At 41.9% G+C, this 57,671-nt stretch carries 49 protein-coding genes (1 of these 49 only partly in view); 20 read left to right on the top strand and 29 right to left on the bottom strand.

Translation table 11 applies throughout. The features are described 5' to 3' along the window. On the bottom strand, positions 1-78 hold the beginning of the coding sequence (locus C9J47_RS02725) for a hypothetical protein (protein WP_107252133.1). 291 nt of this gene lie to the left of the window's left edge; the window shows 78 of its 369 coding nt (coding positions 1-78); its start codon is at positions 76-78; the stop codon falls past the left edge of the window. Between the two features lie 226 nt (positions 79-304). On the opposite strand from C9J47_RS02725, the gene C9J47_RS02730 reads away from it, so the two are divergent. Then, a complete protein-coding gene (locus C9J47_RS02730) occupies positions 305-970 on the top strand; it encodes an alpha/beta hydrolase (protein WP_107252134.1) in 666 nt (221 codons plus the stop codon). A gap of 91 nt (positions 971-1,061) precedes the next feature. Here the strand turns inward: C9J47_RS02730 and C9J47_RS02735 are convergent, their stop codons facing one another. Next, a complete protein-coding gene (locus C9J47_RS02735; protein ID WP_107252135.1) occupies positions 1,062-2,432 on the bottom strand; it encodes an L-serine ammonia-lyase in 1,371 nt (456 codons plus the stop codon). A gap of 428 nt (positions 2,433-2,860) precedes the next feature. Between C9J47_RS02735 and C9J47_RS02740 the strand changes: the two genes are divergently transcribed. Next, entirely contained in the window at positions 2,861-3,070 is a 210-nt protein-coding gene (locus tag C9J47_RS02740; protein ID WP_107252136.1) for a hypothetical protein, read from the top strand. Positions 3,071-3,191: 121 nt separating this feature from the next. Here C9J47_RS02740 and C9J47_RS02745 read toward each other — a convergent pair whose 3' ends face one another. Then, positions 3,192-6,161: a TIM-barrel domain-containing protein gene (locus C9J47_RS02745; RefSeq protein WP_107252137.1), complete on the bottom strand. Its 2,970-nt coding sequence runs from the start codon at positions 6,159-6,161 to the stop codon at positions 3,192-3,194. 183 nt (positions 6,162-6,344) lie between these two features. After that, a complete protein-coding gene (locus C9J47_RS02750; RefSeq protein WP_107252138.1) occupies positions 6,345-7,727 on the bottom strand; it encodes an aminotransferase-like domain-containing protein in 1,383 nt (460 codons plus the stop codon). 163 nt (positions 7,728-7,890) lie between these two features. On the opposite strand from C9J47_RS02750, the gene C9J47_RS02755 reads away from it, so the two are divergent. From C9J47_RS02755 to C9J47_RS02765, 4 genes are all read left to right on the top strand, one after another. Next, positions 7,891-8,505 (top strand): LysE family translocator, encoded by a 615-nt coding sequence (locus C9J47_RS02755; protein WP_107252139.1) that lies wholly within the window; start codon positions 7,891-7,893, stop codon positions 8,503-8,505. Positions 8,506-8,704: 199 nt separating this feature from the next. After that, positions 8,705-10,018 (top strand): anaerobic C4-dicarboxylate transporter family protein, encoded by a 1,314-nt coding sequence (locus tag C9J47_RS02760; RefSeq protein WP_107252140.1) that lies wholly within the window; start codon positions 8,705-8,707, stop codon positions 10,016-10,018. A 232-nt stretch (positions 10,019-10,250) separates the two neighbouring features. Continuing rightward, positions 10,251-10,391, top strand: coding sequence for a hypothetical protein (locus C9J47_RS26910; protein ID WP_170107416.1), 141 nt, complete (start codon positions 10,251-10,253; stop codon positions 10,389-10,391). Between the two features lie 105 nt (positions 10,392-10,496). Continuing rightward, entirely contained in the window at positions 10,497-11,660 is a 1,164-nt protein-coding gene (locus C9J47_RS02765) for a multidrug effflux MFS transporter (protein WP_107252141.1), read from the top strand. Positions 11,661-11,744: 84 nt separating this feature from the next. Here the strand turns inward: C9J47_RS02765 and C9J47_RS02770 are convergent, their stop codons facing one another. Genes C9J47_RS02770 through C9J47_RS02780 form a run of 3 tightly spaced genes read right to left on the bottom strand, consistent with a single transcriptional unit; the run spans position 11,745 to position 15,661 of the window. Next, positions 11,745-12,590 (bottom strand): dimethyl sulfoxide reductase anchor subunit family protein, encoded by an 846-nt coding sequence (locus C9J47_RS02770; RefSeq protein WP_006230521.1) that lies wholly within the window; start codon positions 12,588-12,590, stop codon positions 11,745-11,747. Between the two features lies 1 nt (position 12,591). Continuing rightward, positions 12,592-13,206 carry a DMSO/selenate family reductase complex B subunit gene (locus tag C9J47_RS02775; protein WP_006230520.1) on the bottom strand — a complete coding sequence of 205 codons (615 nt, stop codon included), beginning with the start codon at positions 13,204-13,206 and terminating at the stop codon, positions 12,592-12,594. Between the two features lie 10 nt (positions 13,207-13,216). Beyond that, positions 13,217-15,661: a DmsA/YnfE/YnfF family dimethyl sulfoxide reductase gene (locus C9J47_RS02780; protein ID WP_170107417.1), complete on the bottom strand. Its 2,445-nt coding sequence runs from the start codon at positions 15,659-15,661 to the stop codon at positions 13,217-13,219. 363 nt (positions 15,662-16,024) lie between these two features. Between C9J47_RS02780 and C9J47_RS02785 the strand changes: the two genes are divergently transcribed. The 5 genes from C9J47_RS02785 (at position 16,025) to C9J47_RS02805 (ending at position 19,640) form a co-directional block, all read left to right on the top strand. Continuing rightward, positions 16,025-16,609 (top strand): molecular chaperone TorD family protein, encoded by a 585-nt coding sequence (locus C9J47_RS02785; RefSeq protein ID WP_107252143.1) that lies wholly within the window; start codon positions 16,025-16,027, stop codon positions 16,607-16,609. Next, positions 16,609-17,166, top strand: coding sequence for a ferredoxin-type protein NapF (locus C9J47_RS02790; protein WP_107252144.1), 558 nt, complete (start codon positions 16,609-16,611; stop codon positions 17,164-17,166). The genes C9J47_RS02785 and C9J47_RS02790 overlap by 1 nt, the downstream gene beginning before the upstream one ends. A gap of 150 nt (positions 17,167-17,316) precedes the next feature. Continuing rightward, the gene (locus C9J47_RS02795) at positions 17,317-17,694 is read left to right on the top strand and encodes a SpoIIAA family protein (protein ID WP_107252145.1); all 378 of its coding nucleotides are present in this window, start codon (positions 17,317-17,319) and stop codon (positions 17,692-17,694) included. Between the two features lie 182 nt (positions 17,695-17,876). After that, positions 17,877-18,617: a porin family protein gene (locus C9J47_RS02800; protein ID WP_107252146.1), complete on the top strand. Its 741-nt coding sequence runs from the start codon at positions 17,877-17,879 to the stop codon at positions 18,615-18,617. Positions 18,618-18,764: 147 nt separating this feature from the next. Beyond that, positions 18,765-19,640 carry a 6-carboxytetrahydropterin synthase gene (locus C9J47_RS02805; RefSeq protein ID WP_107252147.1) on the top strand — a complete coding sequence of 292 codons (876 nt, stop codon included), beginning with the start codon at positions 18,765-18,767 and terminating at the stop codon, positions 19,638-19,640. Between the two features lie 269 nt (positions 19,641-19,909). Here C9J47_RS02805 and C9J47_RS02810 read toward each other — a convergent pair whose 3' ends face one another. The 4 genes from C9J47_RS02810 to C9J47_RS02825 all read right to left on the bottom strand — a co-directional run bounded on the left by C9J47_RS02810 (position 19,910) and on the right by C9J47_RS02825 (position 23,696). Continuing rightward, positions 19,910-21,295 carry a sensor histidine kinase gene (locus C9J47_RS02810; protein WP_107252148.1) on the bottom strand — a complete coding sequence of 462 codons (1,386 nt, stop codon included), beginning with the start codon at positions 21,293-21,295 and terminating at the stop codon, positions 19,910-19,912. Positions 21,296-21,344: 49 nt separating this feature from the next. Then, positions 21,345-22,133 carry a response regulator transcription factor gene (locus C9J47_RS02815; RefSeq protein WP_107252149.1) on the bottom strand — a complete coding sequence of 263 codons (789 nt, stop codon included), beginning with the start codon at positions 22,131-22,133 and terminating at the stop codon, positions 21,345-21,347. Positions 22,134-22,306: 173 nt separating this feature from the next. Next, complete coding sequence (locus C9J47_RS02820) at positions 22,307-23,005, bottom strand: spondin domain-containing protein (protein WP_107252150.1); 699 nt, start codon at positions 23,003-23,005, stop codon at positions 22,307-22,309. Positions 23,006-23,015: 10 nt separating this feature from the next. Further along, the gene (locus tag C9J47_RS02825) at positions 23,016-23,696 is read right to left on the bottom strand and encodes a spondin domain-containing protein (protein ID WP_170107450.1); all 681 of its coding nucleotides are present in this window, start codon (positions 23,694-23,696) and stop codon (positions 23,016-23,018) included. A gap of 144 nt (positions 23,697-23,840) precedes the next feature. Between C9J47_RS02825 and C9J47_RS02830 the strand changes: the two genes are divergently transcribed. The 5 genes from C9J47_RS02830 (at position 23,841) to C9J47_RS02850 (ending at position 28,273) form a co-directional block, all read left to right on the top strand. After that, positions 23,841-24,743: a DMT family transporter gene (locus tag C9J47_RS02830; protein ID WP_107252152.1), complete on the top strand. Its 903-nt coding sequence runs from the start codon at positions 23,841-23,843 to the stop codon at positions 24,741-24,743. A 130-nt stretch (positions 24,744-24,873) separates the two neighbouring features. Then, positions 24,874-25,530, top strand: coding sequence for a DsbA family oxidoreductase (locus C9J47_RS02835; RefSeq protein ID WP_107252153.1), 657 nt, complete (start codon positions 24,874-24,876; stop codon positions 25,528-25,530). A gap of 238 nt (positions 25,531-25,768) precedes the next feature. Further along, positions 25,769-26,512 (top strand): helix-turn-helix transcriptional regulator, encoded by a 744-nt coding sequence (locus tag C9J47_RS02840; protein WP_107252154.1) that lies wholly within the window; start codon positions 25,769-25,771, stop codon positions 26,510-26,512. A 69-nt stretch (positions 26,513-26,581) separates the two neighbouring features. Further along, entirely contained in the window at positions 26,582-27,316 is a 735-nt protein-coding gene (locus tag C9J47_RS02845; RefSeq protein ID WP_107252155.1) for a transglutaminase-like domain-containing protein, read from the top strand. Positions 27,317-27,418: 102 nt separating this feature from the next. Beyond that, complete coding sequence (locus tag C9J47_RS02850) at positions 27,419-28,273, top strand: dienelactone hydrolase family protein (RefSeq protein WP_107252156.1); 855 nt, start codon at positions 27,419-27,421, stop codon at positions 28,271-28,273. Between the two features lie 57 nt (positions 28,274-28,330). Here the strand turns inward: C9J47_RS02850 and C9J47_RS02855 are convergent, their stop codons facing one another. Next, a complete protein-coding gene (locus tag C9J47_RS02855; RefSeq protein WP_107252157.1) occupies positions 28,331-28,789 on the bottom strand; it encodes an ASCH domain-containing protein in 459 nt (152 codons plus the stop codon). A 395-nt stretch (positions 28,790-29,184) separates the two neighbouring features. Between C9J47_RS02855 and C9J47_RS02860 the strand changes: the two genes are divergently transcribed. Further along, the gene (locus tag C9J47_RS02860; protein ID WP_006230488.1) at positions 29,185-29,376 is read left to right on the top strand and encodes a hypothetical protein; all 192 of its coding nucleotides are present in this window, start codon (positions 29,185-29,187) and stop codon (positions 29,374-29,376) included. Positions 29,377-29,727: 351 nt separating this feature from the next. Beyond that, positions 29,728-30,105, top strand: a complete 378-nt coding sequence (locus C9J47_RS02865; protein ID WP_107252158.1) for a hypothetical protein — start codon at positions 29,728-29,730, stop codon at positions 30,103-30,105. A 217-nt stretch (positions 30,106-30,322) separates the two neighbouring features. On the opposite strand, the gene nagB is transcribed toward C9J47_RS02865, so the two are convergent. The 4 genes from nagB to C9J47_RS02890 form a co-directional block, all read right to left on the bottom strand. After that, positions 30,323-31,123 carry a glucosamine-6-phosphate deaminase gene (gene nagB, locus C9J47_RS02875; RefSeq protein WP_107252159.1) on the bottom strand — a complete coding sequence of 267 codons (801 nt, stop codon included), beginning with the start codon at positions 31,121-31,123 and terminating at the stop codon, positions 30,323-30,325. Between the two features lie 239 nt (positions 31,124-31,362). Continuing rightward, positions 31,363-31,893, bottom strand: coding sequence for an MltR family transcriptional regulator (locus tag C9J47_RS02880; RefSeq protein ID WP_107252160.1), 531 nt, complete (start codon positions 31,891-31,893; stop codon positions 31,363-31,365). Positions 31,894-31,998: 105 nt separating this feature from the next. After that, positions 31,999-33,144, bottom strand: coding sequence for a mannitol-1-phosphate 5-dehydrogenase (locus C9J47_RS02885; protein ID WP_170107418.1), 1,146 nt, complete (start codon positions 33,142-33,144; stop codon positions 31,999-32,001). A 91-nt stretch (positions 33,145-33,235) separates the two neighbouring features. Next, positions 33,236-35,188 (bottom strand): PTS mannitol transporter subunit IICBA, encoded by a 1,953-nt coding sequence (locus tag C9J47_RS02890; RefSeq protein ID WP_107252162.1) that lies wholly within the window; start codon positions 35,186-35,188, stop codon positions 33,236-33,238. A gap of 682 nt (positions 35,189-35,870) precedes the next feature. Between C9J47_RS02890 and C9J47_RS02895 the strand changes: the two genes are divergently transcribed. Further along, positions 35,871-38,243 carry a Lon protease family protein gene (locus C9J47_RS02895; RefSeq protein ID WP_107252163.1) on the top strand — a complete coding sequence of 791 codons (2,373 nt, stop codon included), beginning with the start codon at positions 35,871-35,873 and terminating at the stop codon, positions 38,241-38,243. 267 nt (positions 38,244-38,510) lie between these two features. Continuing rightward, the gene (locus C9J47_RS02900; RefSeq protein WP_107252164.1) at positions 38,511-40,187 is read left to right on the top strand and encodes a methyl-accepting chemotaxis protein; all 1,677 of its coding nucleotides are present in this window, start codon (positions 38,511-38,513) and stop codon (positions 40,185-40,187) included. 88 nt (positions 40,188-40,275) lie between these two features. Here the strand turns inward: C9J47_RS02900 and yddG are convergent, their stop codons facing one another. From yddG to C9J47_RS02965, 13 genes are all read right to left on the bottom strand, one after another. Continuing rightward, entirely contained in the window at positions 40,276-41,163 is an 888-nt protein-coding gene (yddG, locus tag C9J47_RS02905) for an aromatic amino acid DMT transporter YddG (protein ID WP_107252165.1), read from the bottom strand. A gap of 186 nt (positions 41,164-41,349) precedes the next feature. Beyond that, complete coding sequence (locus C9J47_RS02910; RefSeq protein WP_107252166.1) at positions 41,350-42,057, bottom strand: ABC transporter ATP-binding protein; 708 nt, start codon at positions 42,055-42,057, stop codon at positions 41,350-41,352. A gap of 6 nt (positions 42,058-42,063) precedes the next feature. Further along, positions 42,064-43,344: an ABC transporter permease gene (locus tag C9J47_RS02915; protein WP_107252167.1), complete on the bottom strand. Its 1,281-nt coding sequence runs from the start codon at positions 43,342-43,344 to the stop codon at positions 42,064-42,066. Position 43,345: 1 nt separating this feature from the next. Next, positions 43,346-44,563 carry an ABC transporter permease gene (locus C9J47_RS02920; protein WP_107252168.1) on the bottom strand — a complete coding sequence of 406 codons (1,218 nt, stop codon included), beginning with the start codon at positions 44,561-44,563 and terminating at the stop codon, positions 43,346-43,348. Next, positions 44,560-45,897, bottom strand: a complete 1,338-nt coding sequence (locus C9J47_RS02925; protein WP_107252169.1) for a TolC family protein — start codon at positions 45,895-45,897, stop codon at positions 44,560-44,562. The genes C9J47_RS02920 and C9J47_RS02925 overlap by 4 nt, the downstream gene beginning before the upstream one ends. Next, positions 45,890-47,029 (bottom strand): efflux RND transporter periplasmic adaptor subunit, encoded by a 1,140-nt coding sequence (locus tag C9J47_RS02930; protein ID WP_107252170.1) that lies wholly within the window; start codon positions 47,027-47,029, stop codon positions 45,890-45,892. Before C9J47_RS02930 ends, C9J47_RS02925 begins: the two co-directional genes overlap by 8 nt. A gap of 286 nt (positions 47,030-47,315) precedes the next feature. Further along, the gene (gene fbpC / locus C9J47_RS02935) at positions 47,316-48,371 is read right to left on the bottom strand and encodes a ferric ABC transporter ATP-binding protein (protein WP_107252171.1); all 1,056 of its coding nucleotides are present in this window, start codon (positions 48,369-48,371) and stop codon (positions 47,316-47,318) included. A gap of 18 nt (positions 48,372-48,389) precedes the next feature. Beyond that, positions 48,390-50,486 (bottom strand): ABC transporter permease, encoded by a 2,097-nt coding sequence (locus C9J47_RS02940; RefSeq protein ID WP_107252172.1) that lies wholly within the window; start codon positions 50,484-50,486, stop codon positions 48,390-48,392. A 137-nt stretch (positions 50,487-50,623) separates the two neighbouring features. Continuing rightward, on the bottom strand, positions 50,624-51,658 hold the full coding sequence (locus C9J47_RS02945) for an ABC transporter substrate-binding protein (RefSeq protein ID WP_006230468.1): 1,035 nt from the start codon (positions 51,656-51,658) through the stop codon (positions 50,624-50,626). Positions 51,659-52,102: 444 nt separating this feature from the next. Beyond that, complete coding sequence (gene uhpC, locus C9J47_RS02950; protein WP_107252173.1) at positions 52,103-53,428, bottom strand: MFS transporter; 1,326 nt, start codon at positions 53,426-53,428, stop codon at positions 52,103-52,105. A gap of 100 nt (positions 53,429-53,528) precedes the next feature. Then, positions 53,529-55,142 carry an MASE1 domain-containing sensor histidine kinase gene (locus C9J47_RS02955; RefSeq protein WP_107252174.1) on the bottom strand — a complete coding sequence of 538 codons (1,614 nt, stop codon included), beginning with the start codon at positions 55,140-55,142 and terminating at the stop codon, positions 53,529-53,531. A 3-nt stretch (positions 55,143-55,145) separates the two neighbouring features. Then, a complete protein-coding gene (locus tag C9J47_RS02960) occupies positions 55,146-55,772 on the bottom strand; it encodes a response regulator (RefSeq protein WP_107252175.1) in 627 nt (208 codons plus the stop codon). 195 nt (positions 55,773-55,967) lie between these two features. After that, complete coding sequence (locus tag C9J47_RS02965; RefSeq protein WP_211321678.1) at positions 55,968-57,200, bottom strand: ammonium transporter; 1,233 nt, start codon at positions 57,198-57,200, stop codon at positions 55,968-55,970. Positions 57,201-57,671 lie beyond the last annotated feature (471 nt).

Genomic DNA, 57,671 nt, shown 5'->3' on the forward strand with positions numbered 1-57,671 from the left:
TATCTTTTTAACCTTGAAGTTTGTGCGGCACTCCAACGTTTTTAACGCCTCTTCCATGTCGCTATGTGCGATAGCCATATTGTGTTCCTCGTGCTGAAATAGCGTTTAAATTACGTATTTGGTATAAGGCTCTAGATTGCACGAATATTGGCTTGGAAACTATAGTGTTACCTTGAATAAATCCTTTAATTTCTCTTAAGCTCTTAACTTAACCAAGATGCAGGAGTAATCGAATCCAATTCTGGTCATGTTTCAACATTTCAGTGTATGGTTAGGTATCTTCAAATAAAATGAAAATGGACGAATGACAATTCTTAATTGCGTGGAAGTAGAACCACAAGTAACAGCGACCGCTGCTGTTATCTGGCTTCATGGCTTAGGATCAAATGGTCATGATTTTGAATCAATTTTACCTGAATTAAAACTTCCACAAGATGCACCTGTGCGGTTTATTTTCCCGCACTCGCCGTCTATTGCCGTTACGATCAACGGTGGCATGGTGATGCCTGCTTGGTATGATATTTTAGAAATGGGCGCTGGGCGCAAGCTAAACGTTCAACAGTTGTTAGATTCGGCTAATCAAGTGGTCGAGTTAATTGAGCGCGAACGTGCTCGTGGTATTGCCAGCGATCGTATTATTATTGCAGGTTTCTCTCAAGGTGGTGCAGTTGCTTATCAAGCAGCATTGAGTTATCCAGATAAGTTGGCAGGCTTATTAGCATTATCAACGTATTTCCCAACCTCAGACTCCATCGAATTTAGTGATGCTAATCGTGAGTTACCGATTGAAGTTATGCACGGTAGCCATGATCCTGTGGTGCTACCATCAATGGGCAAAGAGGCTTTAGCTGCATTGAATTCGGCGAATTTTAATCCCAGCTGGCGCACTTATCCAATGGAGCACAATGTATGCCTAGAGCAGATACAAGATATAGCGGCATGGTTTAAGCACACGTTGAATTTAGGCTGAGGTATTTTTAAGGCATGAAGGTAATACATGAAGGTTGATTAGAAAAAGAAGGAGCATAACGCTCCTTCTTTTTGTTTACGCTTACTTTTGTTTATTCACAAGGCGGAGCAAGGTGGATAACAGCTAGCCCACCCAGTGAAGTTTCACGGTATTTTCTGTTCATGTCTTTACCAGTTTGATACATAGTATCGATCACTTTATCTAGAGAAATACGTGATTTACTGTTTCGTTTTAGTGCCATACGTGAAGCATTAATAGCCTTCATCGCGCCCATTGCATTACGTTCGATACAGGGGATTTGTACAAGTCCACCAATGGGATCGCACGTCATACCTAAAGAGTGTTCCATGGCAATTTCAGCGGCCATGCAAATTTGTTCATTACTTCCCCCCCGTATTGCCGTTAGACCCGCTGCGGCCATTGACGACGACACGCCAATTTCACCTTGGCAGCCCACTTCAGCACCTGAAATGGAGGCATTCATTTTATATAACATGCCAATAGCCGCTGATACGGCTAAGAAATCTTTTATTTGTTCGGTCTCTAAGGGGTTAATGAATTTGTTGTAGTACATCAATACGGCAGGAATAACACCTGCAGCGCCGTTTGTTGGCGAAGTAACAACTTGCCCGCCTGCGGCATTTTCTTCACTTACTGAAAAGGCGAATAAGTTCACCCAATCTAATATAGTCATAGGATCATTATCAATATGCTGATTAGATTCTAATTGCTTTAAAAGGGCGGGCGCCCGGCGAGTAACATGCAATCCGCCCTCTAGAATACCTTCTTTGTGGAAGCCTCTTTCCATACAGTCGGACATAATGTGCCAAATTTTCTTGGCTCTTTCATCAAATTCGTCTTGGCTTCTAAAGGTTATTTCGTTGTCTTGAACCAAGCGACCAATACTTAATCCGTCACGTTCAGCCATAAGTAGAATATCGTCAGCAGATTTGAAAGGGTAGGCAACGGTAGTTTCGACAGCCGCCCCTTTATTTTGCATTTCTGCAGCGGTGGCTATGAACCCACCACCTATTGAGTAATAGGTTTCGCTATCTAACTCATTTCCTTCTTTATCGACTGCAGTAATCATCATGCCATTTTCGTGTAAAGGAAGGTTGGTGGTATGAAATACAATATCTTCCTCAACAGTAAATGGGACTGTTTTCTGGCTTGCTAAAGGTAACGTATTATTTTTATGCGCGTTAAGCATTGTTAGGTTGGCAACTTCAATATCGATAGTATCGGGTTTATTACCCATTAGACCAAGAAACACGGCGCGATCGGTATGGTGCCCTTTTCCTGTTAACGATAAAGAACCGTATAAATCAACCCGTACTGTATGAACGTTTTCTAGCTTAGGCAGAATTTTTTGGCAGAACTCAAATCCCGCGATCATAGGACCATTAGTGTGGGAGCTGGATGGACCAACACCAATTTTATAAATATCAAAAACAGACAACATAATGGTTTTTCCCTATTTTTTATGTCGATATAGAGCTGGTACACAGCTATATTCATGTACCAATAATACTAAGTATGTGCGTAATATTTTTATTATGCTTATTATCATAACGAAGCAAACAGAGAGGGGTAAGGACAGAGTTATGTTAATGTGATGTTGCGGTATGTTATTTTTAGTATTCCCTAGCAAACATTAGATTATCACGTTGATGTGTGAGTATTTTAGATAATTATTGGGGTTTCCTGTCACTCTAAGGTGCAACAGTAATGTGCATTATATTGCGTACCATTTCTATTTTCTGCTTATGAGAAATCCCGTGTCTTATGGTTTATTTTGAGACAATTCTCATTTTTGAGTTAAGGTTTTCTGTAAACTGCCGCTAAGTTTAAGTATTAAAGTTAACCGCACAAGGTATGAAAGGCATTTAAATGGACAGATATTACGCCCGATTTTCATCTAACCACCCTTGGATGCACCTGTCATTTTTAGCGATAGTCGCGGCTATTTTTTGCATCAGTTGTTATCAGTTATTGGTTAATGAAGAATTAATATTTGCCGTCGGTTTAGCTATACCTGTCGTGACAATTCCGTTTTTTGCAATGGCTGCAAATTATAAACGAAAATATATGCACGATTGAATGGAAGGTTTACCACTATAACTATGCGGTCTTTTGATACGATTAGGTGTTTACTTTAGCTTATTAGATGACGTCATCTAATAAGCCTCCGGCTTTGCCGGAGGTCATTTAACTAAAGGATCTAGATTTTGGTTACTGTATAGGAGTTGCTATTGTCAAACAACGTAATGCGATATGTACCTTCCCCCTCTCGGATATCTATGTCAGCCCCGTTAAGTTCAAAACTACCGTCTGAGCCGTTATCTCCAAAGTTTTTTCTCCAGTCTCCGAAAACATCGAACTTGAACTGTTCGTTACTGCTAGCACCAAAGCTAACTTCAACTTGCCAAGTATAGTCTGCGATTAGAGTCATCTTTGTACTAGCCCAGTTATTATTGGTACCACGGACAGCAAGGCTGGGTTGGTTCGATGCAAAACCGCAGTTGTGTTGACACTGCGCAGTTGTGATCTCGATGGTCTTGATATTTTCCACTGATTCGACTCCTGTTCGTATCGAAATGACGCTCCCTTCTTTAATCCAGCCTTTTGCTCCATCGGCTTCCAATGCAATACGATTCGCCAAGCTAGTGAGTGGTGAGCCATTTAGGGTGACAGTGGCGCTGTCGTCAGAATTGATCAGATAACGTACTTCGTTGTTACGACTACTGAGTGCTCCGGCAAAGTTGCCATGCGCGGCGTCGATGGTAATTTGGACCCCGTTGCTGATCGGCGTTTGGTTGATCAAGGTTTCGCGTACCAGGTAATGCGGTACGCTGTTGGTGTCGTAAGAGTCAACTGTAGTACCGTCATCTTCATATAAGGTGAAGTTACTGGCTTTGTCTGACGGGAAGACTTTAACGATCAACTCATCATGACGGGAACCGTCTTTGCGGTGACCAAATACATCCTTGGTTTGTGCGTCGACATACATCATTGGAATTATGGCTCCAGCACGAACATAAGTCGGTACGCGATTGCGGTTTTCTGAAGGGATCCACAGGTTCACATTTGGCAAGGTTATACCATTTACGGTATCGTATTTCTCTAGGGTGTGGTAGTTGTACCAAGACCCAGTAGGCAGATAGACGTCGCGGGTTGCTTTAAACTGGGTGGTCAGGCTAGCGACTAGGATATCTTTCCCTATCATCTTTTGATCTGCTTTACCGCTCAGCGTTTGATCATCCTGATAATAAAAAGGCATTGGCGCGATTACGGGCTCTCCATATTTATAGGCTCGATGGGCCAGAGAATAGTAGTAAGGGATCAGCTCGTAACGCTGTCGTAAATTGCTCAGGTTACCCACGATGTTACCTATCAGCGCCGGAGATGTTTCAGTTATAATGCAGTCGTTCCCTGTAGCTCCGGGCATTCCGCAGTTATTACCGTGAGGTCGCAACGGAATATCTAGCCAAGCCGCATTGGCAAACCAGAGACTGTACATTTCATTTTCGCTGTAGCCAGTTCCTGGCTCAATAGCTGTGTCTTTATTTCCTTTATCGTCGAATTTACGCCAAAACCCACCAATATCCGAACTGTAGTAGTCAATGCCAGCGAAGGACATTTGCATAGCTGCATTATAGTGCATGTTCATGTGATCGAGACGACCACCGATATCACCAGACCATAAACCAACGCCATAGCGTTGAGAGCCCACCGTACCTGCACGAGCAATGGAGTAAGGTCGCTGTGGGTTTTCGGTATGGTTACGCACGTAGCCGTCATAGATCGACTTGCTCCACAGCAGGTTGTGGATATTATTGTAGTCGGCGTGGTTACCGTTGGCATAACAGGAGCTTGGGCGAAAATCTTCTGGTTCACCTAAGTCGGTCCAGTGGCCAAAAATACCCAAATCGATGATGTTAGGTTTGCGCACATTGTCGTGCCACCAAGCAGCTGCCGCATTGTTCGACCAGTCGATCATGCCGCTGATGCCAAACCAATTATTAAATTCGGTAGCATCGCTAGTGCCGCAGTTTTTGGCAAAACCGTCGTGAGCGGCCATACCATCGTAGTTGGTGCCACCATAGTTACCTTGTTTGGATACGTATGATTCTTCGATGGTGATTAGCCCGATGTCGTCTTTTTTCAAACTGGCTACTTTACTAGCAGGATCGGGAAAAGCTTGTTCATCAAAAGACAAGTCACCCATAGGATTAGCATCACTGTTATTTTGCCAGGCGTGTTTGAAACCAAACCAAGCTACATCCAAAAGGGCTCCGTCGAGAGGGAAATTTTTTTGACGTAAGGTTTTGATGGTATCGTCCAGCTCAGCCCAATTATCGTAAGAAAATTCGGATACCCACATCCCCAATGCCTTTTTTGGCAATACGGGTGGACGGCCTACCAGTTCCATGAAATCGCTGCGCAAATCGGGAAGATCCGCTCCGCTCATATAGTAGAGGTTAGTTTCGGCTGCATTTTTGTTGCGGATTTCCCACCATTCACGGGAAAGGTTGAAATCATTTTTGAATTTGGAATCAAGAAACAATGCATAGCTGATGTTGGTGCCAACGGCATACAGCACAGGGAACTGCAAGCGTGGCGTTGTGGCACCAGCATAGGCTCCGTCGCTGTACGTCACGCTACTAAAGGTGTTGCCTCGGTCATCCGGTGTACTGAACCCTCCGGCTTCTAACCATTCACCGTTGACCTGACCGCCGTTATTCAGATCAATAGAGGCAAAGGTTTGACCCAAACCGTATACTGAATGCATACCGAGATTGTGAACGGAAGCGCCATTCCAAGTGTTATCATAGATTGCGGGACAAATAGTGGCACTCTGCTTATTGTTTTGATTTAGTTCGTTAATGGAGATGCAACCGTTGTTGCTGTCTACACTAACGCTCAGCTCTTTCGTGTTGAAGCCATTATCGTTGGGGTTATAGACCTTTGGTCCTGAGTAATCTTTCTTAAATACCATGGCAGTATTTTTTATTGTCGATTCACCGATAGTGTTGCTGTGATGACGAAAAGAGATGTGTATCAGGTCGTCGTCAAGTATTTCAATAACAGTACTGGCTAAACCATAATTAACAACATACGGTTCAGGAATCGAAGCAAAAGATAAACTAGGTGTTAGCATGCAACAAACTGCTAATAATTTATTTTTCATATTAAATTAATCCATAGAGTTAACTAATGTGCACGTGTATGTGCATATGTATTTTCTATGTATTAGCGCTGATAAAGCTCCTCCTTGACTCTACGCCCCCTTGGAATATTTTAATATTTGTGAAACGCGCTCCCTTTTGTAGGGCTTTGTTGCCAACTAAAGCTTTGTGGTCATTTTATACGGCTAGGCAATCCGATAGCTATTGGGCATTACTAGGGATATTTGTTCTTTAATGATTACTAAACCTGTTTTGAGTTGGCTACGACTCGAAGGACCCGTTAGCGATATACGTATTGCCGCTGGTACAGGGTAGCGACCCACTGCAAACATTTCTGCTTCGCGAACATGAATCCCTTTATTACGTAGTTGCTTGCTAAAGCCATAACCCGTTAATGGCTCTGGTAAGGGTATCCAACAGTTAAACCCGGGAATAACCGCATTATTCTGTGATGGGAAGTACTGATTGAATAGCCGATGTCGTGCGCTGAGCTCAAGTGCGATTTCTTTATCAACGGCTTCCATTGCTCCATTGGTTAGCCAGCGACAAACGAGATCGATCATTAATGGGCTAATGTGCATGCAATTGGCGCGTAATGTTCGCTGCAAGGTATCTTTTAGTGTTAGCGGCATGATGAGATAGCCGACCCGTAACCCTCCGGCAAAATATTTCGAGAAACTACCGACATAAATAGTGATATCGGGAGCTATTGCAACCAACGGTGTTTTTCGGTGACTAGGTGGGCAATACAGCACATCATCTTCAATAATTAAAACGTTATACCGACGGCAAATCTCAATGATTTTTAGGCGACGACTATCGTTAATTTGTGTGCCTGTTGGGTTTTGAATTGCTGGGGTTAAATAGAGGAGTCGTGGTTTGTGACGTTTGCAGTGTAGATCTAAATCTTCTGGAACAATACCTGCCTCATCCAACTGTACAGGCACTAATTTACGTTCTGCCTGCTGGCAAGCATTGATAAATTCTGCATAGCATAAGCCTTCAACCAGAATGGTGTCTTTGGGGCGAGAAAGCGACTGTAAAATAATGGCTAGGCTATGCTGACCGCCATAAGTCCAAATCAAGCGGCGATTATCAATATCAACGTTTAGCCGATCGTTTAGCCAATGCTGCAAGGTTCTGTTATGCCCATGCAACCCTTCTGCACTGTAATAATCGAGCACGGCTTTTTGTGCGGTGGGCTCGTGAGATAAGTCTTGCAGAATAGTTGAAAGATGCTGTTGTTGGCTTAGTAACAGTGGGCGGCAAATAGCGAGATCAATACCTTCCTGTGAGGTTACAGGGTGATAAAAGGTTTGTTGCTCAGATTGCCTATCTTTTACGTATGTACCACTACCTACCTTTGGCTCAATCAGCCCCCTTCGTTCTAATTCCTGATAGGCGCGGGTTACCGTACCGACTGTTACTCCAAGGCGATATGACAATATACGCTGTGGCGGCAATTTAGTGTTTATTGCTAATTCGTTGCTTTCGATAGCTTCAGTTAACGCATCAGCCAGTGCAATAAATTTAGGACCAGTACGGTTAGAGATATCAGGAATGAACATTGTTACCTTCGATAGGGGTACATTTAAATACTGAATATAGGATAGATAAGGCTTAATAAGAAAGAAATAGAAGAATTGTTATGGTGACGCATGAACAATAGGTGAATCGCACAGTCTTTCGTTACGCTCGTTATATTAAACGGCTAAGCATGAAGGAATGAAGATGAGTACGGTATGGGATTTATTGCCTGCGATGAGTGTGTTTGCTTTTGTAACGGCGATGACACCGGGGCCCAATAACTTTCTATTGGCAAGCTCTGGTGCTCAATTTGGTATACGTCAGTCGCTACGTCATTTGGTTGGAATCCGTATTGGTGTTATTGGTCTGGTGCTGTTATGCGCCGGTGGGGTCGCATTAGCCCTTAAACAGCACCCAGAGCTTTACCGTGTTTTACAGTTTCTAGGGCTGGGTTATATGCTCTGGCTGGTGGTGAAATTGATGTGCTTTAATGCGATAGGTAAAAGTAGAAGTGCGGGAAAGCCGTTATCAATGAAACAGGCAATGCTATTCCAGTTGGGTAATGTAAAAGCATGGATGGGCTCATTAGCACTAGTAACCAGTTACAGTTTGCCAAGCCATTATTGGTTATCTGTATTCAATATCGTGGTGGTGTTCACTGTCTTTGGGCTGTTTGCAAATACCTGCTGGGCGGGAGTCGGGCGTTGGATCAATCAATACTTAAATACCTCTTTGAAGCAGCGTGCTTTTAATGTCAGCTTAGGCTGCATGACTCTGCTGTCATTACTGCCCGCAATCACGGAAATGATCAAGTTGTAATTAAATTGTCAGATTTATTTACAGTGTATACGTACTTTCATCACCGCTTGATAACAGTTAAATAATAACAGCAAAATTAACCACTTATAAAAGATGGTCTCTTTTGTTTTGTGTGATGAATAGCTGATAATTACGTTTATGAAATCAATATCATGTGCCACTTGAATTTATTTTAAACGTAGTCATCAGGGAGATTGATGTGTTTGTTGTTGAATTTTTAATTGTACTGGTTTGTATCTTAATTGGTGCACGGATTGGTGGTATCGGGTTAGGTGTCATGGGCGGTGTGGGTTTGGCCATACTGAGTTTTGTGTTTGGTATGCAACCAACCAGCCCACCAATCGATGTAATGTTGATGATCATGGCAGTTGTGGCTGCTGCGGCTTCAATGCAAGCGGCGGGCGGTTTGGATTTTTTAATCAAAATTGCTTCTAATATTCTGCGTAAAAACCCTCGTCACATCACTTTTATTGCGCCGATTGTCACTTACTTTTTCACGATGATGGCGGGTACTGGTCACGTAGCTTATTCAGTATTGCCTGTTATCGCGGAAGTGAGTCGCCGTAGTGGTATTCGCCCTGAGCGCCCTATGGGTATGGCGGTTATCGCTTCACAATTTGCTATTGTTGCTAGCCCGATTGCGGCTGCTGTGGTAGCACTTGTGGCATTCTTGGAGCCGCAAGGTATTACACTGGCTGACGTATTATTGGTGACGATTCCATCAACGATGCTGGGCTTGGCTGCAGCGTGTGTGATCGTGAATAAGCTAGGTAAAGAGCTGAAAGACGATCCAGAATATCAGCGTCGCTTGCAAGATCCTGCATTCCGTGAAGAAATGGAAAAAGAGGTAAAGGTTGAAGATTTAGTCATTCAACCAGAAGCAAAAAAAGCCGTATCTTTGTTCTTATTCGGCTCATTGATTGTGGTGGTGATGGGGGCCTTCCCGTTCTTGCGTCCAAGCTTCGATGGTCACCCTATGGGAATGGCGCACACCATTGAAATTGTGATGTTGTCGGTTGCGGCGTTGATTATCTTAATCTGTAAGCCTGATGGCTATGCGATCACGCAAGGTTCGGTGTTCCATGCTGGTATGCGTGCGATTGTCGCGATTTTTGGTATCGCATGGCTGGGCGACACCTTCATTGCAGGACACGGTGAGATGGTAAAAGAAGCCGTATCAGGCTTAGTGGAAGTGGCACCGTGGACATTCGCGTTTGCGTTGTTTGGCTTATCTGTAATGGTTAACAGCCAAGGCGCAACAACAGCTGTATTAGTACCTGTGGCAATTACCTTGGGTCTACCACCGACAGTAATCATTGCAACTTTCGTGGCTGTGAACGGTTATTTCTTCATTCCAAACTATGGTCCTATTATCGCGTCGATTGATTTCGACCGTACTGGCACTACCAAAATCGGTAAGTATATTTTCAACCATAGCTTTATGATGCCGGGCTTACTAAGCATGGTATTTAGTATCATCTTCGGACTGATTTTTGCTGGTATTGTATTGTAATTGATTAGCTTGTTATCGAAGCGAATCATTTAGATGATTTGTTAACGATGTGTAGAAAAGCCAGTGCAGTAATGCGCTGGCTTTTTTGTATCTGATTGTTCGATAGTGTCTTTGGTGGTTCTATTCGCTTAATGGTGTTCTTTAGTCATCATATATTTAAACAGCTTATAAGTGGACTGATTATAAAGATATAGCGCGACTTAAACCGCACTACTCAATATGAAGCGACGACTTGCACGAGTGGGGGAAAGTACAGTTTGCCGCCTTTAAGTACCCGCGTAGTGTTGAAATTCGTCAGCAGTTGCCGATGAGTGCCACAGGTAAAATCTTGAAGAAAGATTTGAAAGCCGAAATGACACCGGTTACTGCGTAATATCGAATTGTCCTTATTTTGATATTTATTGTCTTTATGTTTGTAATGGGTAGGCGCTTAACTCGGTAAAGTACCTCTCATTGAAACACTGATGAGAAATTGAACATGAACAGAAAACCGAGTACGTGGTTAGTGGTGGCGTTAATGATGTTTCCGCAAATAGTGGAAACCATTTACAGCCCTGTGTTGCCACACATTGCAGAGGCATTTAATGTCTCTTTTCAGACGGCTGCACAAACCTTATCGGTCTATTTTATTGCGTTTGCCTTTGGTGTGGTCTTCTGGGGACGCATGTCAGATGTAATCGGCCGACGACGAGCGATGTTAGCGGGTTTATTGACCTATGGGGTTGGCGCCGGATTGGCGGTTGTAGCGACCTCGTTTGATGTTGTATTGATTGCACGCATTGTCTCTGCGTTTGGTGCCGCTGTAGGGTCGGTGGTCACACAGACCATGCTGCGTGATAGCTATCAAGGTTCTGAACTGGGCAAAGTGTTCTCACTAATGGGCATGGGTATTGCCATTAGTCCTGTGGTCGGCTTAATGAGTGGTAGTGTGCTGGCAAGCACTTGGGGTTATGTCGGCGTATTTGTTGCGGTAATGGCGTTGGCATTTGTGTTATGGAGTATCTCTACGGTTTGCTTACCCGAAACTCGTCCTGAGGTTGTGCAGTCAGTTTCGGTGGGGGTAATTGCCCGTAAGATGATTCGTGACGGTGCGTTATGGCGCAGTGCGGGTTTGGTGGCGTTATTCAACCTGATGTTGTTTGGTTATTACGGATTAGCCCCGTTTTTGTTTTCACATCTTAGTTTGTCGTCTGAAGCTTTTGGCTACAGCGGTATTGCGTTGGCACTGGGATCGTTACTGGGCAGTATGCTGAATAAGCGGTTATTGGCACGAGGTTTGTCGGCGTATTCTTTGGTGAAGCTGGCAAGTGGCACAGCCTTAATCGGCAGTGTTGGTGTTTTTGTAACGCAATCTCAGCTGTGGTTAGGCTACCCGATATTCTTATTGCCAATGATGCTGGTGGTCATGGGTTTTGGCGTCGCAATTCCGAATATTTTGGCGCATGCATTAGCCGATTACAAAACGGTTGCTGGTACGGCGGGGGCATTATTTGGTTTAGGTTATTACTTGATGCTGGGTGGTCTGTTAGCAGTGGCTGGTATGGTACAAAACTTAGGAGTTGTACTTGTGATAGGGGCATCGTTGGCAGTGGTATTGTCATTACTCCGTACAAGTGCATCGAATGCGATTATGGTCAGATAATTAATGGATTTGGTATAAGCTAAGGTCGCAGTAAAAGAAAAGGGAAGTCAGTGCGACTTCCCTTTTATGTTTCAAATAATATTATTACATACCAACCGTCATGTGCAGACCGTAGAACATGCCACGGCTCACTAATTCTGACGAGAATACCAAGATGAAGCTAAGTAGCATCACAGGTACACCTGGACGGCTTACCATCAAGCGAGGTACAAACCAGACGCCAAGGGCTGCTAGTAAAAGTCCCACACGTAAGATTTGTAACTGCATCATGTCAGGGATCAAATCAGACGCTGATACGATGGCAGTATTAATGTCACCCAGTGAAATCATTTGGCTAACAGTTGCAATCACACTGACGGCAACCGCGATCGCACCAAATAACGGTAGTGCATTATCTAAGGCTGCCATCTTATGATCAGAAGCAGTCAGTAGCATGTGACCGAAAATCAGACCAGAAATAATGGTTGTTAAGATAAATGCCATTGGCGTGTAGACGGTGTCCCATGTTGGCACTGTGTCGATAAGGTACACTTTGATCATCGAGTACATGAAGCTCACACCAATGATCATAGCAATCACCAATAAAGCTTTACGTAACGACTCTGCGCCTTTGTCGAGTACTTCCAGTAGCCAATAGAAACCACCCGCAGCAAAGAACAAGCTGCCCGTGAAGATCTCATTAGACAGCCATGAACTGCCCACTTGGTTCAAAGCATTCATCGCGCGTAATGGGCTGCCAAGGTGCACGGTAGATGCCATGAAACCTAGGCCCATTAAGACCCAAATGAAAAACATGTTTTTATGTAAGCGGTCACTTTCACCGATACACAGTTTGCCTGCCAAGATAATGCAGCCAAGCAGTAAGAATGCACCCACTGCGGTTTGTGCTAATACCGTGAATAGAATCAACGGCCATTCATGCCAAGCCATGTTATACCTCCTTCGGATTTGCCAAGTGACCGGTTTGATCATCCGTCGGACGCGCATTTCGGTTCAGCTTAATGACAATGTTTGGTTTTGTTGTTAGTGATGACGGTAAAGGAGCAACATCTGCATTTGTACCGTATTTTTCACGCAATTCCGCTATCGGACCAAACTCCAGTGCCCGCAGTGGACAAGACCCAACACAGATTGGCTCTAGCCCTTGACCAACACGTTCGTAACAGCCGTCACACTTGGTCATGTGACCTTTTTCTTCATTGTACTGAGGTGCGCCGTATGGGCAGGCCATTTCACAGTATTTACAGCCGATGCAAACATCTTCATCGACAATCACGAAGCCGTCTTCACGTTTGTGCATAGCGCCACTTGGGCATACTTTGGTACAAGCAGGTTCGTCACAATGGTTACAAGCGATTGAAAGGTAGTATGAGTACACATCCTGACGGAAGGTATCACCATCTTTAATCCAGTTGCCGCCTGCGTATTCATAGATGCGGCGGTAGTTCACGCCGATGTCTAAGTCTTTGTTATCTTTGCAAGATAGCTGACATGTTTTACAGCCAGTGCATTTGCTTGAATCGATATAAAAGCCGTATTGTTTCATTATTTAACCCTTATGCCTTCTTCACAAGTTGCACGTCGACTAAGTTTGTATGCTGTGGGTTGCCTTTTGCTAATGGGCTAGGGCGCTGAGTGGTCAGTACGTTAATACAGCCACTGTGATCGATACGTTGTCCATCAGGGGCGTACCAAGCACCTTCACCTAACGCGACAACACCAGGCATCATTCGTGGTGTGACTTTTGCGTTGATGTGCACTTCACCACGGTCGTTGAAGATACGAATCAGATCACCATTTTTTATCCCACGCGTTTGGGCATCAAGAGGGTTCAACCACATCTCTTGCTTGGCGGCATCTTTTAATATATCAACGTTACCGTACGTCGAGTGAGTACGTGACTTATAATGGAAACCTGTTAATTGAAGCGGGTAGTTACCTTGTTTAGAGGCTTCCCATCCTTCGAAATTAGGTGTGTAAACCGGTAATGGATGGATTGTTTCATCTGCATCCAATTCCCATGTTTGACCTATGCTAGCCAAGCGTTCTGAGTAAATTTCAATTTTACCTGAGGGTGTTCTTAGCGGATTCGCTTTAGGGTTTTCACGGAAATCTTTATAAGCGACAAAATGCTCTTTCACAAATCGCTTATAAATACCTTGCTCACGCATGGCTTCGAACGTTGGTAGCGATGGATCTTGTTCGCGAGTTAGTTGGTATAAGTGACGTAACCAACCTTCTTGATCGCGACCTTCAGTAAAGGTTTCTTCAACCCCTAATTTCTGTGCCAAACCAGTACAGATATCGTAAATACTCTTTGCTTCAAATTGTGGTTTAATCGCTTGTGATGCAAAGATGAAATACGGCATGTTGCCTGCTGATGCATCCATACAGAAATCGGATTGCTCAGAGGTGGTTAAATCAGGTAGTACGATATCGGCATATTTAGCAGATGACGTCATGTGGTTATCTATTACCACAATCATTTCACAGGCTTTTTCATCTTGAAGAATGTCATGAGTACGGTTGATATCAGCATGCTGATTAATCAAACAGTTACCAGCATAATTCCAGATGAACTTAATAGGCACATCAAGTTTTTCTTTGCCGCGAATACCATCGGCCGTTGCTGTCATTTCAGGACCTCGGAAAATAGCATCAGTCCACAAGAACATTGGGATAGATACTTCAATTGGGTTCTGTAATGTAGGGAAGCGAACAAAAGGAATACTAGAGCTGCTTTCGCGTGCTCCTGTACCACCACCGTTAAGGCCAACATTACCGGTTAATAAGGCCAGCATTGCAATCGCACGAGATGCAATTTCGCCATTAGCGGTACGTTGTAGTCCCCAGCCTTGAATAATGGCACAAGGCTTAGTTGAGCCTATTTCGCGAGCTGCTTTGATAATAATGTCTGCAGGAATTCCCGTAATTGATGAAGCCCACTCAGGGGTTTTCTCTACTTCATCATTGCCTAACCCTAAAATATAAGACTTATAATCGCTGTTTGCAGGGGCTGAAGCTGGTAATGTTTTTCCATCATAACCGACACAGTATTTATCAAGGAAAGCTTGATCAACCAAGTCTTCTTTGATCATTACATGTGCCATTGCCGCAATAAACGCAGTATCTGTACCAGGACGAATAGGGATCCACTGATCTTCACGTCCACCGGCGGTATCGGTATAGCGAGGATCGATTACGATCATGCGAGCATTAGATTTTTCTTTGCCTTCCATGAAGTGGTGAATAACACCACCACCAGACATACGCGTTTCTGCTGGGTTATTACCAAACTGTACGATTAGCTTGGTATTTTCTAAATCAGAAGGGGAGTTATTTGCCGCAAAACCACCGTAAGTGTAGTTCAGACCTACGGCAATTTGTGCCGTTGAGTAATCACCATAATGGTTTAAGTAGCCACCGTTTAGGTTCATCAAGCGAGCAATTAAACTACCGCCAGGAGGCCATGATTTGGTTACTGTACCGCCTAGAGTACCAGTACCGTAATTCAAGTAAATTGCTTCATTGCCGTAGTCTTTACGAATAGTGGTAATAGAAGCTGCGATCTCACTGAAAGCTTCATCCCAACTAATGCGTTTGAATTTACCTTCACCACGCTTGCCTACGCGTTTCATTGGATATTTCAAGCGATCAGGGTTATATACGCGGCGACGCATTGAACGACCACGTAAGCAAGCACGTACTTGGTGATGACCGTATTCGTCATTACCTGTGTTATCGGTTTCAACCCACTTTATTTCGCCATCAGATACATGCATACGTAATGGGCAGCGGCTGCCACAGTTTACGGTACAAGCACTCCATACAACTTTGTCTTCCGTTGGTGCGGTTGGCGTTGCAGCGAAAGCGGAATTTGATTTGAATGGAAGGGTAACACTGCTGGCTACGGCGGCTAAACTGCCTAAGACGGAACCTGTTTTCACAAAGTTACGACGAGATAATTTAGGTGCTAGTAGCTCTTTCAGTTTTATTTTCATAGCACGACATTCTCTGTGTTATTGCTGACACAATTGTTTTTTATATGATTAATAAATAACGGTTATGATTTAAGTTCTACTCTTTAAGTGGTAGAGCTATATTAGCCATACTTTCTGTTTTGTTGCCTCTTTACTATGTCTTGCATCAATAAAAACGAGGGAGAGAAACGGGCTGTATTTATATTTGTATAATCTCTGATTAAGATCACGGTTATTAAGAGAAGTTGATGCTTTACAAGCATTTACGTATTGCTAATCATTCTTATTCAGTTATTAATAATATTCAAAATTGCGTTAAAACAATTTTCTTATAATGTTCTTGGGGTAGACTCAAAATGTATCTAGTCCAAATAATGAGGAATTATGGAAAACATCGCAATTGTTGCAAAGTTATTAGGCAGCTTCTTTTATTTCCCATTGGCGCATGAAAATAATATTCAATATTTAGACGCGATTAAAAATAGTGATGACGTAAATGAAACCGCTTTTTCTGCATTTATTTCTGCAGTAGAAAGTACAAATGAAGAAGCGCTACGAGCTGATTTTCAATTATTGTTTGAAGGTTGTGAAATAATGCCTGCGCCACCATGGGGATCGGTTTATTTAGATCGTGAACAAGTGATCTTTGGTGATTCTACGTTACGTTTGCGACACTTTTTAGCTAGTCACAATATGCTGTTAGATACAGGTATGCGAGAACCGGAAGATCAATTTGGATTAACCCTATTAGCCTTAGCCAATATTATTGATCAATGTGACGATGTAACGATCGTGACTGCTTTGTTGGCCGAACACCTTTTGCCGTGGGCATATCATTACCTTGCATTGGTACAGAAACACGGTCAGACAGATGTGTATAAAGTACTGGCTGAGATAACTGAAGAGTGGTTAAGCGCGGTTCAGGTTGAATTGAAGGTAACACCTCAAACGTATAAATTATATTTCTGATGGCCGAGCGTAACGAAAAATATTATCGGGCGTGTCTAGAGCATTACTCCGTAAGCCGACGAGGCTTATTAAGAGGATTATTCTCTGGTGCGAATAAAGCGGTTCAGGTGCCAGATGAAATATCGGTAAAACGTTCTGTTCCTCGTCCACCAGGTGCTGTAGAAGAAGGTGTGTTTTTACAGTTATGCCAATCATGCAATTACTGTGAAACGGCATGTGCGCAGCAAGTGATTGAAATGGTTGATGGGCGGCCTCAGCTTAATCTAGATTACAATCACTGCACACAATGCGGTGCATGCCAAAAAGCCTGTTCGACTGGTGCATTATCATCAATAAACAATGATATTGGTTTACGTCCATCATTCTCGAAAGGATGTAATAATCGCTTGTCTGGCGAATGCCTAATCTGTGCTGATGCTTGCCCACAGTTGGCGATCTCTGTTTCTTCTCGGCAGTTACCCGTTATAAATGAAGAACTGTGTTTTGGGTGCGGTCAGTGTCGTTCGGCATGTTTTACTGGTGCTGTTCAGCTGGAATGGCAAACAGCTCGCCATTAAGCGAGCTGTAAAATTTCATCTATATCTTTTTATGCAACAAAGATTGGCTTCCTTAGCACTATTTATTCCTCTAAATCAATATTGTAGAAATGACGAACTACACTTTATTGATGAACTTAGCGGTAATACTTTTGTTTTTTAGGAGGTAAGATGAGCGCTCTACACGGATTAACCATTGAAATTGATCGTGATCGTAATAACTTCTTTATGGAAATAAAAGCAATCGGTACGTTAACGCATGCTGATTACGAAAAAATTACCCCGATCATTGATGAAGCGTTGGAAGGTGTAACAGTGCCTATTGTGAATGTTTATATCGATGGAACTGAATTCGATGGTTGGCAGTTACAAGCCGCGTGGGATGATCTAAAAATTGGATTAAAGCATGGCAAGAAATTCGATAAAGTGGCTTTATACGGTAACCAGCATTGGCAAGAAGTGATGTCAAAAATTGGCAGTTGGTTTGTATCGGGTGAAGTTAGATATTTTGACGATCCACTCGAAGCATTAGCATGGTTAAGAGATTAGGTTCACTGGAAAGAATGGATGAACAGTGATTGGGGTTATTAAAATTTGCCAAAAATGTGCAATTATTATTGTTTTCATACATTTTAATTAAATTTAATCACTGTATGAATGATTTTTTTACGATAAAATTAAACGACGTTCGATATGTAACTGCTTGAATCTATATAATACAGGCTTAAAGAATGAAAATAACTACGATCGCATCCGTCATCACTACCGCTTTAATTCCCGTCATGTTTTCTTCAACGTGTATGGCATATACATCGAATGATGTTGAATCGGTAAATAGTGTTGACGTTGCAAGTACAACGGAAGTACAGAGTGATACAACAACGAAAGCTGCAACAATGCCTCGGTTTGATGATTCGCCACGTTATTTTGTCGGCATTAACGCCGGTAAAAGTAAGTTAAATGGAACCGATATTGCGACATTAGGCAGCGATTCTCAAGAAGCTTCAAGCCCTGATGCAAGTGGCTTTGGTGGTTTGTCTATAGGCCGATACAGCGCTAGTGGTGGCAGCCGTATATATTACAGCTATGAGCAGCATTCGGCAGACACACAATTTAGCTCTGCCTTATCTTACTCGACGAAAACGAGCTTGCATTTACTGAATGCTGATCGTGTTTTTCGTACAGATAAAAGCGTAAACCCTTTCATCGGATTACATTTTGGTTATGGTAAAACGAAATCTGATTCCGAACTTTCTAGTGGTTATAAAGACTCTGGGCTTGTCTTTGGTTTACAAGCAGGTGTTGCTTGGCGTGCCAGTGAACAATTTACCATTGAGCTAGGGCTTCGCCATACGGTTTTGCCTGATGACTCTAAAGAATGGTCTGCGACAAGCGGTGGTAACACCTATAAGTTTCAGTCAACGCAAAGTACATTGTCTTCAGCGTATTTGGGGGCTAATTACCGCTTCTAATAGTATATTGGGTATATCCACTTTGTTTAAGTAACACGCATTTAGCCTTAATAAGTGCGTGTTCATAACACCACGGTTTACTCAGCCTTTCAGCCGCGTATAATGCCCTCCTCATAAACGACAATCATTATCAATAAGGACTTCATTTTGAAGCTATTTGTCAGAGATCTTACGGTTATTGACGCCTCATACTTGTGTGACGAGCGTGGAATGGTCGGTGAAAGTTGGATTCTTGATGTGGTGATGTCGGGCGAACTGAATGAAATGAGTATGCTGCTTGATTTCAGTCGTGTGAAAAAGCAAATTAAGTTCTTGGTTGATGAGCATGTCGATCATCGTTTGATTGTGCCAAGCAACAATACTGCAATTCGGACATCGACCACTAAATCAGGTTATGCGACGGTAGATTTACTGCGTGGTGATAAATGTATTCACTTACATAGCCCTGAAGAAGCATACTGCTTTATTGATGCAGAAAAAGTAACGATTGAATCTGTGACGGCTTACCTGCATAACGTACTTAAAGGTAACTTGCCTGATAACGTTGAAGGGTTAGAGCTTACTTTACGTCATGAAAAGATTGATGGTCCTTTTTATCATTACAGTCATGGTTTAAAAAAGCATGACGGCAACTGCCAGCGTATTGCTCATGGCCATCGCTCTCCCGTTGAACTGTTTGTTGATGGCGCTCGCCGTACTGAACTTGAACAGCAATGGGCAAATCGTTGGGAAGATATTTATTTAGGCACGAAAGAAGACATGATTTCTGTGGCTGAATTAAACCTTAGCGAACACGCTACATCTATTACCGACGATGGTTATTTTGGGTTTCGTTATACTGCGCCGCAAGGTGAATTCGAACTCGCAATAGCGAAATCAGAAACTGAAATTATTGATACCGATACCACTGTCGAGTTATTGGCATCGTATATTGCTAATGAAGTGAAGCAATCATTGAGTGATGAATCGCTTGAGGTCGTTGCTTACGAAGGTGTCGGTAAAGGCGCAATGGCTTCAGCTTAATCGACTTCTGCTTAATTAGCCTCTGCCGAATAAAAGCCCATTATCATCTGCTTTCACTGCGATGATAATGGTTTTTTTTATCTTATAGAGTATTAGTAATACCAATCTAGACAAATACCTGATCATTCTTGCTGGTTAAAACTGCTAATAACAAGGCAGAAATTTTATAATTAGAATAACTAGTTACTTCAATTTCTGCCTTGTTATTATCAATTTTTCCTGCGCAATTATCTGACCATTTACTTATCTAGAATGGTATAAAACGAAAGTCAGTGGCAAATTCGGAAAATGAAGGATTGCTGGAATACATCGTGTTTTTTCTGCGTGAGTAATTGGCTATTGTGTAGCATTAGAATCGATTGAATGATTCTTGTGCCTAAGCCTAATGATCCCGAAGGGGCATTGTGATCAATACGATTACTGATATTGACCTCAATCTGATTATACCGATCGTTTTTGCTGGGTTGGAAAACAGTTAATTCGATGGCGGAGTGACTGGGGGCATGGCGAATCGCATTTTCTAATAAATTAGAAAAGAGTCGTGACAGTAGCTGCTTATCACCGGTTATTGGTGCAATGTTAGCAATATTTAAATTAAGTGATAGATGCTTCTTTTGTGCATCGATAGCAACGCTTTCTGCTGTTTCGTAGATAATATCTGCCAGTTTGACCGATTCAAAATGCGGGGCGGGCTCAGGCTTTTTATCTCTTGCAAGTTGTAATTGGTGGTGCAATTGTTCTGCCAGTTTTTGAGCATTACGGTGGGCTGTATCAATCAAAGGGTTTGGCTTTTCAGCCTGTAGTTGCCATGTTTCTAAATAACCTAATACGCTTGATAACGGGGTTTTTAAATCATGGCTAAGTTGCATTAGCATTTCATGGCGGAATGTTTCTTGTTGCTGTAATTGAAGAAATTGCTGCTGAATATATTGTGCCATTTGATAAAACTGTATCGTAATAGGCTGTAATTCAGGTACTTGCTGTAAAAAATCAGGCTGTAAACGGAAGTTATCTTTGGCTTGTAAACGTAAACGACGGGTAACTGTTTCCATTGGGGTTAGCAGTGTACGTTTGACCATGAAGTAAGTGACCACGCTAAACCCTACGAGTAAAACCAGCGAGGCTATAAGCACCATTACCATTGGGCCGTAACTTTCTTGTGCTGTTAGCAAGCTGTGTTTCTCACTACCAATGACTACATATAAATAACCAATTATTGAACCAAATTGGCTAATAGGTGCGACTGAAAAGACTTTCTGTTGTTCGGGTAAGCGAGGATCGTCGCCTAGAATGGGAAATGGCGTTTCAGCCAAAAATTGCTTGATAGGAAGAAGGCTAACTTTCCCCATCTGTACTTTACCTTCAGGGGCGGCATGGCTGCGGATATTACCTTGTTGATCAAGAAAGTAAATTTCAAAATCAGGACCTAGTAACATCAAGGTATGAAAAATGGATTTGAGTGCTTCTGGATTGTAGTTTGTGCCTTCCATTAACGGATTATCATCTCGCATATGAGCGGCTAATTCATGATGTAAACGTTGCAGGGTTCGCTGCTCTGTTGTTGCTTGTTGTTGATAAAACAATGAGCCAATCAGTAAGGCAGAAAGAGAAAACCACACACACGTTAGCAGCAATAAACGTAGTTTGAAATTCATGGTGATCCTTCCTTTGTTATGCCGATAGTGCAATTGTTAGATAGCACAATTAAACCGCCTGAAACTTATAGCCAACCCCCCAAATAGTATGAATATACTTATGCCCAGCGTGGCTGGTTTCTAGCTTCGTTCTTAGCCGGTTTACTGTGCTACAAACTGTATGGTGATAGCCAGAAAAGTCGGTATGCCAAACCTGTGCAAGCAGTTCATCTTTGCTATAAACCCGGCCTGGTCTTTTTGCTAAAAAGCACAGCAAGGTGAATTCCGTTGCTGTTAGATTAATCGGCTGCTGGTTCACTTCAACTTGGTGAGACTGTGGCTTAATGGCTAACCCATCAAAATGTAAAACAGGCTCTTGGTTATCTAGCGTATTCTCTGATTCAGTCTGTTGTATTCGTTGGCTTGAACTTGATGATTCGTTGTGGCTCTCTCTACGTAAAATAGCTCTTACTCTTGCTTGAAACTCAAGAACGCTAAAAGGTTTCGTTAAATAGTCATCTGCCCCAGATTCTAAGCCTTCGACTTTGTCTTTTTCACTATCTCTAGCTGTTAGCATCAGTACTGGTGTCCAATTTTCATGCTGGCGCAGTGCGTGGCAAAGTGTTAAACCGTCACCATCGTCGAGCCCTCTATCTAGAATCACTAATGAAAAGTGGTTATCTTTAATTAATTTATCGGCTTTAGATATGGTGGTTGCACGAACAACCTGATGATTTTGCAGTGTTAAGTGCATGCCTATCAGCTCGGCAAGATCGTTATCATCTTCAACAATTAAGATATTAGATGGTGCAATTATTTGGGTTGTTGTAGTTATCTTTGCTGCTGTTGTATTTAACATGATCTTTCCCCGACTATTCGCACGACATGATGTTCTCGTCGTGTTTTAGAATGGCAGTTACACCGTTTTTATCTTCTGGTGTAACTGACCGGATAGGGAAAGAATTCTTTCATTGAATAGCAAAAATTATTCGATTCAAAAGTGCTTTATTCAACAAGTGCTTTATGTCACAACTATTCTGTCCGAGTAATACTTAATCGTGCGCCTGGGTTTAAGAATCGATGGGTTGCGTTTAATACAGAGGTTGCTAGCCCATCATCAAGGCTAATAACACCAGCATGGAATGAAACGCGGTTATTGTCGTCACGTGCACTGTTGAAACCTTCACCACCGGCAGCTGGCCCCGGTATGCTTGCCGCAGATTCATCATTGTTTTCTGTGCCTGAATCCCAAACCGCCATGTTCATATTCAAACTTGCCCCAACAGCTAGCGATGTAAGATCTAATTGGGTTTCTCCCACAAAACCATCATTGGTGTTTACCAGCATGCTGGCGACAGAGATTAAGCTAGCTTGGGTTGGATCAATTGTAAAAGTAATGGTGTCGCTGTTACCTGGTAATACAACCCCTGTACCAGAGAAGCTATAACCGACATTGGTGTTTGTTTCTTTTTCAGCAAGTACCGATGAGTTGTCACCACTTTCAGCTAATATTTCTAGGCCATCACTTGCTGCCTCACCCACTGAAAATAGACGATATTGGTCGTTATGCGCTAATACTGCCAGCGGAGAAAGCGGTTGATTGGGTGTAAGGTTTTTAACGGTAACTGTATAGCTACGGGTTGTTTGCGTAGTGTCTCCATTATTGTCGTTGTCGGGACAACCTACTAGCAGGCTTACACTGGCTGCAATTGCTATCAGACGGAATTTCATATCAGCCTCCTTATTTAACTGTTACAGTCATTATCGCGACTGGATTTAACCAACGGTATGCGCTGCTATTAATGTCGCTTACCCCCCCTGTTGGATTGGTATCACCAAGGTTGCCGGGGTGAATATGTACTTTGTCATTGGTGACTGTGGTTTCGACACCAGTACCGCCTGTACCAAACGTGATAAATGGGGGATTAGGCATGCTTGCTGCTAATTCGTCGTTCGCTTCTGTTCCTGCATCGTAGCTATTTAAGTAAATCTTGTAGGTGCCTGGTGTCGATGGAATAACCCAGCTATCAAGCCCGACAAAACCATCATTAGTGGGCAATAACATGGCAGTGACCGAGAGCCGATCTAGGTTGCCAGTACTTATGGATGTTGTCGCCGCAACACCGGGATTAAGTATGCCACTTGCGGGGTTCTCTATAACGACAGCTCCTGCATTACTGGCTAAAGAGGATAAACCTGAAATATCACCGCCTTCCGCCATTGCTTTCAGTTCTGCCGATGCGTTAGTGCCTGATTCAAATAAATGGACATCAGCACTGTGTGCAGCAATAAGCAGTGGCGTAAAGTAAATCCCTTTTGTTGCGTTGGTTACTGAAATATCAAGCTCTGCCGCCTGTAAGCCCGCAGAACATAAAATAGAGGTACTGATCAAAGAGGCTTTTATTACAGAGGGTAAGTGCATTGTTGTTTTCATCATCGTGTCCATCATGTTATTGGTGATGTTTAAAGCATGACGGATAAATCTGACAAGCATCTCGCGAAATTCTCACAAATTCATCACAATTTTTTTTGCTATTATTGTTACTTCACAGCACTGGGTAGAAGAATGAAAACGATTAAAGCTCACTGTATGGTAATACTTGCGACTATCTTGATTGCGGGCTCTTTTCTTGCCTCGAGTAATCTAACCGGAACGGTTAATCCGATATCGTTGACGTTACTCCGATTCGTCATTGCGACCTTGTGTTTAGCGCCTGTTGTATTATTTACACCAAGATTTCGTAAGCAAATAATGCGTGTATTGCCACGTTGCATGGTGATCAGTTTCTTTTATTCTGGTTACTTCATTTGTTTGTTCGAGGCATTAAAAACGACCACGGTATTAAATACAGGCACGCTTTATACATTAACGCCTTTTATAACCGCCGTGCTGTGTATTTTCTTGTTCAAGATGAAAGTCGGCTTGGTACAGTTTTTTGCTTATATTTTAGGGGCAATTGGTACGCTATGGGTGGTATTTAATGGCAGCCTTAATTCGTTGTTATCGTTATCTTTAAACCAAGGTGATTTGATATTCATGCTGGGTGTCTGCTCAATGTGTGGTTATACCATTGTAATGAAACTGCTTTATCGAAAAGATAACGTCATTGTTCTTACATTTTGTACGCTTTTAGGCGGTACGCTGTGGATGACGATAGCCACAGTGGCGTTGGGCATTCCATTACAGTGGGATTTGCTACAAGGTAACGGTTTGTTAAGTATTATTTATTTGGCAATTGGCGCTACATTACTCACCTCCTATTTATATCAAAAAGCATCTATAGCATTAAACCCAAGCAGTGTTACTGCGTATATCTATATGAGCCCTGCTTGTGTCGCCCTTCTAACATTTCTGATATACGGCGAATCTATTTCAACAGTCATTCTATTTGGTATTGCTTTATCAGCCATTGCTACTCTTTTTTTGCAGATAATGAATGTAAGAAATAGCCACAAATCGGCGCATTAAACGTGACTAACGCTGCGGTTACTCGCGTTATAAACAGCATATGATCACAACGATTAATGTTAGGATGTTATTGAGCACTCACAGAGAGTGCCGATCTATTTGATAAAATAAGAATGTAAAAGAGGTTTTCATGTCAAAGCTCCGTAATATTCGTATCGATATCGTCTCTGATGTTGTATGTCCATGGTGTATTATTGGCTATAGACGCCTTGAAGAAGCACTTGGTGCATTTGAAGGAAAGATAAATGTAGAGCTGTATTGGCAACCTTTCCAAATTAACCCTGACATGCAAAGTGATGGGGAGAATTTAGGCGAACACCTAGCCAAGAAATACGGGTTAACTTCAGAGCAAAGCCAAGCTAACCGTGAAAACCTGATTCAGATCGGGGAGTCTTTAGGCTTTACGTTCAACTTCACCCCAGAATTTAAAATCTATAACACATTTAAAGCGCATCAGTTATTACATTGGGCTGCAAAGCAGGGTAGGCAGCATGCATTAAAGTTAGCTTTGTTTAATGCCTATTTTACTGAGCAGAAAGATCCGAGTGATATTGAATTACTGGTGACGACTGCAATGCAAGTAGGACTTGATGGCGAAGAAGCACGCGCGGTATTAACCGATGAACGTTTTACTGATGATGTGAAAATGAATCAACAAACTTGGACAAATAGTGGTATTCAGTCTGTCCCTTCGATTGTATTGGATCAGAAATATCTAATTTCTGGGGCGCAAGATCCTGAAACATTCATTCAGTCGATTCAGCAAGTGCTTGATGACGCTAGCTAAGCTATTTATTGAAAGCTGCAATTGATGATACTGAAATGATAAAGCCGTAAAATTCATGTCAGCTTATGGTGCAGGCTATATGTGTGTTTGCACCATATTTCCGTTTGAAAAATAGCTTAATCTAATGATGGTTTAACCGAATTATGGCTCTGAAAGGAATAAGATAATAGTACAATCAAACTAGATAACTACAGTCGAATATTTGAATAACATAAAGTTTTTAGAGAAACGAGAAGTGATGAAGTCTAATGTTTGGTTCAAAGCAGGTATAGTTGTCATATATGGTTCATCTATAGATGCTTCCCCTCATCGTCACCATACGATTCAACTGGCGTGGCCTAGAAATGGCTATGGCTGCAAACTAGATAATAATGAAATATCGACACCAGTAATTATCGATTCTAACGTCGAGCACCAGCTACAAATTGATGAGGGTTGGATCTTGTTGGTCGAGCCCACTAGCGAATTAGGGGGGGAGCTATCTAAGAAATTGGCAGGGCAACCTTCAAAAGTATTTAAAGTACCTTTACCCACTATTAAACATACAGAATACATTGATGATTTAACTGTACTACTTTCCCCTTTATTTGACAGTTTAGCGCTTTCAAATCAATTTCCTCTCATAAATGAAAGTCAGATTGCAGATCATCGCATTAAAAAGTTATTACATGAACTCAACCAATGCTTAGATGGGAAATGCCTTAAACCTAGCAATTGGCGGGCGTCTGATGTTGCTCAAAAACTTGCTCTATCGGAGAGCCGCTTTCTTCACTTATTTAGCCAAGAGCTGGGCATTCCTTGGCGACCATATTTGCTATGGTGCCGAATGATGTGTGCTGTAAGAGCAATATTAAACGGAGAGTCTGCGACAGATGCTGCTCACCTGGCAGGCTTTTCTGATAGTGCGCATTTAAGCCGTACTTTTCGAAAAACATTTGGAATGACCATTCGGCAAGCAAACGCTATTTTTAAAAAAAGTTAGCCAGTTTATTCAATTTTTAGCTCGGCTCATTGGTTACTCTTTTCACATATTCGATGAAAGGAGTTACCCATGAGTGAATTATCAAAAGATTGTCGACAAGAAACGTCAATGCTGGATTTCATGCACCCGTATATTCAAAACTTGGTTGAGAGAAGAGAGTGGAAAAAACTGTCGGAATTCGCTGCTATTGGTGCAATTTATAACTATGTAAGAGATGAGGTTCGTTTCGGTTATAACAAAGATGACCGTTTGGCAGCTAGCCAAGTATTAAAAGATGGTTACGGGCAATGTAATACTAAAGGAACGTTATTAATGGCGCTGCTCCGTGCTGTAGGTATTGCTACTCGTTTTCACGGTTTTACTATTTATAATGAGTTACAGCGAGGGGCAATCCCGAACTACCTTTTTAAGGTCGCTCCAGCTCGCATCATTCATAGCTGGGTGGAAGTTTATCACGATGGGCGTTGGATTAACTTGGAAGGGTATATCTTAGATAAAGATTACTTAAAGCAAGTTCAAAAGCAATTTGCCGAACAAAGTGATTCGTTTTCAGGCTACGCAATTGCAACCAAATGCTTGTCTAATCCTGAGGTTGATTGGAAAGGGAAAGATACCTATATACAGAGTGAAGGGATTGCTGATGACTTTGGCGTATTCACTCAGCCAGAAGACTTCTATTCAGTACATGGTAGTAATTTGTCGGGTATAAAAAAAGTGATATTTCGATGTGTACTCCGCCACTTAATGAATTTAAATGTAAATAAGATTCGTACAAACGGAATTTCAAATAAAAAGGTAACTTAAATAGACTCAAAAAATAATTCAAACATGATTGTTGGTCACAAACTGCGTAAACATAGATAGTTAGTATTTTAAAAGCAATACTTTACCTGTGTGGAAGCTAAAATGGCGGCTATTAAAAATGTCTTTATTGTAGGAGCAGTTTGCTTAACTATTGCTAATAGCGCATTAGCAAATAACGTTGGACAGAGCGTCCAGATACCAATGAAAGATGAAGGTTTATTATGGAATAGCAACATTAACTTGGAAGCTACCTTGTATAAGCCTGAGGGGGAAGGCCCTTTTCCAACAGTCATTTTTAATCACGGGTCAACTGGCCCTAATGTTATCCCAGAGGATCATACAATTAATCCTTGGGGGTTTGGAGAATACCTAGTCAACAAGAATATTGCTCTGTTAATTCCAATGCGAAGAGGTAGAGGCCAATCAGAAGGAAGTTACAAAGAACGTTACACCTGTGATCCTAAAGGGATTGAAGAAGGCTTAGACTATGCAATGCAATCGTTAGATGCATCATATGATTATCTATTGAATCAGCCGTGGGTAGATAAAGAAAAGGTATTGTTAACGGGAAACTCTAGAGGAGGTATTCTTTCTTTAGCTTATGCCTCAGAACATCCCGACGCCTTTTCAGGTGTTATAAATTTTTCGGGGGGATGGGTCGACGATAGCTGTAATAACAACAATACCTCCATGAATATTCCGATATTTGAAAATGCAGGAAGTACGTTTAAAGCACCAGCCTTGTTTATTTATGGCCGCAGTGACTCTTATTATTCTGACACAACAATTGAGTCGTTCGCTAGATCGTATGAAAAGTCAGGAGGTAACGTAGACTTTAAATTCTATCAACTAGGTAAGAACGTATCAGGACATGATGTGTTCTACAAGTATGGGCACTTATGGTCATATGTAGTTGATCAATATCTTACTGATATTCAGTTCGATGTTCGCCCGTAGGGATGTGCATTAACAAAGTGATTATAAGTCAGCCAATTAAGGCTGACTCATTTTTACTTATTGATGAACCACATGGAATTGTTCTAAAACAAGTACCATATTTTCATTTGGCTCAATATCTAACTCAATGCACTCTTTAGCGAAGAAATCCCAATGGGCTTTGCGCCACCATTCAAGTGAACGGTCACCTTCTGCATAAGCAAATTCTGCCGTTACTTCACTGTATTTACACTTTTCAACTGAGTCGATTTCGACAATACAAATTGGCTTTCCATTCCAATCAACGACAACCAGTAAATGACCAACAGTTGGCATTGGTTCTTGATCTGATTCATACCAAGAATTAAGGCTGCAAGTTGCTGTCTTTTGACCGATTCGAATTAATTCAGCGCATAAATTGGCATTATGCTCATCAGCACAGAAATAATCCGAACTGAATGATTGATACTTTTTACGCTCAGATTCACTTAGAGAGCTAAGGTATGTGTCTAGGTAGATTTGAGACTGTTCTTCCATGAAATCCTCTTACTAATTTTTTCAATATAACGCCGTCATAACACGTTTATTACCATGACGATAAAAACAAACTTACCACCTAATTTACTGAAACAAAAGTAAACTAAGTCTGCTTTTTAACGATATACAGCCTTGGACGACGGCTGGGTGAAGTATGCATAATCATTCAGTAGTTGCGGTTTGAATCACGCAATGATTTAAGCAGAAAGATTGACTTGATCCTATAATGGTTGTGTAGATTGTAACCACATGAAAAATCAGTATAAATCATGTGCTACAGTTTGATGTATAGGTACATGTTATGTTTCACGTTAGTGCTTCCATGATACTTAATTGATCAGCTGGCTGAGTAAAATCAGATCGCTTCTCAATTATGTATTGCTGGAGATAGGCACATGGAAATACTTGAAAAAGCTAAAGCGTTATTTACCCAACCGTTAAGCTTGGATGGGTTGCGTAAGCTTGATCGGTTAGAACGCCAAGCAACAGGGAAGGAGAGAATGTATATCGGTTTACTATGGGATGCAGCATATGCAGCGGTTGACCCAATTGTTTTGCAACAGGCACGTGTAGAAGGTTTGCTGTAAAAAGAAAATGGCTATTAGGCTGATAAAACTAACCGTTATCGAATGTTGGTAACGGTTAGAATCCCACCATAATCATACCCTCATGTTAAATAATGAAGTGCGCTGATTTATTAGATTAGAGTCAATCAAAGTAAGATCGCGTGCAGCTTCAGGTACGCACAGTTAAAAGTATGAACCGCAGTATAGTATTTTCTATTGTTTTCAATAGCTGAAAATTTGGCTTTGACGTATTACAACGATAGGGAATCCGTAGTGAACAAAACACTTTTTGAAATGGCCACTGAAAAAGGCAATGTACTAGGTGTTGCTTCTACTGCGCGTCTAATTCATGTTATGTAGCAGGGAGAATACATGAGACAGCAATACCATTTTAGAAACCCATCAGAAGGTTTGATGTCATGGGATGTCTTCCGTCTTATTGAGTTATCGAAAGGGCTGCAAGTAATAAATGTTCCGCTAACTGATATTCAAGAGCTTGATGAAGAATTTTGGTATGACTTGGGTGGAGCGAGGCCGATATGCCGAAATGTGTTAGAACATGCTGACTTAATTAATAAGGCAGACTTAAGCTATCCAATCATCATGTGCAGAGAAGGTAGAATAATGGACGGAATGCACAGAGTCTGTAAAGCCTTGCTCACTGGTGCATCTACAATCAAAGCTGTTCGGTTTTCCGAGTATATCCAACCTGATTTTATTGGCATCGAACCGGATAAACTACCGTACTAAACACAACTACTATAAAAACATCAAGTTGACGCGTTTTACTCCGCAGTTTTGGTATGGAGTTGAGTGTGTTTGGTTTATATCGACAGTTTCGAGAAAGTGATTACCGATAGACGTTTTCCTATCAGTAGTACTCAAGATCTTTCTGAGCGGGGACTTGAGGTTGTAACGGTATAAAAAAAGCCGCATCATGCGGCTTTTTTATTGTAGAAAATAAAGCTTATAAGCCTTTGATATTCTCAGCTTCTAGCTCTTTAAAGTACTTCACTGTTTTCACTTTAAGCTCTTGTTGTGCTGCTTCGTCTGCCACCATAACCGCTTTAGTGTGAAGTTGAAGCGCAGATACCGTCCACATGTGGTTTACGCTACCTTCAATTGCTGCTTGAAGAGCAAGTGATTTATTATGACCCTGAATTAGAATCATCACTTCTTCAGCATCTAATAGTGTTGCAACACCAATAGTCAGCGCGTACTTAGGCACTTGTGTCATGTCGCCACCGAAGAAGCGAGAGTTTGCAATACGAGTATCTTCAGTCAGTGTTTTAATACGTGTACGAGAAGATAGAGATGATGCAGGTTCATTAAATGCGATGTGACCATCGTTGCCTACGCCACCCATGAATAAGTTGATTTTACCGTAAGACTTAATCTTATCTTCGTATTCTTTACAGTGACCATCGATGTCATCAGTTTGGCCATCTAATAGGTTGATGTTTTCTTCTTTAATATCAACGTGATTGAAGAAATTAGTGTGCATGAATGTGCGGTACGATTCTGGGTGGTTTGGGTCAATGCCTACGTATTCGTCCATGTTGAATGTTACAACATTTTCAAAGCTGACTTCGCCTGCTTTGTGCAGTTCGATTAATGCTTTATAAGTCGATAGAGGTGTGCTGCCTGTAGGTAAACCCAGCACAAAAGGGCGATCTGCTGTTGGATTAAAATCATTGATACGCTTAACGATATGACGAGCAGCCCATGCGCCAACTTGAGCAGCATTGCTTAATGGAATTAATCTCACTTTGATACCTCTATAAACAGAATTATTAAATTTCAAATCATTATTTGCATTGTAAAATAAGTTTCGAATCAGTGCCAATGATTTAAAACAAAAAAGCGATCTTATTGTGAGGTTTTCACATTTTAGACTCACAAACGGTAACGGTTTACGCTTAATTATATGCGCTTAAGGCTTTAGCGGTAGGGGGCAAGGGTATGAAAGAGGGTGCTATTCGGAAAAACCATCCATGGAGTTCAGAATCAAAATGGACTATCACGACCAAGTTCATTACAGATGCCAGCAATTGCAAGAGCAAGCGCCGACTTGATGATCTGCTCTTGACGAGCTAACTGCATTTGATAAAAAATAAGGTCGACATCGTCACCTGGCGAGGCGATTTCAAGTTGTACCACTCCCATATTTTGTACCGCATGCATTTTTTTGATGGGTTGTAATATTTTGGGGTCAGTAAAACAGTAATCGCTACCATCGCTGTTAAGAAAATCACGCAGTTTAAGAAAAGCATCGATATCTTGGTAAATGTTGTGTGAAACAACACCTAAACCCAGCAATAGCTTAAGGCGAACCGTTATTTCACCTAAGGGGCCAGAGTTATCCAGTAAAGGACCGACCACAGACTTAACTGCGAAATCGTCTTTACGAAATATACGCTGGATTAAGCTATCGACAGCTTCTTCAAATACTTCGACAGAAGTGATAATGAAACCGCGCACATTAGATGTATCACTTAATCGTTCAAGGATGTCTGACTCTTGGTCACTTTGTGCCATAACCTGTGTATTCTCTTTCGTAACAGGGAAGGGCAGTTATTGCCCTTCCAAGTCTTTCCACATTTGGATTTTGAGTGAATTTATTCACTTAATCACGATGAGTAATCAGCTCAATTGTAGAAAAATAGTTTCAATAGTCTTCGCTTCCTTGCTGTCAGCGTCGATACCTGTGTAATGCGCCAATGTTGGGCGAAGGCCTTTCTCTTTTAACGAAGTTTGTAGCTCGACGGCCTGTGGATCTGATTCATTGGTGTACATAAATGCAGCAGCAATACCTTTAAGTAAGGTTTTGTTTTCTGTTCCGTATTCAATTGTACCTAGTAATGGTTTGATTAATCTATCATTTTTTCCTAGTTTACGAATTGGCTGACGACCAACACGGTCAATTTCGTCTCGTAAATAAGGATTTGCGAAGCGACCTAGAATTTTTTCAATGTAGGCATTGTGCACTTCACGGTCAAAACCATAACGTTTAATTAATACTTCACCACTTTCTTGCATCGCGGCTTTAACTTGCTCGCGAATCTCATTATCTTCAATGGCATCACGTACGGTTTCATGACCTTTTAGTGCGCCTAGGTAAGCTGTCATAATATGGCCAGTGTTAAGAGTAAATAATTTACGCTCAACGAATGCCATCAAATTGTCAGTCATTTCCATCCCTTCAATTACAGGGATATCACCTTTGAATTGCTGCTTATCAACGATCCACTCGCTGAAGCTTTCAACGGTAACCTCTAGTGGGTCATTCGCTGCTTCTGAAGGTGGAACGATACGGTCTACTGCAGAATCAACGAAGCCAACTAACGCGTCTGCACGAGCGTGATATTGCTCATCAAGGTGTGTATATACTTCATTTTTTAGGTGTGTTGTACCACGTACCATGTTCTCACAAGCAATGATGTTTAATGATTTCTCATTGTTTGCCTCAAAGCGCTGTGTAAGACCTGTTGCGATTGTTTTCGCAATGATATCAAGTACGTTAGGTCCAACAGCCGTAGTCACTAAATCTGTGTACACAATACGGTCGATAACGTCTTGGCTTGCTGAGTTAACAGCTGTTACGTGGGTGACTGTGTCGACTTGGCATTGGCTGCCAACTACTTTTACTTTATAAGATTGATCATGACTTAATTGATCAACAAGTGGTTTATCAACGTCTGCAAATGTAACTGCTACATTTGCATCTGAAAGTAATTTACCAATAAAACCACGACCGATATTACCTGCGCCAAAATGAACTGCTTTCATAATCTATACCTACCAATAACTAATTTTAAAAAGTAATTTAAGAATGGGGTGAGGCTAGACTGGGCATCTAACCTCGGGTTCACTCAGCGTATTAAGCGGCTTTTTGGCCAGCAAGAATACTTAGCACTTCGTTGACATCTGTAGTGCTAGTTAGACGCTCGATAGCATCTGGATCGTCGAGTGCATTGGTGATGGTAGTTATGACTTGAATGTGTTCATCGTTCTTCGCTGCAATACCAATTACCAGCTTTGCTAGGTCGTCTTCATCATCGCTGAATAGAACACCTGCAGGGTACTGACAAATTACGATACCGGTTTTGATTACACGGTCTTTTGCTTCAACAGTACCGTGTGGAACCGCGATAGATTCACCTAGGTATGTTGATACGAGTTTTTCACGGTCGAACATTGCGTCTACGTAGTCTGGTTCTGCATAACCCATTTTAACCAGTTGCTCGCCAGCATATTTTATCGCTTGTTCTTTTGTGGTTGCAGTACATCCAAGGTGAATATTCTCAGCTTGAATTTGGAATACTTGCTTCTCTTGTGGCTCAAAACTATCTTCGTTTGCCGCAACAGGTGATACTTTTACTATTGCTGAGTCGTTTGCTGCGTCAGGGCTGTTTGCTGCCACAATGCTCGTTACTAAATCGTTGTAGATTTGGCTGTCTAGGAAGTTTGTTAGCGAAATGTGTTTTGCATTCGCTGCATGTTTACGAGCACGGTCTGTTAAATCTTTATGAGTAATCACGATATCTACCTCTTGCGGCAAGCTATTAATGGCACTGTTCGTTACGCTAATGTTGAGTCCAGCATCTTGAACCTTCTTACGCAGCAGGCTTGCACCCATTGCACTCGATCCCATGCCGGCATCGCAAGCAACAATGATGTTGCGTACGTTAGCCATATTAATATTGCTTTTATCTTCAGCTGTTACTTCTGCCGAATTGCCTTTAGAGCCTGCTTTCATACCCTTCATTTTCGAAGTTGCAGAAGCAAGAGTTGTATCGTCGTCTTCATCTGTTGTGTTTTGAGTTTTCATTAGCAGTGCAGCAACAGAGAATGAAACCGCTGTTGAAGCGATTACTGAAAGAATCACACCCACAAATGATGCTTTAGGTGTCATCAATAAGATGGCAAATATTGAACCAGGAGAGGCTGGTGAAACAATGCCCGCGTTGAATAATGTAAGTGTGAATACACCCGTCATACCGCCAGCAATTACCGCTAGAATCAAACGTGGATTCATCAGGATGTACGGGAAGTAAATCTCGTGAATACCACCGAAGAAGTGGATGATAGATGCGCCACCAGCAGTTTGTTTCGCCGTACCGCGACCGAAAACTGTGTAAGCAAGCAGAACACCAAGACCTGGCCCCGGGTTCGCTTCAATCAAGAAGAAGATTGATTGGCCAGTTTCACTAGCTTGTTGAATACCTAACGGCGAGAAGATACCGTGGTTAATCGCGTTGTTTAGGAATAGGATTTTTGCTGGTTCAACAAAGATTGACGTTAAAGGTAATAAACCTGCTTCTACAAGGAAGTTAACACCGCCAGCCAAGCCACCTGATAGTACCTTTACAAATGGACCAATCATGTAGAACGCGATAATTGCGCAGATCATGCCCACAATACCGGCAGAGAAGTTGTTTACTAACATCTCGAAACCGCTTTTTACTTTACCGTCGACCCAGTTATCGAACTTCTTGATTGCCCAGCCGCCCATAGGGCCGACCATCATAGCACCCATAAACATTGGGATATCAGTACCGACGATAACACCAATTGTAGTAATGGCACCGACAACCGCACCACGGTCACCGCCCACTAATTTACCACCGGTATAACCGATTAGAAGCGGTAACAAATACGTAATCATAGGGCCAACAAGTTTCGCTAATTCTTCGTTTGGAAACCAGCCTGTTGGAATGAATAAAGCAGTGATAAAGCCCCATGCGATGAACGCACCGATATTAGGCATTACCATATTCGATAAGAAGCGACCAAAATTTTGTACCTTGATCTTTGCATCTGGTGATATCATTAGGATTCCCCGTTTGATGTTCTATTTTTATATTCTGTTGTAAGTAACGGTTCGCCAAAACCGTCGATTGCTTAGTACCCAATTAATTTACCATAGATATTGAAATTAGAACTGATAACGGGTTTTTTGTGACTTGGGTCTAATTAATATTGTGGTCTACCAATTTATAGTGTGATAGCTATCACAACCACCCTTTGTAAGTGAGTTACATTGCTTTTGTTTTTAAAATGTCAATTAAATACTTAGGCTTTAGGTCTCATTTGCAAGTATTTTCATTTCTAACTCTTAGTGATACCGATCACACTTGTGTTATTTTCCTTTTAAATAGTAGATGTGTTTAGTGATGCAGATCGCTTTCCATATTTAATTCACATCATGAAATTATTGGAGAAATTTTAGCTGTTATATTTTGTTGCAAAATTACATATGCAATCACATGTGAACTATCGTTGATTTACTCGGTTTTCTGATCCGTTTTAGTATAAAGCTCCCCTCTTTGATTTCTGCTTTTCCTCCATTCTGTTTAATGGATATGACTTTTATTGCTAAGTGTATTGTTTATTAAGTAAGCGATAAGCATGAAATCACATATATTCAAGTAATTAAACGTTAGTTAAGTCACTAAAATATAATAATTTCCTGACTACACTAGAGTGATAACTGTCATATAAGAGGGACGCATATGCCAATTAAACCCCTAAGCAGTGACAAGCTGTATCGAGTATCTGAATTAAATGGGTTGGATGCGGATTGCAAATCGACGAAGCATTTAACACCATTAGATGAAATTGTGGGCCAAGAAAGGGCGCAGCAGGCGGTTGAGTTTGCTATGTCGATTAAAGAGAAAGGCTATAACATCTATGCGATAGGTCGAAATGGCCTAGGTAAACGTACGATGGTGATGCGTTATCTAAATCGTCATGAGCCGAATGATAAAGAAAGTAGCCTATATGATTGGTGTTATGTGGTTAACTTTGAGGAAACCCGTAGCCCGAAGGTTCTGAGGTTACCTGCAGGTACTGGAACTCAATTTAAAAAAGACATTGAAAAACTCATGCAACGTTTAGTCAAAGGCATGCCACTCGCTTTTGATAATGAAATGTATTATTCCCGAGCTGAAACGCTTAAAAATCAGCTGGCTGAAAAGCAAGAGGGTGCTCTCGCTAATTTAACGAAGCAGGCTAAAGAAAAGAGTATCAGCCTATCGCTAACCACGCAGGGTGATTATCAATTAGTTGCTATGAATGGTGAAGAGTTACACACCGAAGAAACGTTTGATCAATTAACTGAAGAAGAAAGAAACCAGTTTGACGAGAATATCAATCAGTTTGAAGCGAAATTGCGTGGCATTGTTCGTCAGCTAACAGAGTGGGAAGAAAACTATACCGATAAGCAGCAGAAGCTGAACGAAGAAATAGCTTCTGAAGTTATCGTGCATTCGATCAAAGAATTAAAAGACAAGTACCAACGTCACTCAGAGGTTAAGCACCATTTAGTGGCATTGGAAAAAGATATTCTTGAGAATTTGGATATCTTTTTAGAGGAAAACGAAGAGCAAGTCGCATTAGCCTACGCTGCATTAGACAAGAAAATGCCACGCCGCTATCAAGTGAATGTGCTCGTCAGTCAAGATGACAATAAATTTCCGATCGTGGTTGAAGAAAATCCAAATTATCACGCTATTTTTGGTTATGTTGAAAATGCGACTTTTAAAGGTACCGTGTTTACTGATTTCTCATTGATCCGCTCCGGTAGTTTGCATCGTGCAAATGGTGGCGTGTTAATGATGGATGCGGTGAAAGTGCTTGAGCGTCCGTATGTATGGGATGGCTTGAAGCGTGCACTTCGTTCTCGTAAATTGAATTTAAGTTCACTAGAACGTGAAGTAACACTTTCTGGCACAATTTCTCTGGATCCCGAACCGATACCGTTAGACGTAAAAATCATCTTGTTTGGTGATTACCAGACATATCAGTTGCTACAGCATTATGATCCAGAATTTAGTGAACTGTTTCGTGTGACGGCTGATTTTGAAGATGAGATGGTGCGTACCGATGAATCGGAAGAGCACTATGCGCGCTTTATTTCTAGCATTGTTCACGATAACAATATGTTGCATTGCGACCGCAAAGCGATTGCACGTGTGATTGAATACAGTTCTCGCCGGGCTGATGATCAGAATAAATTATCTCTGCATTCCGCCGATATTGCGAACTTACTCCGTGAAACCAATTATTGTGCGCGATCGTCGAATGCCACGATGATCCGAACGCATCACGTTGAACAAGCACTACAGAATCAAGAAAAGCGCGTGAGTCGTTTAAAAGATCACGTCATGCACAGTTTCGTTACGGGTACTACGTTGCTTGATACTGAAGGTGCGTCTGTTGGGCAAGTTAATGCATTGGCCGTTATAGCGACGTCAGACTATCAGTTTGGGTCACCTAATCGAATTACGGCGACCACTGCATTTGGCGAAGGCGATGTTTTCGACATTGAACGTAAAGTTGAATTAGGGGGAAGTATTCACTCAAAAGGGGTGATGATCCTATCTGCTTACTTATCATCAGTGTTTGGTAGAACATCTAAAATCCCATTAACTACGCATTTAACGTTTGAGCAGTCGTACGGTGGCGTTGATGGCGATAGTGCTTCAATGGCTGAATTGTGTGCCATTGTTTCTGCGTTTTCTCAACAACCGATTCGTCAAGATGTGGCGATTACCGGTTCAATGAACCAGTTTGGTGATGCGCAGCCAATTGGAGGCGTTAATGAGAAAATCGAAGGCTTCTTTGATGTGTGTGCAATTAAAGGGCGCAAACCAACTCAAGGGGTAATTATCCCAGCATCGAACGCGCATAATTTGATGTTACGTAAGGATATTGTTGAGGCAGTAGAAAAAGGTAGTTTCCAGATATGGGCAATTAGCCATGTTAAAGAAGCAATCGAAATTCTTATGGGAATGAAAACCGGCATGCTAACAGAGCATGGTAATTATGATCTTGACTCTATCTTTGGCATTGCACAGATAAAGCTGAATGGGTTACGAAAGTAGTTGATATATACCGTTAAAGACGTGAGTGGCTGCATGGTATTTATATACCATGCAGCTTTTTTTGTTTAATTGTCCTCAAGAAAATCGCCCTTCTGGTGAGACTTTGAGGTTGCTTGGGTTTATACAGTAGGCTTTGCTTCCGAATAATGATCTCACCGTCTTTCCACAATATTTGATTTCGATCAAATAGCCCCCAGAATTGAAAGCAATGCAATTGGTTGCTCCTATACTTATTGCATAATACCGAATGGTAACTTGAGTGGGTGAATGATGATTGCACGTAGCCATGGATCGGAACACGCAGCAGAGGTCCGTAAATATTCTATTTTTTCTTTAACGATTAAAGGTAAGTTCACATTCTTCTTTCTGACGTTGGTTATTCTCGTTAGCTCATTGGCTGTACTTTCTATATTCAATTTAAGATTGATTAACCAAAATTGGAATAGCTACCAGGTTGAGATAGTATCCCGACAAACTCATTTACAAGCAATGAAAGCACATTTTGGCTATGGTGGAATGATCCATAATTTTAAGAATTATGTACTACGAGGGGATGATAAGTACTTACCCCGAGTAGAGAATAATTATCAGCAGCTATCAACTCAAACTACTGCTTACCGTAATTTGTCTCAACTCAGTGCGGAGGAGCAAAAAGCGCTAGAGCTCATATTCTCAGTTGCTACCGCCTACCGTGATGCTGCTCAACAGGCTGCCAATATGTACAGTAATGGCTACAATACACACGACATTGATGCAGCTGTGAAAATTAATGATGCTCCGGCGCTGAAGGCTCTTGATGTCTTAAATCAGGCTTACTTGAATTTAACAAAAAGTATGAGTAAACAACTTAATGAACAGCTCTCGCTATCAAGGTATGCGCTATTAGTTGGGGCGGCACTTATTCTATTATTCGTGAGTGGCAGTTTGTTGTTGCTATACACCAATGTGGTGGGACGTATTCAGTTGTTGGCATCTGTAAGTAAAGAGCTGGTTAACGGGGATGGGGACTTAACTCGCCGAGTTGATATGAAAGGTAACGATGAGCTTAGTGATGTTGCCAGTAGCGTGAATCAATTTTTACAACAAGTACACCATGTGGTGAGTGAAGTCGTAGTAACGTCTAAAGAATTACAGCATGATGCTAATGTGTTGTCAGAGGCGAATCAGAGAGCAGCGGAGAGTGTTTCTCAGCAGCAGGCTGAAATTGAACAGGTTGCGACAGCAATTAATCAGTTTGCGGCCACTGTACAAGAGGTCGCCACTAGTGCCGAAGCAGCATCGATATCGGCACAGGAAGCAACTAAACTAACAATGGATGGTCAGCATGCGGTTACGACGAGTGCTGAGGGAATTCATAGTTTAGTTTCGCATCTGAATCAGGCGCAAGAGACAATTAATAGTGTTGAGTCAGGCGGTGAGGAGATTGGTACGGTACTTGATGTAATTCGTGGTATAGCGGAGCAGACGAATTTATTAGCTTTGAATGCGGCGATAGAAGCGGCAAGAGCGGGTGAGCAAGGTCGGGGTTTTTCAGTTGTGGCTGACGAGGTCCGAAATTTAGCGACACGGACTCAAACGTCAACTGCTGAAATCGATACGATGATCAGTGAGCTACAACTCAGTAGCCGCAGCGCTGTCACTGTTATGCATACCGGACATAATGAAGCGCTACAAAATGTGCAGTTATCAGATCAAGCTACTAACGCCTTGAACCAGATAGCAACGGCTGTTATACAAATATCTGCAGCCAACGAGCAAATCGCAGCGGCGGCGGAACAACAGCATGTCGTGTCTGAAGAAATAAATAGAAACATTCATAATATTAGTCAGTTAGCTGATGGCTCATCAGATTTGGCGCAACAAAATACGTGCGCCAGCCAGCAGTTGCAACAATTAAGCGGAAAATTAGGGCAACTCGTTGCTCAGTTTAAAGTTGCGAATTGACGGACTATCCCCAAGTTGTCTCAAGATGCTCGTTTCAGCAAAACTCGCTGAGATCACTCTGAATCCTGCATCTTGAGTTTATAGGCTGCTATCTTTTATCTTTACTGAACCACCAACACAGAAGTGAAGAGATCGTTACCATTGCCACACCTTGCCAAAAACGCGTTGTTAATGAAATATCTAGAATCCATGCGGATAAGAACGTCGAAAATATTGGCGTAAAGTATGATAGCGTAGCTAATAGCATCATGTTTCCCCCAATGATGCCGATATTCCACAAGGCGTAACCACTGCCCATTACAATGCCTGCCAATAATAAATCAATCACAGATTGTGTTGTAAATACCAATGCCCCTTCATCACTGAAGAAGTACTTGATCCATAACGCGATAGCCGTCGAGATAAAGAACCACGCAATGGCATTTTTCCCATTCGAAAGGTGCTTGGTAACATTGCAATATATTGCCCATAAGAATGCACCAATTAACGCCATTGAATAACTTGCAGGGTTACTTGCTACATTGCCAACCAAGCGTTCAAGGGAAAGGCCCTGATCACCGCTCATTGTCCATGCTACGCCAAAGAATGACAGTAAAATGGATGGGTAGATAACAACATTGACTTTCTTTTTGCTGGCAAGAACGGCTAACAGCACCGTTAAAGAGGGCCATAAATAGTTAACAATACTGACTTCAATAGCTTGAAGACGATTATTGGCCATCCCCAAAGCTAAAGATAAGCAGATCTCATAACTTACAAATAAACCACCGCCAATCAATAGATAACGAGTAGAGAATGAAGGCAAGCGTGGCGCCCCTAATGTCACAATCAAAAACAGCGAACTCACGCTATAAATCATCGCTGCGCCACCAATCGGGCCAAGTTGTTCTGCTACATTTCGGAGCAAGCCCACCGTTAAGCTCCACAGCACAATGGCTGCACATCCGGCGAGGGTGAATTTGTAGGAATTGGTCAAATATAACCTCTAGTAATACAGCAAGATAGAGGATGATTAGATCATGATGTAGAAGGTAGGGCAAGGGGATAAATATTGTATTTTAGCTAAATACAATAAAGCACCAATCATCCTTGTTTTTATTAGAGTAACAAGGAGGTAAGGTGCTTTATATCTTAAGGCGATTATATGGTGCGTAAATCCTGCTTAGTTAAGCTTTTCATCATTCACTACTTTTCCATCTTTAATGCTAAGAATACGCTTAGTACGTCGTGCTAAGGCGTTATCGTGAGTCACAATAATTAAGGTACAGCCATCTTGGTGTAGTTCATTAAAGAGCATTTCAATCTCGGCGCCTGATTTTGAATCCAAAGCTCCTGTTGGTTCATCTGCTAGTATAATTTGCGGATCATTTACGAGGGCACGAGCGATAGCAACCCGTTGTTTTTGTCCACCAGAAAGCTGGTTAGGCTTGTGGTTCATACGGTCGCCTAATCCTACGCGTTTTAATAGTTCTGCGGCTTTGGCTCGGCGTGTTTTAGTATTTACGCCAGCATATACCAGGGGTAGCGCCACATTTTCTAATGCAGTGGCGTATTCCAGTAAATTAAAACTTTGGAATACGAAACCAATCTTACTGTTACGAATAGCGGAAAGCTGCGTGCTGCTTAGGGCCGATACATCGTTGTTGTCTAATTGATAATTACCCGAAGTCGGTTTATCTAAACATCCGAGTACATTCATCAGGGTCGACTTCCCCGATCCTGATGGGCCGAGAATTGATAAGAATTCACCTTTATTAATGGTTAGGTCTACACCATCGAGTGCGTAAACCTTTTCATCCCCATTTTTATACTGCTTGCTAATGCTACTCAGCTGAACGAGAGGCTTGGTGTGTGTCGAAATAGGGTTCATGAATGCTTACTCACTTTGCAATGCTTCTAATGGTGTAATGCTGGCTGCGTGACGAGTGGGAAACCATGCTGCTGCGATACCCACAATACTTAATGCCAAGATAACAAGGCTAACGATAGTGAATGATAATTCAGGGGTTGGCTGCCCGAGGTAATCATAGAGTCCATTACCTTGAATGGGGATATTTTGCAGTAGGTTGACCAAGCCGTATGTCAGTCCTAGCCCAATCAGACCACCGACAGCGATCGTGATAAAGGCTTGAGCCAAATAATGTAGCTTGATGTCGTTAGGTGTTGCCCCAACCGCCATTCTTACCCCGATATCACGGGTTGCTCGTTTTACGGTGGCGTACATCACGTTGGCTATGCCAATACCAGCAACCGCTAATGTAACGAGCCCAATAATGCCCAAAAAGCTTTGCAAGCCGATTAAGAATTGGCGCATGGTTTTTTGCCTTAATAACATGTCTTGTGTCTGAACAAGCTGTTCATCATCCATGCTAGCGCCATATTTTCGGGCAATAACTTGTTTTGCCATGGTGGCGACTTTTTCACGATCTACGCCTTGAACTGGTTTAATATTGATTGCACCAATGGGTGAATTAGCATTAAAGCGCGACCATGTTGTAAAAGGGACGAAAATAGCAAAATCAATCGGTGTACCATTTTCTATATTGGAAGTGTTAGGTTTTAGCACCCCAATCACCATGAAGTTTTCTTCGCCGACCTTCACCTGTTTTCCGACAGGGGAGGCTGATAAATCGGGGATGTTATCCCAATCGAAGTCATCATCTTCATTGAATAGACTGACTGCTGCATTGTGACCGATAACAATGACTTTACGTTGCTCTTTCATGTCCAAAGGGTTGAACCAACGACCGCCAGAGGCGATTTCTAAACCCGTCAATGCTTGGTATTGAGGATAAACGGCTAAGGGTTGCTGCCATGTACCGTTATCGTTATACCTAACATCTTCTGTCCATGTGGCACTTGGCTCTGCGTATTCAATCGAAGGTAGTGCGCGTAATACATCTATATCATCCGGTTTAAGCTTGAGCTGTTTCCCTTTTGAAAATTGACCATAATCTTTCGTCGCAAAACCACCCGTTAACATGATCAGATTACCGTTACCATTGCTGGTGGTGCGAATAAGCCCTTGGCGCAAACCTTCACCAATGGCGAGCATAGATGCGATAGAAACTGTTGCCCACACAATGGCTAGAATCGTTAGCCCTAGGCGCATTTTCTCTGCGGTCATTTCATGTATTATTTGTCGTAATGGCAACATACTATGCCCTCGCACTTAACGCGATAACAGGCGTAAGGTTCGATGCACGGCGTGCCGGAAAGAAAGAGGCTAATAGCGCTAAAATAGCGGTAACAAACAATGCCATCATGATAGCATCTAGGGTCATTGTCGGGCTGCCAAGCCATTCTGGTAATCCTATCTGATTCATGAGTGCAACTACCCCATAAGAGATGCTAACGCCGAGTACGGTGCCCATTGCCACTAAGATGCCGCCTTCAAGTAGAAATTGCACCAGAATATTATTGGGTGTAGCACCAATAGCCAGCCTTACGCCGATTTCACGTGTACGCTCGGTAACAGATAAAAACATGATATTCGCGACGCCTAAGGCACCAACCGCTAAGGTCATTGCCCCACTTGCCCCAAGAAACATTTGAATACCACGTAGCAAAGCGGTAAAAAACTTCGCGTCTTGGCTAAAGTCGGGTAACCAAACCGCTCGTTTATCTGTTGGGTCAAAATGTTTTTGGTTAGCAAAGAATGACAATAGGTTTTGGCGAAGAATAACGCCTGAAATACCTTCCGCTGGCGTTACCATAATTTGACTGGGTTTATCGTTCCATAGATCAGAGAAAGTAGTATTGGGAATGATCACTTGATTATCTTCACGCCCCATTGAAATACCTCCTTCACTTTGTTGAGTAATGCCAGAGACTAAGAAAGGGATGCCACTAACCCTTAACTTGTCACCCAGGGCTAGATTACCTTGTTTTGCCAACTGCCAACCGATGATGGCAATGCGGTTATGGTTGTTAAGGTCACTCTGGTTGATGTTACGCGACCCTAGTACGAGTTTGACTTTACGCATATCAACATAGTGATTATCAACACCACGCACATAACCGGGTAAAGTATGCCCAGTGATGTCTGTGACGCTGGCATCCCATTTCCGGTATAACACCGATACTGTTTTGATCGCAGATTGTTTTTCTAATAATCGGAATTCAGGTTCTGTGAGTGTGATCTCGCGCCGTGCAGGTAACCCTTGCCAAGGCTTGCTGGTCATTTCTGGCACGGCTAGCTGTGTGTCACTCATTAATAATGAAAATGACTTAGCGTTTACCTGATAAAAGCCTTCACCTAATGCCATTAGTACTAAGACAGAAACGATTCCCCATACAATCGCAATAATGGCAAGTAGACTGCGAAGCCGGTGGGCAAATAGCATCTGCACAATTTGCTGTAACATTGGCATCATGCTGCAAGCGCTCTTGATATTTGTTTGATTGTTTCATCATCCAGTTTCCCTACCGATTTCAATAACGACACGCGGTGCTGCCAGTATTGATAAAGCAATGATTGTAGGCTGTTTTTACTGATGAATAGATTATTATGCGCAGTTATAATATCGCTTGCATCTACTAAGCCTGCGTCATAAACGGTTTGCTTACTCTTTAAGGCTCTTTCACGTGATGCGACTTGCTGTTGGGCTATTTCGACGCGTTGCCAATCGAGCTGGATCTGATTAAATCGGCTCTGAATAGTTTGTTTTATATTGATTTCTACAATGCGTATATCTTGCTTGGCTTGGTTAAGCGTTAAACTTGAACGATCGACACTTGCACGTGTTGAGCCATTTAAATCGATAGGAATATTTAATTTAATGTTAGCACTTAAATCGTCACGGTTACGGCGGTCGTTATCGCTGTAATTAATAGAACCTGCAACGGTTGGGTAGTATCCGGATTTTGCTTGGTCATATTGGAATTGGTTAGCTTTCAATGTTTGTTGAGCAGCCAGTAATTCGGGACTGTTATTGCGAGCAAGTGCTAACCATTCTTTCTCGCTATTCACTTGCATTACAGGTTGTTTCAGCGATGTTGTACTTATTTCATTGATCGAGTTGGGTACTTGATTAATTAAAGCGGTTAACGCGGCTTGTAATGTATCGATATCAGATTGGTTTTGCAGTATTAACGCTTGTTCATCAACATGATTCGCTCGCATATCTTGTACTTCGGTAATCATGATACTGCCGGCAGCATAGCGTTGCTCAGTGATAGTGAGCATTTTTTGCCCTTCATCAAGTTTCTGCTGTGCTAAGCGTAAATCCCCATTCGCTTTCGCTAAATTGAGGTAAGCGGTGATCAACTTTTCGGCAAGGTCGTTGTGAGCTTGGCGCTCTTGTAGTTGTGAAGACACATAAAAAGCTTCTGAGGCATTTAAGCCCGACCACTTAGCACTGTCCCAAATGGTTTGGCTTAACCCCACTGAATAACCATTGGTGTTTTTGCCATCATCATTCCAACTTGAGGTTGCACTCGCGTTCAGGCCGGGCAGCAAATCGCTTCGGCTTGAACGAATATTCGTTTCACTAATTTGAGTATCAATTTGTGCTTTTTGGTAACTAGGGTCGAAGGCTTTAGAGGCTTCCCATGCTTGTTCAATTGTAATGGCATACGTGGGAGTTGCCATGCCAATGAGAAATACACCGCCTACAATTCGGTAAGACTTTTGTAAGAGTATCGCTACACGCTGTAACTGTTTATTTCTCGGTGTCGTACCAACAGTTGCTTGTATCAACTTAAGCATTGGGTGCTGCTCCCATCATGCTGAAATCAACAATTTCCTCGCCCTGTTTTAAACCAGAAAGTACTTCAACATTGATACCATCAGACAAGCCTAACTTCACTGGTGCGGTATGGAAGCCCTGTTCTGATTCATCAGGGATCAATACTTCAGGGTTATTATCTGTAAATTGTAAAGCGCGTTCTGGAATTGTCGTGATTTTGTCAGCTTTTTTGAGAGTAATTTGTGCGGTTGCAGAAAAACCAGAACGAATAGTTACGCCTTCTGGAAACTGAATTTTATTTACTTCAACTTGGAAGCCATTATCAAAACTGCGCTGTGCTGTTGTGGTTTCTTGCGCTGAATTTAGTTTTTCAGATTGCACTGCTACTTTGCTTAACACACCAGTAATTTCTATTTCTGGGTAAGGGGCTAATGTCATGGTAACGGGCATACCAACGTGTAATTGCGCTGCGTCATGTTCGCTTACACTACCTTTAAATATCATGTCGTCCATGTTGGCTAGCGACATCATCTGTGTGGCAGATTGATTTGATTCTGTTGAAATAATGGGTTCGCCAACTTCAACATTTAGACTCAATACCGTGCCAGTAATCGGTGCAACAATGGTCGAGGTCAGGATTGATTCACCCACCGATGATTCGCCACTGCGGATCAGGTCTAAGTTCTGCTGTTTTTGCTGTAGGTTGGCATTGTTTTGGCGTACATCGGCTTTTGCCTGAATATAGTCACCATAATTTTTGGGTATAACTTGATTTTTGACTAGGCGTTCAAGGTTTGCGAGCTTTTGTTTAGACGATTCCAATTGTGCCTGGCTCGACATCAGCTCTGTAATGGCTTGCGTTAGGCGCTGCGGTGTAGGGTTCGGACGTATTTTAATCAGCGGTGTTCCTGCTTCAACTTCTTCGCCAACATGATGAAAAATCTCGCCTACAATCCCTTCAATTTGGGATTTGATTTGAACGGAATGTGCAGGAACAATCTGCCCAACTGCGATTGCTTGTTTTTCGATTGTACCTATTTCAGCTGTGATCAGAGGCAGTGATAGTGTATCGCTATCTTTGGTGCTGAAGTAATATCCAGCACCTACCGTGATCGCTGTTGTAATAGCAGCCGCAATCCAGCGTTTTTTCATATAATTATCCGTTTAAAGGTGAGTATTTGTTTGGTTATTGGGATATCAGACTTTAGTGCCTGATTAAAGTTCACATCAATAATACATCGTACAATAATAACTGTCATGTATGAATGTAAAAAAATGATGTAATAGCATTATTGCTAAGTAAATGGTCAGAAACTTTAACCATCAAGGATGAGCAGATATTTGTCTCGATTGGTATTGAGGTAGCTTGTCTATAAGATGAATTACGCCCCAGATAGGGGCGCAGAATAATGTTGCCTTTTATCGTGTTAAAGAAAGCTTACGCATTAAAAGGCAATAAGAAGATTCCTGTAGGGTTAATCGTTAAATAAGCATGGTCAGATAAATTGGCATCAAATTGTGACGAGTTTAGTTGCAGCAATAATTCTTGATCATGCCATGTTACGGCAACTTCGTACATTGAGCCCATGTACACCACATTATTAACGATGCATTGTTGGCTGGCTTCGCCCTCGCTGGTTAATAAGATAGCTTCTGGCCTTATTCCTATTTGATAATCACCCTCAGATTTGCCTTGAACAACGTCTGGATCGGCTGGGATGCAATAGCCGTTGATGTTTAATTGTTCACCGTCAAAATGGCCCGTAAAAATATTCGCATCACCCATGAAGTTCGCCATGAACATTGATGAAGGTGTTTTATATAAATCATCCGGAGAGCCTTGCTGCATGATCTCGCCGTCTTTCATCACGATAACGGTATCAGATACAGCGAAAGCTTCTGTTTGATCATGCGTTACGTATAAAGAGGTAATATTGAAACGTTGCTGAAGATCGCGGATTGTCTCGCGCATACTACGGCGTAAATTTGCGTCAAGGTTACTTAACGGTTCATCAAATAACAGTACCTTAGGTTTTAGAACCAAAGCTCGCGCCAGCGCAATACGCTGTTGTTGACCACCAGAAATTTGGTCGACAAATCGATCACCCATACCTGATAAATCGACCAGTTTTAACGCATCATCAACGCGTTGTTTAATTTCTGCTGCGGGTAATTTCAGCATTTTTAAGCCGTAGCCCACATTGTCATATAATGATAAATGAGGAAATAAAGCATAAGACTGGAATACCATACAAATATCACGTTGCTGAATTGAGGTATTTGTTACGTCTTCACCATCAATGAATATTTGCCCGCTGGTGGGTTTCTCTAACCCTGCAACTAAGCGTAAAACCGTCGTTTTGCCACAACCAGATGGACCAAGTAGTGTGACTAAGCTGCCTTTTTTAATCTCAAGATCAAGGTTGCCAATAACAGTATTGTCACCAAAGCGTTTGCAGACATTTTTTAGAACTACAAAGTTGTCGTTTTCCATAATTATTATCTCCAATCGTTAGTCTTGGTTGTTGGCTTTTGAACGGGATACGCGGGCTTCACCCACAAGGGAATCAAAGATCAATATAATGGCTAGCATGACGAAAATCAGTACTGAACCATAAGCGATGGCAATGCCGTATTCGCCATCTTCAACGCGGTTTAAGATATACGATGTTGCTACGCGGGTTTCTGGTGTAACCAAGAAGATGATGGCGCTTACCGTGGTCATTGCGCGCACAAAGCTGTAGATCAATGTTGATAAAATAGCCGGACGCAATAGTGGAATTAAAATATGGGTAATCGTTTTAAATGAATTAGCACGTAAGCTTAGTGATGCTTCGTCAAGTGATTTATCTAATTGCCCTAAGCCTGCAATACCGGCACGAATTCCTACCGGAATATTGCGCATCACCATCGAAATTACGACGATGACAGCGGTCCCTGTTAAATAAATTGGCGCATCGTTAAACGCTAGAATGTAAGAAACACCAGCTACCGTACCCGGTACCGCGAAACAAAGCATGGTGGCGAACTCAATCACTTTTTTGCCATGAAATTGCTGGCGCACTACGATGTAGGCAATTAATAAGCCGAATAGGGCAGTCAATGGAGCTGCAACACCTGCATAGGTCATGGTGGTAAGCAATGATGGCCATGCTCCTTCGCTAAAGCCCATACCAAATAGGTTGATGTAGTTGTCTAGCGTTAAGCTGTAATCAACTCCCCAGTTAACGGTAAAACTGCCGAAGACAATGCTGCCGTACAGTAAGATATTGAATGCCATCCAAAAGTACAGTAAACCAGAAACGCCATATTTAAGCCCCGTTGGCAAGGGTTGTACATCACCACGGTAAGATTTTCCGGAAATGGTTACGTAAGAACGTTTACCAATCCAAATATACTGGATAACGAAAATAGCGAGAGAGAATATTAATAGTACCGCACCCAAAGTACTGGCAGATGCATAATCAAGCTGCGCACCAGCAATGTAAAAATATATCTGAGTGGCTAATACGTCGAAGCTTCCTCCTAGTACAAGCGGGTTACTGAAATCAGCTAGCGATTGCACAAAAATAATTAGAAATGAGTTAGCCAGTGCAGGTTTAAGTAATGGCATTACAATTTGAAAGAATGTTTGATAACGGTTTGCACGAAGAGTGTATGAAGCCTCTTCTAAGGATGGAGAAAGCGATTTCATTGCACCATCAAGGATCATGAAAGACATTGGTGAAAAGGCTAAAACTTGTGCCATCCAAATCCCAGTGAAGCCATATAACCAGTTAGTGTGTTGTAAGCCAAACCAATCAACCATGAGCTCAGTAATATACCCAGAGCGTCCTAGCATTAACGTAACACCAAGGCCGACAACAAAAGGTGGGGTAACAATGGGTAATATTGAGAAAACACGTGCGATAAAGGCAGAACGCTTAGCAATTCTGGTGGTATAAATGGCGAATACAAGACCAAAAATAGTCGCGACAACGCCTACTGAGGTACCCAGCATGATGGAATTTAAAATGATCTGAATAATTTGCGAGCGACCTAAAATCTCAACAAATTGCCACATCACTAAGTTACCCATGTCATCTTGAAACATAGGTACAAAGATGGCGATACTTGGATATATAATAAAGATACTGATTAGTGAAACAATGCTAACCAATGCACCTATAACAAAAATATCACCGCCGAGATATTCTAGTCGAGCTAAAGCCAGTGTTATTACACAACCTAGGCTGATGAATAAGACGATAGTGGCATAGCCTAAGCCTTGTTCGGTGTACCAAGATGACAACAATGTAAATAACACACAGAAACCAGCATAGCTGATATCAAATTGGTGACGTTTTTTTGCGTATTTGTCTTGTGCCTGAAAAGGGCGGACCAACAGTACTAAAGGCATGGCAAACCATAGCCATGAAATGTTCATTCCACTCCAACCCATCGCCTCTTTAAATTCTTGAGACGTCGATTCGAATACACCGTAATCGAGGGAAAAAGAGGGCAATAACACAAAGGCTCCGATCAAAGCGATGATCCAATAAAAAATGGGATCGCGTTGATCTGAACTTTGAAGCTGCCTTAAGTCTGATTCAGCTGCTAAGTTATTCATTGTTAATTACCAAAATCGAGTTGTTTAATTAATGTGTTCATTAACATTGAGGTGTAAAAATCCCCAAGAAAAATCTCGTTATATTGAATCTTGGAAAAGTGAGCAGCACTCAGTACTGCTCAAATATTACGGGGGAATTATTCGCCCATTTTAACGATGTTTACCCACTTGTTGATCAGGCGTTTACGTTCGGTAGACGAACCGTAGGTTTCCATGTCGTAGTCAATAAGAGACAAAGCTTTTAGATCGAGCGCATTGGGTGATTGAGTTGCTTGAGTATTGGTCAAAATTTGGAATGACTTGCCTTTTTGCCATGCTAGTTGTTGGCCATCTTTAGACAGTGCCCAGTCAACAAATAACTTAGCGTTATCAATATTGCGAGCACCTTTTAGTATGCTGATCCCGCCGATTTCGTAACCAGTGCCTTCACAAGGAGAGATAAGTTCTAATGGTGCACCTTTTGATTGCTCTAATGAGTAATCGTGTAAGAATCCGATACCAATTGCGATTTCACCTCGCGCAGCGTTGCGAGATGGAGTAACGCCAGATTTGGTGTACTGGGAGATATTGTTATCAAGATCTTTAAAGTATTTAAATGCTTTATCTTCATCCCATAATTGAATGAAGGTTGCCAGTGCTGTGTAGGCAGTACCTGAGCTTTGTGGATCGGCAATTTGGATTTCATCTCTGTATTCTGGCTTGGTTAAATCACTCCAGCAAAGTGGCACATCTAAGCCTTTTTCTTCTAAGCGTTTAGTGTTTACGCCAAAGCCTAAAATACCCATGTAAACGGCAGATGAGTAATTGCCTTTACGCTTGGCCGGATCTTTAAAGTTATCCATGATGAATTCAAGTTGTGGTGATTTATAGGCCTGCAGTAAGTCCATTTCACCCGCTTGAGACTGTGGATCTAATGTGCCGCCGTACCATACATCGGCACGAGGGTTTTTCTTTTCTGCTTCAATTTTCGCTAATGTACTGCCTGAACCATTGCGAATAAAAGATGTTTTCACGTCATATTTTTCAGAAAACGCCTTGGTTTCAGCTTCACACATGGCATTAGTAGCGCTGCAATATACAACTAACCGGCCTTCTGCCATTGCCGTTGGTACGGCAAATGCTGAGCCAATGATACAGGCCGCTAACAGACTATATTGGGTTCTAGCTTTCATTATTATGTCCTCTGTTTTTATTATGAATGCAGTGTCATAGAGCGATGGTAGGTGACACTGTGTTCTTATCGCATCCCGCGATAAATCTTTATACCCAAGCTACCTCAAGATGCAGGGTTCAGAGTGATCTCAGCGTGTTTAATTCAAGGAAAATGTGTGTAGGAATGGCATTCCCTTTCAAACACATTTGACACAGAAGTAGATACGCTGAATCACTCCCGAAGGGCGAGTTTTGTTGGGCTCTATGCGGTGTTACTTATTTTCAACGTAGAACGACTAGGTCTATAAATAAGTGCCTTGCCTAGAGTCCAACAAATTCTCGCTGAAACGAGCATCTTGAGGTAACTTGGGTATATCATCCAACAGCCTATAGGCTATTGGGTAACTTTATTCAGAAGCTAGATAACGCCAGTTTAGTTTGCACACATAAGGCGGTTGATCATACTAAGTAGCAGTAATTGAAGGCTGCTGTGCTTTAACAAAGGGCAATATCAGCAGGCCAATAGAGGCGGCAGAAAATGTAATTATGCTGAAGAAACCATCCCAACTAAATTGCTCGATAACCAATGATATTGGGTAGCTTGCTAGCGCGGCCCCTAGATATCCAAACAAGCCGACAAATCCAGTTGCTGTTCCAGCAACACCTTTATGTGAGCATTCGGCAGCAGCCATTCCGATCATCATTTGTGGGCCAAAAATAAAGAATCCAATGGAGAAAAAACAACAAGCCAAGACTGAAAAGTTATTCATAGGTGTAAGCCATAATGCGGCCACAGAAATGAAAATACCCAATGCGAAAATTAAGTTCATAGGGGCACGATTCCCATGAAAGAATCGATCTGAACCCCAGCCACCAAACAATGAACCTAAAAACCCTCCGATTTCGAACATTGAAACGGCGGCATTGGCTGAAAATAAATCAAAATCATGACGTTCAATTAAGTAGAGATTTCCCCAATCGTTAATTGCAATGCGTACCACATATACTAAAAAATACGAGCTACACAATAACCAGATATATTTGTTGCCAATGACATAGGTTTTCAATATTTGGCGAAAAGATAGCCCACGGCCTTCTTGTTCTTGTAATAACTCTAATTCATCGTTTCGCCATTGCCCTACGGTTGGTAACCCCATGGTTGTAGGCTTATCTCGCATGCGAAAACACAGTACAATACCCACTAAAATTGCCAGAATTCCGGGGATAATAAAGCCATATCGCCAACCCCAAGTCATGGCGGTAAAACCAATACCCAACGGGACTAAAGCTCCCCCTAAATTGTGACAAGTATTCCAAATTGACCACCAAAAACCACGTTCTGTACGGGAATACCATGTAGTGAGCAATTTGGCACAGGGGGGCCAACCCCAGCCTTGAAAAAAAGCATTCAATGTCCACAAAATGGCAAACATTGCCAGAGATGAACTTAAACCAAATGCAATATTGATGATTCCGGTGGCGATTAAGCCTAATCCCATGAAATAACTTGGTTTAGACTGGTCGCTGACCATGCCAGAAACAAATTTTGATACGCCATACGTGATATAAAATAGGGTGCCGAGAAAGCCGATGTCTGAATGCTCTAAGCCAAGATCAGCTAACATAGCTGGCATGGCAAAGTTGAGACTTTTTCGGGTGAAATAAAACATGCCATAACCGATATACATTGAAAACATTAAATGCAATCGCCAGTATTTATAGGTGGCGTCGATTTGTTGTTTATCGGTTATTATTCTTGTAGGTTGCTCTGATGTTAGGAAACCTATCATGGCGGCGCTATCTCCCTATTGCCTGAATGAATAGTACGGAAAGAATTACGATAAAGAATGAGACAGGTTTGTAAATGACTAGGAAAAATTCCTAGATTATTTAACTTGAGGTGATTTTTGTGGGCAAGTTAACAATAATTCGAGTGCCTTTATTGGTGTCGAATGTATTGTTAGCTTGATCTGTGTGGCTTTTATTTTGCCCTATGTAGAGGTCACCGCCTAGAGCACTAACTCGTTCTTCTATTCCTTTTAAACCTAGCCCCTTGCTACGCCAATTCGTTGGTAAGCCGCAGCCATTATCTCGTAATTCAAGACTAAAAATATCGCCGGGTACTAAGCTCAGCTGTACCTCTGTGGCGTGTGAGTGCTTGGTGACGTTATTTAATAGCTCTTGCACAATGCGATACAGCGTGACTGTCGTAATGTCATCGAGCTTGTTGGTGGCAATACCAATATTGATTTTAAAATCGATCTGACGCTCAGCAAATTTCATTTCGTGCGCAAGCTGGCGTAATGCGCTTTCCAGGCCTAGCTCATCAAGAATATGGGGGCGTAATTGGGTTAATAGTTGTTTGGTTGTGCTGTGTATGCGCATGGCTAACGTATTGATTGTTTGTGCGTTATTTTTTGTATTCAGTTCTTGGGTTGTTCGGTCGACAAGCATGGCTTGGATTTGAATGGCCGTAATATTCTGGCCAATTTCGTCGTGTAGTTCCCGTGCCACTGATTTTCTAATGTTTTCTTCAACTTGTACTAATTGGCAAGCGAGATATTGTTTGCTTGCAAGTTCATCAGCCAGATCTTTGTTCGCTTGTTGTAATTTTTGGGCTAGCAGGTATTGGCGGCTTATCGCGATCCCTAATCCGAGCCCGACTAAAGCTTGCGTTGTGATAAAAATTTGTAATTCTTGGTCTGTAGTAAATGAGCCTGAAATTTGACGAGCAGTTGTGAGCAAGATGCTGTTCATTACCGTAGCAAGAACGCCACCCTGCCAGCCATAGTGATAAGCCATAAAAATATTAGGTAGCAGAATGATCAATAACCCGAGAGGTTTCATTTGATCTAATAGTGTGAGTTCAGCAACTAGCCCAATACAGAAAAAAGCAATACTCCAGAGTAACGCCGAAGGGCGAAGGGTGATTTCTTTATGCACTAATGTTGGGCTTAATGGTACCCAGATTTTATGATGGAGATAATCATAAAGTAGATACAAGAAAGGAGTCAGCAATACACCGCCAGTAATGGAGGCAATCGTACACGAGAAGGCATATTGAAGTGATAAATCTAATGGCTTTATTAGTAATAGAATCATGACGCCCATGATTACGCCATGTGCTAAGACCAATAACACTAAGGCGAGTAATTTCTGCCAATAGGTTGTTAGTTTTCGCCAATTATGAGTAAAAGGAATCGCGAGGAAATAGCTGAAGAATGGACACAATAATAATAATATGTCTTGAGGTTGGTGGTTGATGATAGACAGTAGCCATGCTGAAATAAGGCATTCACTAATGACAAATAATCGCCAATAGCGGCGAGCGGTTAAAACAAATACCGCAAGTCTTAATCCGCTGGGAAGAAATAACCCTGCAAGTAGTAAATCAGCGGAGAGGTAGCTGCTGATACTCCACAAGCAAAACCAACTGATGCTATAGATAATAAAGCTAAAGGAATACGAAAAATAACGATTACTGAGGTGCTCTGCTTGGTTCATAATTTATTCGGCGAGTAATTTATGTTGAAGCGCAAAACGAATAAGGTCGACGTTATTAGACAGCCCCAGTTTGCTGAGAATATTAGCGCGATGAACATGAATGGTTTTATAGCTAATGGAAAGTATGATGCCAGTCTCTTTAACATCTTTACCCTGAATAAGATGAGTAAAGACCTCGTATTCACGCTTGGTTAATGCGTCTAAGGCCTTGGGCGCGACAGGTGCATTACTGAGGTTAAACAAGGCATCGGCGCAGAGGTAACGATCACCATTGGCGACGGTACGTATGGCCGTCACTAATTCTACGGGACCACATCGTTTAGATAAGTACCCGCATGCGCCAGCTTCAATTGCTTTACTTACAAAAGACGCTGAATCATAAATACTAAGAATAATGGCTCTAAAGTTAGGATGTTTTGCGCGCAGTTTTTCTAATAGTACTAGGCCACTTTCATCGGGCATTGAGATATCAATAACCGCAACATCGATATCAGACACTGACAATGCTGTATAGGCTTCACTTGCACGACCATATTCACCCCTTACTTCAATATCAGATTCGACATTAAGCAACTGAGCAAAACCGGAACGTACCATAAGGTGATCGTCGACTAAGGCTACTGTAATCATTATGGCATCCTAATTATATAAATTACATCGTCGCAAAAGTGAAACAGGCATACAAATTAGAGTAGGTTTAGATGTGATGGTAGTCGCGAAATAGTGCTATAGCGTACAATAAATAAAACCACACGTTGTGTGTGGCTCATTGAATGATTTTTATATTTTCAACTTATATTATTTTGGGCTATTGTTCTTGGCTTTTTAATCGTCGCTAACAGACCCGATTTTGTGGATAGCTAAATCAGCACCGTTGTATTCGTCTTCGTCAGTTAAGCGTAAGCCGACGGTTTTTTTGATGATACCGTAAACAATGAAAGCGCCGATAACCGCAATAGCAATACCAGCCAGTGTACCTATGACTTGGCTTGCTAAACTCACACCACCTAAACCACCGAATGCTTCACTACCAAAAATACCCGCGGCAATACCACCCCAAGCACCACATACGCCATGAAGTGGCCATACACCTAGTACATCATCAAGATGAAGACGGTTTTGAATATAGGTAAATAGCCATACGAAAAGCGCACCGGCAATAGCACCAGTCACTAAGGCGCCAATGGGGTGCATAAGATCAGAACCTGCACATGCAGCAACCAGACCCGCTAAAGGACCGTTGTGAATGAAACCTGGGTCATTTTTTCCAACAAAAAGGGACGTAAGAATACCGCCAACCATCGCCATCAACGTATTTACTGCAACAAGGCCACTAATACTGCCCATTGTTTGTGCCGACATAACATTAAAGCCGAACCAACCAATAGTTAAAATCCAAGCCCCCAAGGCGAGAAACGGAATATTAGATGGGGCAAAGGCAATTAAACGTCCACCACGGTAGCGACCATTTCGAATACCCAACATGGCAACGGCAATCAGGGCTATCCAACCACCAACAGCGTGCACAACGACTGAGCCCGCAAAATCATGGAACCCAAAACCAAATGTTTCGGTTAACCAATTTTGGAAGCCGTAATTACCATTCCACATGATGCCTTCGAAAAACGGGTAGATAAAAGCGACGATAAAAAAGGATGCAACGAGCATGGGGTAGAAGCGAGCCCGTTCTGCGATACCACCAGAAATAATGGCGGGAATGGCTGCTGCAAACGTCATTAAGAAGAAAAACTTCACTAATTCGTAGCCATTAATCGCACTTAACTGCTCTGCACTTGAGAAGAAAGTGACGTCGTACGCGACCCAGTAACCAATAAAGAAGTAAGCAATCGCAGAAAATCCAAAATCAGCAATAATTTTGACTAAAGCGTTCACTTGGTTTTTTTGTCTAACGGTACCGACTTCTAGAAAGGCAAACCCTGCGTGCATGGCAAGTACCATGATCGCACCTAATAGAATAAACAAAGTGTCAGAACTTTGAACCAGTGTTTCTACAGCATGACTAATATTGTCCACAAACGTCACCACATCCTTGTACATTAATATTGTGTTTGGGTATTTCTATTTGTTATATGCATGAAATATGCTAATTGTGTATCAAGCATATTTTATGCCAGTATGAACCATAATGGGGTGTCATATTGGTGCATATACATATTGATAGTGGTAACTGTTTGTTTTTGAAAAGGCTGTGATTGTTTATAGCGCACGTAATTCGTGCATTAGAAATAAAGAGAAGAGTGTTTTTAAAATATACCGCTTAATATGCAACACTGATTTTCGGTCCATATTGGTGCGGTGAATAATGAGTTCGCACTTAATTGGTGCGTGTGAGCATATACCCAAGCGACCTCAAATTTTCGCTGAAACGAGTATCTTGAGGTAACTTTGATATAGATATTGGCAGCAAAACCCCAATGGAAATTGCGAATACTACTATGGTTGATATTATTTTGCATAAAAATGAATTCTACATATTAGGTTAATAAATAATATCCACGCTCTATTAAT

It is taken from the genome of Photobacterium indicum, from assembly GCF_003026215.1.
Lineage (GTDB): Bacteria > Pseudomonadota > Gammaproteobacteria > Enterobacterales > Vibrionaceae > Photobacterium > Photobacterium indicum.

Bases quoted from the DNA above. Each gene is read 5' to 3' on its own strand.
- C9J47_RS02830 (WP_107252152.1), top strand. From the start codon at position 23,841: ATGAAAACGATTAAAGCTCACTGTATGGTAATACTTGCGACTATCTTG.
- C9J47_RS02965 (WP_211321678.1), bottom strand. From the start codon at position 57,200: ATGTACAAGGATGTGGTGACGTTTGTGGACAATATTAGTCATGCTGTA.
- C9J47_RS02815 (WP_107252149.1), bottom strand. From the start codon at position 22,133: ATGTTAAATACAACAGCAGCAAAGATAACTACAACAACCCAAATAATT.
- C9J47_RS02735 (WP_107252135.1), bottom strand. From the start codon at position 2,432: ATGTTGTCTGTTTTTGATATTTATAAAATTGGTGTTGGTCCATCCAGC.
- C9J47_RS02955 (WP_107252174.1), bottom strand. From the start codon at position 55,142: ATGAACCAAGCAGAGCACCTCAGTAATCGTTATTTTTCGTATTCCTTT.
- C9J47_RS02745 (WP_107252137.1), bottom strand. From the start codon at position 6,161: ATGAAAAATAAATTATTAGCAGTTTGTTGCATGCTAACACCTAGTTTA.
- C9J47_RS02925 (WP_107252169.1), bottom strand. From the start codon at position 45,897: ATGCTTAAGTTGATACAAGCAACTGTTGGTACGACACCGAGAAATAAA.
- C9J47_RS02770 (WP_006230521.1), bottom strand. From the start codon at position 12,590: ATGGCTTGGCATGAATGGCCGTTGATTCTATTCACGGTATTAGCACAA.
- C9J47_RS02790 (WP_107252144.1), top strand. From the start codon at position 16,609: ATGGCCGAGCGTAACGAAAAATATTATCGGGCGTGTCTAGAGCATTAC.
- C9J47_RS02900 (WP_107252164.1), top strand. From the start codon at position 38,511: ATGATGATTGCACGTAGCCATGGATCGGAACACGCAGCAGAGGTCCGT.
- C9J47_RS02785 (WP_107252143.1), top strand. From the start codon at position 16,025: ATGGAAAACATCGCAATTGTTGCAAAGTTATTAGGCAGCTTCTTTTAT.
- C9J47_RS02750 (WP_107252138.1), bottom strand. From the start codon at position 7,727: ATGTTCATTCCTGATATCTCTAACCGTACTGGTCCTAAATTTATTGCA.
- C9J47_RS02845 (WP_107252155.1), top strand. From the start codon at position 26,582: ATGAGTGAATTATCAAAAGATTGTCGACAAGAAACGTCAATGCTGGAT.
- C9J47_RS02820 (WP_107252150.1), bottom strand. From the start codon at position 23,005: ATGAAATTCCGTCTGATAGCAATTGCAGCCAGTGTAAGCCTGCTAGTA.
- uhpC (WP_107252173.1), bottom strand. From the start codon at position 53,428: ATGATAGGTTTCCTAACATCAGAGCAACCTACAAGAATAATAACCGAT.
- C9J47_RS02910 (WP_107252166.1), bottom strand. From the start codon at position 42,057: ATGAACCCTATTTCGACACACACCAAGCCTCTCGTTCAGCTGAGTAGC.
- C9J47_RS02930 (WP_107252170.1), bottom strand. From the start codon at position 47,029: ATGAAAAAACGCTGGATTGCGGCTGCTATTACAACAGCGATCACGGTA.
- C9J47_RS02890 (WP_107252162.1), bottom strand. From the start codon at position 35,188: ATGATATCACCAGATGCAAAGATCAAGGTACAAAATTTTGGTCGCTTC.
- C9J47_RS02800 (WP_107252146.1), top strand. From the start codon at position 17,877: ATGAAAATAACTACGATCGCATCCGTCATCACTACCGCTTTAATTCCC.
- C9J47_RS02795 (WP_107252145.1), top strand. From the start codon at position 17,317: ATGAGCGCTCTACACGGATTAACCATTGAAATTGATCGTGATCGTAAT.
- C9J47_RS02915 (WP_107252167.1), bottom strand. From the start codon at position 43,344: ATGTTGCCATTACGACAAATAATACATGAAATGACCGCAGAGAAAATG.
- C9J47_RS02810 (WP_107252148.1), bottom strand. From the start codon at position 21,295: ATGAATTTCAAACTACGTTTATTGCTGCTAACGTGTGTGTGGTTTTCT.
- C9J47_RS02825 (WP_170107450.1), bottom strand. From the start codon at position 23,696: ATGCACTTACCCTCTGTAATAAAAGCCTCTTTGATCAGTACCTCTATT.
- C9J47_RS02850 (WP_107252156.1), top strand. From the start codon at position 27,419: ATGGCGGCTATTAAAAATGTCTTTATTGTAGGAGCAGTTTGCTTAACT.
- C9J47_RS02865 (WP_107252158.1), top strand. From the start codon at position 29,728: ATGAGACAGCAATACCATTTTAGAAACCCATCAGAAGGTTTGATGTCA.
- C9J47_RS02885 (WP_170107418.1), bottom strand. From the start codon at position 33,144: ATGAAAGCAGTTCATTTTGGCGCAGGTAATATCGGTCGTGGTTTTATT.
- C9J47_RS02780 (WP_170107417.1), bottom strand. From the start codon at position 15,661: ATGAAAATAAAACTGAAAGAGCTACTAGCACCTAAATTATCTCGTCGT.
- C9J47_RS02840 (WP_107252154.1), top strand. From the start codon at position 25,769: ATGAAGTCTAATGTTTGGTTCAAAGCAGGTATAGTTGTCATATATGGT.
- C9J47_RS02960 (WP_107252175.1), bottom strand. From the start codon at position 55,772: ATGATTACAGTAGCCTTAGTCGACGATCACCTTATGGTACGTTCCGGT.
- C9J47_RS02730 (WP_107252134.1), top strand. From the start codon at position 305: ATGACAATTCTTAATTGCGTGGAAGTAGAACCACAAGTAACAGCGACC.
- C9J47_RS02740 (WP_107252136.1), top strand. From the start codon at position 2,861: ATGGACAGATATTACGCCCGATTTTCATCTAACCACCCTTGGATGCAC.
- C9J47_RS02940 (WP_107252172.1), bottom strand. From the start codon at position 50,486: ATGAATAACTTAGCAGCTGAATCAGACTTAAGGCAGCTTCAAAGTTCA.
- C9J47_RS02895 (WP_107252163.1), top strand. From the start codon at position 35,871: ATGCCAATTAAACCCCTAAGCAGTGACAAGCTGTATCGAGTATCTGAA.
- C9J47_RS02945 (WP_006230468.1), bottom strand. From the start codon at position 51,658: ATGAAAGCTAGAACCCAATATAGTCTGTTAGCGGCCTGTATCATTGGC.
- C9J47_RS02855 (WP_107252157.1), bottom strand. From the start codon at position 28,789: ATGGAAGAACAGTCTCAAATCTACCTAGACACATACCTTAGCTCTCTA.
- C9J47_RS02880 (WP_107252160.1), bottom strand. From the start codon at position 31,893: ATGGCACAAAGTGACCAAGAGTCAGACATCCTTGAACGATTAAGTGAT.
- C9J47_RS02920 (WP_107252168.1), bottom strand. From the start codon at position 44,563: ATGATGCCAATGTTACAGCAAATTGTGCAGATGCTATTTGCCCACCGG.
- C9J47_RS02755 (WP_107252139.1), top strand. From the start codon at position 7,891: ATGAGTACGGTATGGGATTTATTGCCTGCGATGAGTGTGTTTGCTTTT.
- C9J47_RS02835 (WP_107252153.1), top strand. From the start codon at position 24,874: ATGTCAAAGCTCCGTAATATTCGTATCGATATCGTCTCTGATGTTGTA.
- C9J47_RS02775 (WP_006230520.1), bottom strand. From the start codon at position 13,206: ATGAAACAATACGGCTTTTATATCGATTCAAGCAAATGCACTGGCTGT.
- C9J47_RS02860 (WP_006230488.1), top strand. From the start codon at position 29,185: ATGGAAATACTTGAAAAAGCTAAAGCGTTATTTACCCAACCGTTAAGC.
- fbpC (WP_107252171.1), bottom strand. From the start codon at position 48,371: ATGGAAAACGACAACTTTGTAGTTCTAAAAAATGTCTGCAAACGCTTT.
- C9J47_RS02765 (WP_107252141.1), top strand. From the start codon at position 10,497: ATGAACAGAAAACCGAGTACGTGGTTAGTGGTGGCGTTAATGATGTTT.